At 53.0% G+C, this 47,428-nt stretch carries 44 protein-coding genes; 6 read left to right on the top strand and 38 right to left on the bottom strand.

The annotated features are described in order from the left end of the window. Positions 1–345: 345 nt before the first annotated feature. The 11 genes from K5753_04000 to K5753_04050 all read right to left on the bottom strand — a co-directional run bounded on the left by K5753_04000 (position 346) and on the right by K5753_04050 (position 10,211). Positions 346–1,101, bottom strand: a complete 756-nt coding sequence (locus K5753_04000) for a histidinol-phosphatase (GenBank protein MCR4726363.1) — start codon at positions 1,099–1,101, stop codon at positions 346–348. Then, positions 1,094–1,747: a bifunctional phosphoribosyl-AMP cyclohydrolase/phosphoribosyl-ATP diphosphatase HisIE gene (locus K5753_04005; protein ID MCR4726364.1), complete on the bottom strand. Its 654-nt coding sequence runs from the start codon at positions 1,745–1,747 to the stop codon at positions 1,094–1,096. Before K5753_04005 ends, K5753_04000 begins: the two co-directional genes overlap by 8 nt. Before the next feature lie 11 nt (positions 1,748–1,758). Continuing rightward, complete coding sequence (hisF, locus tag K5753_04010; protein ID MCR4726365.1) at positions 1,759–2,517, bottom strand: imidazole glycerol phosphate synthase subunit HisF; 759 nt, start codon at positions 2,515–2,517, stop codon at positions 1,759–1,761. Then, positions 2,507–3,223: a 1-(5-phosphoribosyl)-5-[(5-phosphoribosylamino)methylideneamino]imidazole-4-carboxamide isomerase gene (hisA, locus tag K5753_04015; protein MCR4726366.1), complete on the bottom strand. Its 717-nt coding sequence runs from the start codon at positions 3,221–3,223 to the stop codon at positions 2,507–2,509. The genes hisF and hisA overlap by 11 nt, the downstream gene beginning before the upstream one ends. Beyond that, entirely contained in the window at positions 3,220–3,843 is a 624-nt protein-coding gene (gene hisH / locus K5753_04020) for an imidazole glycerol phosphate synthase subunit HisH (protein MCR4726367.1), read from the bottom strand. Before hisH ends, hisA begins: the two co-directional genes overlap by 4 nt. After that, positions 3,840–4,427 carry an imidazoleglycerol-phosphate dehydratase HisB gene (gene hisB / locus K5753_04025; GenBank protein MCR4726368.1) on the bottom strand — a complete coding sequence of 196 codons (588 nt, stop codon included), beginning with the start codon at positions 4,425–4,427 and terminating at the stop codon, positions 3,840–3,842. Before hisB ends, hisH begins: the two co-directional genes overlap by 4 nt. Then, on the bottom strand, positions 4,424–5,485 hold the full coding sequence (hisC, locus tag K5753_04030) for a histidinol-phosphate transaminase (GenBank protein MCR4726369.1): 1,062 nt from the start codon (positions 5,483–5,485) through the stop codon (positions 4,424–4,426). The genes hisB and hisC overlap by 4 nt, the downstream gene beginning before the upstream one ends. After that, positions 5,482–6,750 (bottom strand): histidinol dehydrogenase, encoded by a 1,269-nt coding sequence (gene hisD / locus K5753_04035; GenBank protein ID MCR4726370.1) that lies wholly within the window; start codon positions 6,748–6,750, stop codon positions 5,482–5,484. Before hisD ends, hisC begins: the two co-directional genes overlap by 4 nt. A 12-nt stretch (positions 6,751–6,762) precedes the next feature. Beyond that, positions 6,763–7,380 carry an ATP phosphoribosyltransferase gene (gene hisG, locus K5753_04040; GenBank protein MCR4726371.1) on the bottom strand — a complete coding sequence of 206 codons (618 nt, stop codon included), beginning with the start codon at positions 7,378–7,380 and terminating at the stop codon, positions 6,763–6,765. Between the two features lie 10 nt (positions 7,381–7,390). After that, on the bottom strand, positions 7,391–8,440 hold the full coding sequence (locus tag K5753_04045; protein ID MCR4726372.1) for an ATP phosphoribosyltransferase regulatory subunit: 1,050 nt from the start codon (positions 8,438–8,440) through the stop codon (positions 7,391–7,393). Positions 8,441–8,612: 172 nt separating this feature from the next. Beyond that, positions 8,613–10,211: a DUF1508 domain-containing protein gene (locus K5753_04050; GenBank protein MCR4726373.1), complete on the bottom strand. Its 1,599-nt coding sequence runs from the start codon at positions 10,209–10,211 to the stop codon at positions 8,613–8,615. 183 nt (positions 10,212–10,394) lie between these two features. Between K5753_04050 and K5753_04055 the strand changes: the two genes are divergently transcribed. Both K5753_04055 and K5753_04060 read left to right on the top strand, forming a co-directional pair. Then, positions 10,395–11,372: a threonylcarbamoyl-AMP synthase gene (locus K5753_04055; GenBank protein MCR4726374.1), complete on the top strand. Its 978-nt coding sequence runs from the start codon at positions 10,395–10,397 to the stop codon at positions 11,370–11,372. Continuing rightward, positions 11,369–11,812 carry a low molecular weight protein arginine phosphatase gene (locus K5753_04060; GenBank protein MCR4726375.1) on the top strand — a complete coding sequence of 148 codons (444 nt, stop codon included), beginning with the start codon at positions 11,369–11,371 and terminating at the stop codon, positions 11,810–11,812. Before K5753_04055 ends, K5753_04060 begins: the two co-directional genes overlap by 4 nt. A 190-nt stretch (positions 11,813–12,002) precedes the next feature. On the opposite strand, the gene cadA is transcribed toward K5753_04060, so the two are convergent. The 12 genes from cadA to K5753_04120 form a co-directional block, all read right to left on the bottom strand. Further along, complete coding sequence (gene cadA, locus K5753_04065) at positions 12,003–14,504, bottom strand: cadmium-translocating P-type ATPase (protein MCR4726376.1); 2,502 nt, start codon at positions 14,502–14,504, stop codon at positions 12,003–12,005. 38 nt (positions 14,505–14,542) lie between these two features. Next, complete coding sequence (locus K5753_04070; protein ID MCR4726377.1) at positions 14,543–16,828, bottom strand: ABC transporter permease; 2,286 nt, start codon at positions 16,826–16,828, stop codon at positions 14,543–14,545. Between the two features lies 1 nt (position 16,829). After that, positions 16,830–17,528: an ABC transporter ATP-binding protein gene (locus K5753_04075; protein MCR4726378.1), complete on the bottom strand. Its 699-nt coding sequence runs from the start codon at positions 17,526–17,528 to the stop codon at positions 16,830–16,832. Positions 17,529–17,589: 61 nt separating this feature from the next. Beyond that, positions 17,590–17,760, bottom strand: a complete 171-nt coding sequence (locus tag K5753_04080; protein ID MCR4726379.1) for a FeoB-associated Cys-rich membrane protein — start codon at positions 17,758–17,760, stop codon at positions 17,590–17,592. Position 17,761: 1 nt separating this feature from the next. Beyond that, entirely contained in the window at positions 17,762–20,074 is a 2,313-nt protein-coding gene (locus tag K5753_04085; protein ID MCR4726380.1) for a ferrous iron transporter B, read from the bottom strand. Continuing rightward, positions 20,071–20,304 (bottom strand): ferrous iron transport protein A, encoded by a 234-nt coding sequence (locus K5753_04090; GenBank protein MCR4726381.1) that lies wholly within the window; start codon positions 20,302–20,304, stop codon positions 20,071–20,073. Before K5753_04090 ends, K5753_04085 begins: the two co-directional genes overlap by 4 nt. Positions 20,305–20,316: 12 nt before the next feature. Continuing rightward, a complete protein-coding gene (locus K5753_04095; GenBank protein ID MCR4726382.1) occupies positions 20,317–20,529 on the bottom strand; it encodes a ferrous iron transport protein A in 213 nt (70 codons plus the stop codon). A 306-nt stretch (positions 20,530–20,835) separates the two neighbouring features. Beyond that, positions 20,836–22,272 carry a hypothetical protein gene (locus K5753_04100; GenBank protein ID MCR4726383.1) on the bottom strand — a complete coding sequence of 479 codons (1,437 nt, stop codon included), beginning with the start codon at positions 22,270–22,272 and terminating at the stop codon, positions 20,836–20,838. Further along, positions 22,269–23,900 (bottom strand): alpha-galactosidase, encoded by a 1,632-nt coding sequence (locus tag K5753_04105; protein ID MCR4726384.1) that lies wholly within the window; start codon positions 23,898–23,900, stop codon positions 22,269–22,271. The genes K5753_04100 and K5753_04105 overlap by 4 nt, the downstream gene beginning before the upstream one ends. Position 23,901: 1 nt before the next feature. After that, on the bottom strand, positions 23,902–25,416 hold the full coding sequence (locus K5753_04110; protein MCR4726385.1) for an MFS transporter: 1,515 nt from the start codon (positions 25,414–25,416) through the stop codon (positions 23,902–23,904). 73 nt (positions 25,417–25,489) lie between these two features. Beyond that, positions 25,490–26,098, bottom strand: coding sequence for a TetR/AcrR family transcriptional regulator (locus K5753_04115; protein MCR4726386.1), 609 nt, complete (start codon positions 26,096–26,098; stop codon positions 25,490–25,492). Between the two features lie 190 nt (positions 26,099–26,288). Then, the gene (locus K5753_04120; protein MCR4726387.1) at positions 26,289–27,698 is read right to left on the bottom strand and encodes an alpha-glucosidase/alpha-galactosidase; all 1,410 of its coding nucleotides are present in this window, start codon (positions 27,696–27,698) and stop codon (positions 26,289–26,291) included. Between the two features lie 157 nt (positions 27,699–27,855). On the opposite strand from K5753_04120, the gene K5753_04125 reads away from it, so the two are divergent. Further along, the gene (locus tag K5753_04125; protein MCR4726388.1) at positions 27,856–28,656 is read left to right on the top strand and encodes an AraC family transcriptional regulator; all 801 of its coding nucleotides are present in this window, start codon (positions 27,856–27,858) and stop codon (positions 28,654–28,656) included. 4 nt (positions 28,657–28,660) lie between these two features. Here K5753_04125 and K5753_04130 read toward each other — a convergent pair whose 3' ends face one another. Beyond that, positions 28,661–28,993 (bottom strand): zinc ribbon domain-containing protein, encoded by a 333-nt coding sequence (locus K5753_04130; protein ID MCR4726389.1) that lies wholly within the window; start codon positions 28,991–28,993, stop codon positions 28,661–28,663. Between the two features lie 91 nt (positions 28,994–29,084). Here K5753_04130 and K5753_04135 point away from each other — a divergent pair, with 91 nt between their 5' ends. Beyond that, positions 29,085–29,285: a helix-turn-helix domain-containing protein gene (locus tag K5753_04135; protein ID MCR4726390.1), complete on the top strand. Its 201-nt coding sequence runs from the start codon at positions 29,085–29,087 to the stop codon at positions 29,283–29,285. On the opposite strand, the gene K5753_04140 is transcribed toward K5753_04135, so the two are convergent. Genes K5753_04140 through dapA form a run of 11 tightly spaced genes read right to left on the bottom strand, consistent with a single transcriptional unit; the run spans position 29,286 to position 43,018 of the window. Further along, positions 29,286–31,763, bottom strand: coding sequence for a hypothetical protein (locus tag K5753_04140; GenBank protein MCR4726391.1), 2,478 nt, complete (start codon positions 31,761–31,763; stop codon positions 29,286–29,288). Next, the gene (gene rhaD / locus K5753_04145; protein MCR4726392.1) at positions 31,763–32,581 is read right to left on the bottom strand and encodes a rhamnulose-1-phosphate aldolase; all 819 of its coding nucleotides are present in this window, start codon (positions 32,579–32,581) and stop codon (positions 31,763–31,765) included. The genes K5753_04140 and rhaD overlap by 1 nt, the downstream gene beginning before the upstream one ends. Further along, the gene (locus K5753_04150) at positions 32,581–33,825 is read right to left on the bottom strand and encodes an L-rhamnose isomerase (GenBank protein ID MCR4726393.1); all 1,245 of its coding nucleotides are present in this window, start codon (positions 33,823–33,825) and stop codon (positions 32,581–32,583) included. The genes rhaD and K5753_04150 overlap by 1 nt, the downstream gene beginning before the upstream one ends. Beyond that, positions 33,812–35,200 carry a rhamnulokinase gene (locus tag K5753_04155; GenBank protein ID MCR4726394.1) on the bottom strand — a complete coding sequence of 463 codons (1,389 nt, stop codon included), beginning with the start codon at positions 35,198–35,200 and terminating at the stop codon, positions 33,812–33,814. Before K5753_04155 ends, K5753_04150 begins: the two co-directional genes overlap by 14 nt. After that, on the bottom strand, positions 35,197–36,516 hold the full coding sequence (locus K5753_04160; protein ID MCR4726395.1) for a glycoside hydrolase family 125 protein: 1,320 nt from the start codon (positions 36,514–36,516) through the stop codon (positions 35,197–35,199). Before K5753_04160 ends, K5753_04155 begins: the two co-directional genes overlap by 4 nt. Before the next feature lie 9 nt (positions 36,517–36,525). After that, positions 36,526–38,022 (bottom strand): 4-alpha-glucanotransferase, encoded by a 1,497-nt coding sequence (gene malQ, locus K5753_04165; GenBank protein MCR4726396.1) that lies wholly within the window; start codon positions 38,020–38,022, stop codon positions 36,526–36,528. 4 nt (positions 38,023–38,026) lie between these two features. Beyond that, complete coding sequence (gene lysA / locus K5753_04170) at positions 38,027–39,322, bottom strand: diaminopimelate decarboxylase (GenBank protein MCR4726397.1); 1,296 nt, start codon at positions 39,320–39,322, stop codon at positions 38,027–38,029. A 43-nt stretch (positions 39,323–39,365) separates the two neighbouring features. Then, a complete protein-coding gene (locus K5753_04175) occupies positions 39,366–40,550 on the bottom strand; it encodes an LL-diaminopimelate aminotransferase (protein MCR4726398.1) in 1,185 nt (394 codons plus the stop codon). Next, entirely contained in the window at positions 40,550–41,386 is an 837-nt protein-coding gene (gene dapF, locus K5753_04180) for a diaminopimelate epimerase (GenBank protein ID MCR4726399.1), read from the bottom strand. The genes K5753_04175 and dapF overlap by 1 nt, the downstream gene beginning before the upstream one ends. A 5-nt stretch (positions 41,387–41,391) precedes the next feature. Then, on the bottom strand, positions 41,392–42,132 hold the full coding sequence (dapB, locus tag K5753_04185; protein MCR4726400.1) for a 4-hydroxy-tetrahydrodipicolinate reductase: 741 nt from the start codon (positions 42,130–42,132) through the stop codon (positions 41,392–41,394). 1 nt (position 42,133) lies between these two features. After that, complete coding sequence (gene dapA, locus K5753_04190) at positions 42,134–43,018, bottom strand: 4-hydroxy-tetrahydrodipicolinate synthase (GenBank protein MCR4726401.1); 885 nt, start codon at positions 43,016–43,018, stop codon at positions 42,134–42,136. A gap of 195 nt (positions 43,019–43,213) precedes the next feature. Here dapA and K5753_04195 point away from each other — a divergent pair, with 195 nt between their 5' ends. Continuing rightward, a complete protein-coding gene (locus tag K5753_04195; GenBank protein ID MCR4726402.1) occupies positions 43,214–44,044 on the top strand; it encodes a polysaccharide deacetylase family protein in 831 nt (276 codons plus the stop codon). Between the two features lie 150 nt (positions 44,045–44,194). Next, on the top strand, positions 44,195–44,650 hold the full coding sequence (locus K5753_04200) for a hypothetical protein (protein ID MCR4726403.1): 456 nt from the start codon (positions 44,195–44,197) through the stop codon (positions 44,648–44,650). Between the two features lie 61 nt (positions 44,651–44,711). Here the strand turns inward: K5753_04200 and K5753_04205 are convergent, their stop codons facing one another. The 3 genes from K5753_04205 to K5753_04215 all read right to left on the bottom strand — a co-directional run. Beyond that, a complete protein-coding gene (locus tag K5753_04205; protein ID MCR4726404.1) occupies positions 44,712–45,029 on the bottom strand; it encodes a YolD-like family protein in 318 nt (105 codons plus the stop codon). 70 nt (positions 45,030–45,099) lie between these two features. Further along, positions 45,100–46,359, bottom strand: a complete 1,260-nt coding sequence (locus K5753_04210; protein MCR4726405.1) for a DNA repair protein — start codon at positions 46,357–46,359, stop codon at positions 45,100–45,102. 210 nt (positions 46,360–46,569) lie between these two features. Beyond that, a partial coding sequence (locus tag K5753_04215; protein MCR4726406.1) for a hypothetical protein occupies positions 46,570–47,428 on the bottom strand: 859 nt, incomplete at its 5' end.

A 47,428-nucleotide genomic window follows, 5' to 3' on the forward strand; every position in this document is an offset into this window, starting at 1 on the left:
TCTTCCCGAAAGGTCTTCTCTATAAATATGAATAATACGTTTCGCATTGTATCGGGTAATATCATACTCCTCTTTATCGCCGTTCTCTTTATTCGGATGATTGCATGACGCAAAAATCGTAAAACATAGGATCAAAAGTAATAAAATACAAATAATCTTTTTTCCCATACGCACTCCTTTCCATCCGACGCCATACGCGCGCTTTGCGGTTTTCATTATATTATCAAATCTTTACAGTTCCGTCAATATCGGTTTTACGAAGAAGGTCTCGACTTCAAACAAAAAAACGGCGAATGATTTCGCCGTTTTTTATGTCCTTCGCCGTTTTCGCGAGAACAAACGCTTTTATTCTTTTATGTTTTTTTCGACCTCTTCGAACGCGAAACCGAGCGTCTTTGAAGAGTGGCTGTCGCTTCCGAAGACGAACCGCGCGCCCGCATTTTTCAAATAGGTCAGGATCGGGCGGGAAGGATACGGAAACGTGCGATAGCCCCGATGCATCGCGCCCGTGTTGATCTCGAAGGTATTTCCCGCGAGGAGCAGTCGATCCGCCGCCCTTTTCCACGCTTTTTCATAGCGAGGATCGCTCTCGGAAAACAGATTCCCTTTTTCATTGAATTTCGAGATCAAATCGAAGTGCCCGACGATCGCCGCGCCTTTTTTATCCGCGAGCGCGCCGACTTCCTCGAAATAGAGTTCGGCAAGTTTCAAAAAATCGCCCCCGAAGTTCTCTTTCGCCGCGGTGAGAAGGATCTCGGCGGATTCGTCCGCAGGGAGATATTTTTCTCCGATTTTCAGATAGTGGACGGAGCCGATCGCATAGTCGAAACGCGTAAGATCGGTTTCGGAAAAAAGATCCTCTTCGATCCCCGCAAGGACTCGGATTTTCCCTTCGTACTTACGTTTCAAAGCGGCGATCTCATCGAGATAGCGATCGAGCGCATCCTTTTTCATGCAGTAGCTTTCGTCGAACGCCGTGTAGCTGTGATCGCTGATGCCGACGGTTTTGAGCCCTCTTTCGATTGCCGCGAGGACGATCTCTTCGGCTCCGCATCTCCCGTCGCTGTACGCCGTGTGGGTGTGCAGGTCGGAATCAACCATTGGTCATTTTCTCCTGCTTGACCTTCTTATCGATGACGTGGCGAGACGCAAGCTCCTTATGGACGTCTTCGAGAGAGATCCCCATCTGGACCATCAAGACCATGACGTGATAGGCGAGGTCGGCGATCTCGTAGATCGTCTCCTTTTTATCTTCCGCTTTTCCCGCGATGATGACTTCGGTGCTTTCCTCTCCGACTTTCTTTAAGATCTTATCCAACCCTTTCTCGAAAAGGTAGGTCGTGTAGGAGCCTTCCTTTTTCTCGATCTTTCTGCCGACGAGAAGGTCGTACAAGCCCTCGTAGGAGAATTCTTTTCTCTCCTCGCTTTCGAAGACGGGATTCGAGAAGCAGCTCTCGTTTCCGAGGTGGCAAGCGGGTCCGTCCTTCTCCACGAGGACGAGAAGCGCGTCCTTATCGCAATCGGCGGTTATGGAAACGATGTGCTGATAGTTCCCGCTCGTCTCCCCTTTGAGCCAAAGCTCTTGCCTCGAACGGCTGTAAAAACAGGTCAGCTCTTTCTCCATCGAGATCTTCAAGCTCTCCTTATTCATATAGGCGAGCGTCAGGACTTTTTTGCTGACGGCGTCCGCCACGATGGCGGGGATCAAACCTTTTTCGTCAAATTTCAGTTCGTTGATATCGATCATTTTCTTCTCCTTTACAGCCTTGCGGGGATTCCCGCCGCAAGCATTTCCTTTTTCAAATCTTTGATCTCGACCTCGCCGAAGTGGAAGATCGAAGCCGCGAGCCCCGCGTCCACCCTCGGAAGCGTCTTAAACAGCGTTATAAAATCGCGGACGTTTCCCGCGCCGCCCGATGCGATGACGGGGACGTTCACGCTTTCGCAAACGAAAGAAAGCATTTCGAGATCGAATCCCATCTTTACGCCGTCCGTGTCGATCGAGTTCAGGACGACTTCGCCCGCGCCCATATTCACGCAACGCTTGATCCAAGAGATCGCTTCGAGCCCGGTATCTTCCCTGCCGCCTTTCGCGAAGACGCGGAATTCGCCGCCCACGCGCTTTACGTCCGCGCTGATGACGACGCATTGACTGCCGTACTTTCTCGCGGCGGCGGAAACGAGCGAAGGATCTTTGATCGCGCCTGAATTGACGCTGACCTTATCCGCGCCGCATTTCAACACGCGATCGAAATCTTCGATCGAGCGAATGCCCCCGCCGACGGTCAGCGGAATAAAGACTTTCTCCGCCGTCCGAACGAGAATATCGGTAAAAAGTTTTCTGCCCTCGCTCGAAGCGGTGATATCGTAAAAGACGAGTTCGTCCGCGCCGTTCTTCGAATAATACTCCGCGCGCTCGACGGGAGAAGAAACGTCCTGAATGCCGGTAAAATTGACGCCTTTGACGACTCTGCCGTCCTTAACGTCCAAACACGGAATGATCCTCTTAGTTATCATGCGCCACCTCTATCGCTTCTTTTAAGTCGATCGCGCCGGTATAGTACGCTTTGCCGACGATCGCGCCGTACAGCCCCATTTTTTCGAGAGCGCGAACGTCCTCGACGGAAGAGACGCCGCCCGAGGCGACGATCTTCATTTCAAACTCTTTCGACAGTTTTTCATACATTTCGAGATTCGCGCCGCGCATCGCGCCGTCTTTCGAAACGTCCGTGCAGACGATCGTCTTTACGCCCTCGTCCGCCATTTTCGCGAAAAAGTCCGTCAGCGTGTAGGCGGATTTTTCCATCCAGCCTTTGATCGCGATGAATCCGTCCTTCACGTCCGCGCCGACCGCGATCTTTTCTCCGAACGCGCGAACGGCGGAAGAGAGAAAAGCGGGATCGGAAACCGCCGCGGTCCCGAGGATCACGCGATCCACGCCCGCGGACAAATACTTTTCGGCGGTTTTGAGATCGCGGACGCCGCCGCCGATCTCCGCGAAAAGTCCGCTCTTCTTTTTGAGCGTTTTAACGAGTTCGAAATGCGGAGTGGAACCGTCCTTCGCGCCTTCGAGGTCTACGAGGTGAAGATTCTTCGCGCCTTTCGCGGCGAAATCTTCCGCAAAAAAGAGCGGATCTCCGTAAACCGTCATTTGCGCGTAATCGCCTTTATACAGTCGAACGGCTTTTCCGCCGAACAGATCGATCGCGGGGAAAATTTTCATTGTTTTTCTCCTTCGTACTCGACGAACGCTTTCAGCATCTTCAAGCCGACCTCCCCGCTTTTTTCGGGGTGAAACTGACAGCCGAAGATATTTCCTTTTTGCACGCAAGCCGTCAAAGGCGCGCCGTAATCCGCGACCGCCGCGACGCTCTCTTCGCAGTTCGACGCATAAAACGAATGAACGAAATAGACGAAATCGCCTTCCTTGATGTACTTAAAGAGCGGGCAATCCTTCACAAAGCGCAAAGCGTTCCAACCGATATGCGGGATCTTATAGTCCGCGGGGATCACCTCGCCGATCGAGCGAACTTCTCCCGACAAAAGGGAAAGACCTTCGTAAACGCCGTCTTCGAAACTTCTCTCGAAGAGCATCTGCATTCCGAGGCAGATCCCAAGAAAGGGTTTTCCCCTCCGCGCCTCGTCGATGACGACGGGGTACAGTCCGCTTTCTTCGAGCTTTTCGACCGCCGCGGAAAACGCGCCGACGCCGGGCAAGACGATCTTATCCGCGCCGCGGATCGCGTCCGCGCTGCTCGTTACGATCGCATCCGCGCCGATCGCCGCGAAGGATGATTTCAGCGAGAAAAGATTCCCGACTCCGTAATCCACGATCGCGATCATAACACGCCCTTCGTAGAGGGGATCGCCCCTCCGAGAGACTCGTCCACCCTGACGGCTTCTTTGAAACTTCTCGCCGCCGACTTGAACGCGCCTTCGATGATATGGTGAGAATTCTCGCCCGCGAATTGCAGGAAGTGCAAGGTGATCTTGGCGTTACGGACGAACGCGAGCCAAAACTCTTCCACGAGCTCGGTGTCGAACGAACCGACTTTCTCGGTCGGGATAAAAAGCTCGTAGCCGAGATAATCGCGACCCGAAAAATCGACCGCGGAAAGGATCAAAGCCTCGTCCATCGGGAGAATCGTGCTACCGTAACGGGTGATGCCCGCCTTATCGCCGAGCGCTTTATAAAACGCCTCGCCGAGCGCGATCCCGATATCTTCGACGGTGTGATGATCGTCCACCTCGGTGTCGCCCACGCAGGTCAAGGTCAGGTCGAAACGACCGTGCGAAGCGAAAAGGGTCAGCATATGATCCATAAAGCCGCACCCGGTCTGCACGGACGAAACGCCCGTCCCGTCAATATCGAGTTTGAGTTTGATATCCGTTTCTTTGGTTTTGCGTTCGATCTCCGCTTTTCTCATATTCCCTCCGCGACGCGCTTCATCGCGTCGATCAATGCATTCGTTTGCTCTTCGTTTCCGATCGTTATGCGGACGAACGGGCGTAATCTTTCCTTATCGAAATACCGAACGAGGATGCTCTTCTCCCGAAGCGCGCGATAGACGCTTTCGCCCGACAGTTTTTCGTGCTTTACGAACAAAAAGTTCGCCTTGGACGGAAGCGACGAGTAGCCGAACGGAAGGATCTCCTTCGCCAAGCGTTCGCGATTTCTCTCGATCTCCGCGCAATTCCTTTTCGTGTACGCCTCGTCCCGCAGCGCGCCGTAGCCCATCGCCGCCGTCACGCGATTCACGTTATATGGATTGACCGAATACTTCAAAAGATTCAGATCGCGGATCAGCGCGGGACAAGCGACGCCGAAACCGAGGCGCGCGCCCGCGAGCGAACGCGATTTGGAAAAGGTTCGCGTAACGAGAAGGTTCTCGTACTTTTTGACGAGGCTCACCGCGCTTTCCCCACCGAAATCGACGTAGGCTTCGTCCACGACGACGATCCTGCTTCGATCGCTTTCGATCAGATCGACGATCTCGGAAAGCGGCGCGAAGATCCCCGTTGGGGCATTCGGATTCGCGACGACGACCGCGCCTTTTTCTCTTTTTAAGGCGGCAAAGTCGACGGTAAAATCCGCTTTCAACGGGATCTCGCGAAACGCCGCGCCCGCGATCTTCGCATAGACGGGATAGAATCCGTAGGTAATATCCGGGAACGCGAAGCCCTTATCCTTATACGCGTTGAACGCGAGGAACAAGACTTCGTCCGACCCGTTGCCGACGAAGACCTCGTCCTTCGTGATCCCGCAGCCGAGGTTCTCCGCGATCGCTTCGCGAAGGCGAACGCACTCGGGATCGGGATAAAGCTGAGAAAGAGCGAGCTCCTTTTTCCCATCTTCCACCGCGCGCGGCGAAGGCGGGAACGGAGATTCGTTCGTGTTCAACTTGATCAAATTTTGTATTTTCGGTTGCTCCCCCGGCTCGTACGGGACGAGCGAACCGTACGTTTCACTCAGATATTTACTCATTTTCCCAGTCGGATCAGCGCGCTTTCGGCGTGCGCCGTCAGCCCCTCTTTCGCCGCGAAGTACGCGATGTCATCCGCGACCTTCGAGAAGGCGGCTTTATCGTAATAAATAAACTGCGTCTTTTTAATGAAGTCGTCCACCGAGAGCGGGCTGGAAAACCGCGCCGCGCCGGAGGTCGGAAGGGTGTGATTCGGTCCGCCGAGATAATCGCCGAGCGCTTCGGGGCAATACCTTCCGAGGAAAACCGAACCCGCGTTTTTCACGAGGTCGAGGTACTTCGTCGGCTCGTCCGAACAGATTTCGAGATGCTCGGGAGCGATCTCGTTTGCGACCGCGACGCCCTCTTCCATATCTTTAACGAGGACGATCCTGCCGTTATTCTCGACGGAAACGGAAGCGATCTCCTTTCTCTTCAAGCGGGCGAGCTGCGCTTCGACTTCCTTTTCGACGCTCTTCGCAAGATCCTCGGAGGGCGTGATCAAAATCGCGCGCGCGTTCTTATCGTGTTCCGCTTGGGAGAGAAGATCCGCCGCCACGAAAGACGGATCGGATTTTTCATCCGCAAGGACGGCGATCTCGCTCGGTCCCGCGATCATATCGATCGAGACGAGCCCGTAGACCTGCCTTTTCGCTTCCGCAACGTAGACGTTACCGGGGCCGACGATCTTATCCGCCTTTTTGACGCTCTCCGTCCCGTAAGCGAGCGCGGCGATCGCCTGCGCGCCGCCCATTTTATAGATCGTGTCCACGCCGGCGATATGCGCCGCCGCGAGGATCACGGGGTTTATCTTTCCGTTGATCAGCGGCGGGGTCGCGATGCAGACCTCGGCGCAGCCCGCGATCTTGGCGGGGATCGCGTTCATCAAGACGGTGGAAGGATACGCCGCCGTTCCGCCCGGAACGTACAGCGCGGCGCGCTCGATCGGAAGGACTTTTTGCCCGATAAGTTTGCCTTTGCCCGAAATGGAAAAGCCCTTGCGCTTCTGTTTCTCGTGGAACGCGCGGATATTCTTCGCGGCTTTCATCAAGACCTTAAAGAACTTTTTGGGGACCTTTTCGATCGCTTCTTCGATCTCTTCTTTGGTGACGACAAGGCTCGAAAGATCGGCTTTGTCGAATTTGCTTTCATACATAAGGACGGCGGAATCTCCGTTTTCGCGAACGTTTTCGATGATCTCGCGGACGGCGGCGCCGACGTCGGGTTTGGAGACGTCTTTTCCGCTTCTGAGTTCTTGCAAGTACAGGTCGGCAGGTATGATTTTCATAGTGATCCCTCTTTATATCATTTTCGCAAGGCTTGCTCTTAAAGCCTCGATACGCTCGGAGTTGAATTTATAAGCGGATTTATTCGAGATCAGGCGCGCGCTGATCGGAACGATGGTTTCCAGAACTTCGAGATCGTTCTCTTTCAAAGTCTTCCCCGTCTCGACGATATCGACGATCACGTCGCTGAGTTTTAAGATCGGCGCGATCTCGATCGAACCGTTCAAATGGATGATGTCGATCTCGCGACCGAGCTTCGAATAGTAATCCATCGCGATGTTTTTGAATTTCGTCGCGACTTTCAAAACCTTCCTCGGATCGTCGCGGAAGGTCTTCGGAGCGGCGACCGCCATGCGGCACACCCCGAGTTTCAAATCGAGAAGCTCGTACACGTCCGGCTTATATTCGAGCAGGATATCTTTCCCCGCGACGCCGATATCCGCTGCGCCACGCTCGACGTAGATCGCGACGTCGGAAGGTTTTACCCAAAAATACCGAACGCCTTTTTCCTCGTTTTCAAAGATCAACTTGCGGCTGTTTTCCAAGATTGAAGGACATTCGTATCCCGCCTTCGCAAACAGCTCGTACACCTTTTCGCCCAAACGCCCTTTCGGCAACGCTACGTTCAACATTTTCTTACCCTCACAATTCTTTGACTTCGCCGTAACGCAAGAAACTCGGGATCTTTTTCTCCGCGATGACTTTCTTGCCTTTCGCGCGCTCGGCGCGGACGGCTTCCGCGATTTTTCCGACGCTTTCTCCCTCGCGGAAGAGGATCAGGACGTCGACGTCGAGCGCGGAATCCGCTTCTTCCTCGATCTCGTCCAAATAGACGGCGAATCCGACCGCCTTCGACGACCGCTTCATCTTTTTCAGCAAAAGGTCGTACTGCCCTCCGGAAAGGACGGGGCGCGCCACGCCTTTGACGAATCCTTGGAAGACGACGCCGTTATAATAGCGCATATCGTTCATAACGGAGAAATCGACTCTGAGATTCTCATCGCCCGCGACGGAAAGGACTTCTTTCAGCTCATTCACACAGGCAAGATACTCCTTGTCGGAAGAAAGCGCGAGAAGTGCGGGGATCGCCGCTTTCGAAGTCCCGCCGATCCGCATCAAAGACAGGATCAACTTCTTTCCCTCTTCTGACGCGCCCTCTTCTTCGAGAAGGGCTTCCGCGCCGTTTACGTTCTTCCCCGAAAACAGCGCGCGCATTTTGTTCTTTCCGACCTCGGAAAGCCCCGCGATCTCCATCGCGGCGGAGACGATCCCGAGATGGGAGACGTCGAGCACGCATTCCGAGGAAAGGACGCGCAGGCTTTCGAGCGCGATCCCGATGACTTCGGAAAGCTCGTAACTTCCGACGTCGCCGACGCACTCCAAGCCCGATTGCATAATCTCCTTGAAAGCCCCGCTCCCCGAAGCCACGCGATAGACGTTCTCATTGTAATAGACCTTTTTCGCGATCCCGGGTTCGTCCTTCGAATTCTTGACGATCGAAAGCGTTACGTCCGGCTTCAAAGCCATAAGCTTGCCGTTCGTGTCCGTAAAGGTAATGACGTTATCGGACGTCAAAAAGCTTTTGTTTTCGACGTAGGTATCGTATTCCTCGAATTTATTCATTTTGAAACGCAGATAGCCGAAGCTTTCGTAAAGCTTGCCGAGCGCGTTCGAGATTTTTCCGTCTTTCAACACGTTTGTTCCCTCACTTTCCGACCGTTTCCCGATCGTATCTTTACTTTAACGCATTAAAGTGAAAAAGTCAAGCGATCGAACGACGTTTTTCTTATAATTCCTTTATTTGAAAACAAGTCTTAAAAAGACGCGCCCCGCGAAAGGCGAGGCGCGTCGAAAACGCTATCGGTTATTCGGATTTTTTGAGAACCGCTTTCGCCGCGAAACTTCTGACGGAGTTGACGCTGCTTTCCGCGCGCTGGCGGGTGCTGTAACTTTCACCGAAATAACGGATCTGCGAACGGGTGCTCGCTCTCAAAATGAACTTGAAGTTCCCGTTCTTATCCTCGTCGATCGTGTAGATACCGGTTTCAACGGCTTTCTTGAAAGTCTCGATGGCGTTCTTTGCGCCTTGCTCGGACGTGTAGCTCGGGCTTTCGAGGAGAAGCTGACCGTTGTTCGCCTTCAAAAGGAAATGGAAGTTATTGGGGTTCAGTTCGATGATCTCGTACTTACCGCCCGCCTTATAACTCTTTTCCGTGATGGGATCGGGGACGAAGACGGTTGCGGAATCGTTCGCCGCGACCGCGTCCTGATCGGTGTTCTCGACGACTTTGATAATCGCGTTCTGCGCGAAGTTCTTTACGGACTGAATGCTGCTTTCCGCGCTCTGACGGGTGCTGTAACTCTCGCCGTAGTAACGCATTTGCGAACGGGTGCTCGCTCTCATAACGAAACGGAAGCTTCCGTTCTTCTCTTCGTCGATCGTGTAGATACCGCCGTCGACGGCTTTCTTGAAGGTCTCGATGCCGTTCTTTGCGCCTTGCTCGGACGTATAGCTCGGGCTTTCGAGGAGAAGCTGACCGTTATTCGCTTTCAGGAGGAAATAGAAACTTCCGTTTCTTTCCAAGATCTCATACTTACCGACGGTCTTACCATCGGAAGGCTTTTTGGCTTTGATCGGCTTCGGCGCGGGCGCTTCCTTCGCGGCGGCTACCTCCGCTTTCGCGGATTTCTTGGCTTTGGGCGCAGCCTTTTTCTCTTCCTTTACGGGAGCCGGCGCCGCTTCTTCGGCAGGCTCTTCCGCTTTTTCTTCTTCGACGGGCTCCTCTTGGGCTTGCTCTTCGGCGACGGGCGCTTCTTCGACCGCTTCCTCCGCAGACTCTTCTTCGACCGCTACCTCCGCAGGCTCTTCTTCGACCGCTACCTCTTCTTCGGCGGGTTCTTCGGCGACCGCTTCGGGTTCTTCTTCGATCGCGGCTTCTTCCGCGGGTTCTTCTTCCGCCGCCGCGGTGATCTCTTCTTCCGCGGGAGCTTCTTCAACCGTTTCTTCGGCGGGAGCTTCTTCCTCCGCGACTTCGATCACTTCGGGCTCTTCTTCCGCGACCGCTTCTTCAACTACCGCTTCGGGCTCCTCTTCGACCGCGACTTCTTCCTCTGCGGGAGCTTCTTCGACCGCTTCCTCGGCGGGCGCTTCTTCCGCAGGCTCTTCTTCGACCGCTACCGCTTCTTCCGCGGGTTCTTCCTCAACAGCTTCTTCCGCGACGGCTTCTTCGGGCTCGGCTTCTTCTTCGGGCTCCGCGTCATCCGAAACGGGAGCGGATTCTTCGCCGCTCTTATTCTTCTTCTTGCTCGGAACGAGGACGATCACGAGGATCAAAGCGATCACGAGAATAAGGACGATCAACGCGAGAAACAGGTTGTTAAAAACAAAAGTGTTCCCCTTGAAAAAGGCAGGGAGTTTAAGCTTCGTCGCTAAATTCTTAAAAAATTCATTGATAGCAACCATAAAAAAACACCTCTTGAAAAAATTCTTATATAAATAATACAATAAACGCACGCGTTTGTAAAGATGATTTTGAAAAATGAATGCGCGGAAACAGTTAACGAAAGGAAAAAATCGTGTTATAATGACAGAAAACGAAGCAAAAGCGAGGCGAAACGCGCGATATCATTCGCGCGGCGGTAAAAAATGGAAACGAAGATCGGGAAAAACAGAGAGGATATCGCGCTCGGCGCGGAACTGATTCGAAGAGGAGAGCTCGTCGCTTTCCCGACCGAAACGGTCTACGGGCTCGGCGGCAACGCCCTCGATAAGGACGCGAGCAAAAAGATCTACGCCGTCAAAGGTCGCCCGTCCGACAATCCTTTGATCGTCCATTTGACCGAGTGGAAACAGGTAAAAAACGTCGCCTATCCGACCGCGGAAGCCAAGGCGCTGTTCGACGCGTTCTGTCCCGGTCCGCTGACGATGATCTTAAAAAAGCTTCCGATCGTCCCGGACGAGACGACCGGCGGGAGAAACACCGTCGCCCTTCGCTTCCCCTCTCACCCCGTCGCGAGGGAATTGATCGCTCTTTCGGGCGTTCCGATCGCGGCGCCGAGCGCAAACGTCAGCAAACACGTTTCTCCGACTTCCGCTTCTCACGTCTTCGACGACTTAGACGGGCGCATCCCCTTGATCCTCGACGGCGGAAACTCCGAAGTCGGGATCGAAAGCACGATCGTCGATCTGACGGCGGAGACGCCGACCGTCCTTCGCCCCGGCGCGATTACGAAAGAGATGATCGAAAGCGTCCTCGGGAAAGCGCAAAACTTTTCGGGCGAGATCAAAGAAGCGCTTGCACCCGGAATGAAATATAAGCACTATTCGCCCCGCGTCCCCTGCTATCTTTCCGCAAAAAAGAGGATCGAAGCCGCGCTCGCGCTCCTCGCGGAAAAGGGAATCGAAGCCGTCCTCATCGCGAGAGGAAAGACGATCGCGGAAACAGGAGCGAAAAATTTCATTTCCCTCGGGGATTCGCCGAAGGAAGCGCAAAACCGCGTATACGCCGCCCTGCGCGACGCGGAAAAATTCGAGGCGGCGATCATTGAAGAACTGCCCGCGGAGGAAGGCTATTTCGCCGCGATGGATCGAATCAAAAAAGCTACGGGAGGACTGTATTTATGAAACTGATTTTCGTTTGCAGCGGAAACACTTGCCGTTCGCCGATGGCGGAATGCGCCTTTGAAGATATGCTGAAAAAGGAAGGCGTGGAAGGAGTCGAAGTCGAAAGTCGCGGCGTCGTCGCGGCGGTCGGAAAGCCGATCAGCGAGAACGCGGTCAAAGCCCTCGAAAAGAAAGGGATCCCCGTAAAAAAGGATCACGTCGCGACGCAGATCACGACGGACGATATTCTCGCGGCGGATCTCGTCATCTGCATGACCGAGCGCCACAAAATGCGCCTCGGCTGCCTGCCGAAAGTCTTTACGATCGCCCAACTGACCGGTTCGATGGACGTAGCCGATCCCTTCGGCGGCGACGAAGCCACCTACGAAAAGTGCCTTGACGAAATCATTGATGACCTCAAAAAACTGATGCCGATCATCAAAAGGCAGTTGACGCTGTAAGATCGCGATTCCCGAGAAAAACACAACGAATCAAAAAAAACTCAACAACTTTTCTTGTTGAGTTTTTTTACGTCGCTTGAATGCGCCGTTTGCAATCGGAACGCAAGACTCGTCTGCCGCTTACGGATTTAATTGCGCGAAAATCCGCGCGGTTCTTTTGCTTTGCAAGCGATTCTTCGGCAGCGAGATATTATTTCACCTCATACCCCGCCTTCTCGACGGCGTCTTTCAACGCGGAGAGTTCGGCGGAACCGGTGACCGTGGCGGTTTTCGCAATAAGATTGACTCTGACGCTTTTAACGCCCGCAACCTCGGAAAGCGCTTTTGCGACGCGATCTTTGCAATGCTCGCACATCATTCCTTCGATCGTAAGGGTTACTTTGGGTTCTTTTTTGAATAACATAGTTTCTTCCTCCTCTTTTTCTACGTTTTGAATTGCGGGATCGCTTGATTCGATCAAACGCCCGTTCTCTTGCTCTTTTTCGGTTTCGGGGGTCATAAGCGCGCAAGCCCCGCCGCAATCAGCCTCTTCCGCGGGGATCGCCCTTTTATAGCCGTTCAATCGAAGCGCGTTCGTCACGACGAACAGAGAGCTCAGACTCATCGCCGCCGCCGAGATCGACGGAGTCAGCGACAAACCGAGCGAAGCGAATGCGCCCGCCGCGATCGGGATCGCGACGACGTTATAGAAAAACGCCCAAAACAAATTGCCTTTGATTACGCGGAACGTCCTTTTGGCGAGCAGGATCGCGTCCGCGAGAGAACGGATATCGCCCGACCGAAGGACGACGTCCGCCGTGTCGATTGCGACGCCCGTTCCCGAGCCCATCGCGACGCCGACGTCCGCCGACTTCAAAGCGGGCGCGTCGTTGATCCCGTCGCCCGTCATCGCGACGACGAAACCTTTCTCCCGATACTCTTTGGCGATCGCGGCTTTTTGATCGGGAAGGGTTTCCGCGCGGATCTCTTCGATCCCCAAAGATTCCCCGACGACCTTCGCCGCGCTCTCTTTATCCCCCGTGCAAAGGACGGGTCGGATCGAGTGATCGGTCAAGACATCCACCGTCTCTTTCGCGCCCGATTTGATCTTATCGCGAAGGGCGAAAACGGCGAGAAGCTCTTCTTTGCTTCCGAACCAGACGACGGTCCCGCCTTCCGCTTCCTTTCCGAGCTTGATTTCGATCGGATAGGGAAAAAGCGCGGCAGTCCCGATAAAATAGGTTTTTCCTTCAATGACCGCGACCCCGCCTTTGCCCGCGAGATACTCGAAAGAATCGACGGTCTTATCCCCTTTTCCGCAATAGGCTTTGATACACGCCGCCAAGGGGTGAGACGAACGCTCTTCGGCGGCGAACGCAAGCGCGAAGACTTCTGAGTCGGGAAGCGCGCCGAGGTTTTTAAAGAGGACGACTTCGGGTTTTCCTTCGGTCAAAGTCGCGGTCTTATCCAGCAAAACGAGATCGACTTTGCTCAGCGTCTCCACCGACGCCGCATCCTTATAGAGGACGCCGAGGCTCGCGCCTTTCCCCGCCGCCGCCATGATCGCGACGGGCGTGGCGAGTCCGAGCGCGCAGGGGCAAGAGATCACGAGGACGCTGACCCCGTACTTAAACGCGAGATCGGGATTTTTCGTAACGCCGAGCCAAATCGCGAAAGCGAGAAGCGCAAGCCCCGTAACGACGGGAACGAAGACGCCCGCAATCTTATCCGCGACGCGCTGAACGGGCGCTTTGGACGAAGCCGCCGCCCGGACCATACGGACGATGCGCGCGAAAGTCGAATCTTCCCCGACTTTCTCGGCGCGCAGGACCGCAAATCCGCTTTCGATCCGACTTCCCGAAAGGAGCTTTTCTCCGACCGATCGCTCCGCGGCGAGGTTCTCTCCCGTCACGGCGGATTCATCCGCAAAACAAGAGCCGAAGACGATTTCCCCGTCCACGGGAACGCGGTCGCCCACGCGAAGGACGATCTCGTCCCCCGCTTGCACTTCGGATAAAGAAACCGTCTTTTCCTCTTCGCCGATTCGCACGCAAACCGTTTCCGGCATCATCTTCATCAGCTTTTCGATCTCGCTCCCCGTCCGCGCTTTGCTCTTTTCTTCCAAAAATTTGCCGAGCGTGACGAGAGTCAGAACCATCGCGGAAGACTCGTAAAAGACCATATAACCGCCCTTCCCCGCAAAGGTCAAAACCGTCACGACGACGCTGTAACAAAGCGAAGCGAAAGAAGCGAGAGAAACGAGGGTGTCCATATTCGGGACGCCTTTTATAAGCGCGCGAATCCCGCCGAAATAAAACTTCCGACCGACGAAAGAAACCGCAAGCGCGAGAAGACATTGAACGGAGAACGAGACGACCGCGGGCGGCTCGGGCAGAGAAAGCATTTTCCCCATTGAGAAGTACAAAAGCGGGATCAGAAACGCGAGCGAAAAGAAGAAACGGCGTTTGAGAGCCGCCGCCTCGGACGAGCCGTTTTTCGCTTCGCCGTAAGGATAGACCGAATAGCCGAGGGCGCGAACCGCGGCGAAGATTTCCTTCTCTTTTTCATCGCCCCCCGAAAAGGTCACGGTCATGCTTTTATCGAGCAGGGACACCGCGACGCTTTCGACTCCTTCGATCTTTCCGACGCATTTTTCAATTCCGAGCGAACAGGCGGAACACGTCATACCGCCGACGCCGTAAGTCTTTTTCATATCGTTATTATACCACGTTCCTTTTCTTTTTCAAACCCTTATTCGGGAGCTTTCAAAGCCGCGACCATATCGATCTTTTTATTCTTCCGCGCGACGAGTAAGCTGACGAGCAACGAGACGCCGAGCGTCAAAAGAACGGAAACGGTATAGGTCAGAGCTCCGAGCACGAGCCTCATCTCGTACTCCGAAGCGAGCGTCACGAGAAGGATCTTCAAGACCAAGACGCCGAGCGGCAAACCGAGGATCAACCCGATCAACGTCAAAAACAGGTTTTCGCCGACGAGAAGCCCCGCGATCTTTTTATCCTTGAATCCGACGACTTTCAACGTCGCCATCTCGATATAGCGTTCGTTATATCCCATCGTTCCGAGGTTATACAAAACCACCGTTCCGAGGATCACGCCCGCTACGATCAAAAGAATGATCATCAAGTTCATGACCGACATAAAGCTATCGAACGATTTAATGATATCCGCTTTGGATTGAACGCTCTTGATGAAAGGCGACGAAGCGATGCTTTCTTTCTCCGCGGCGGTATAGATCGAATCCGCTTTGTATTCGATCCCGAGAGCGTCCGCATAGGCGTTCGACAGGACGACGCTTTCCGTCAAAGAACGGACGACGCCTTTGATGACGACCTCATATTCTTTATTCTTTCCGAAGGGCGACAGGACGATTACGTCGCCTTTTTTTACAGAGAACTCTTCCGCGAGTCGACTGCAAATATACGCGCCGTCCGCGGGAAGAGTGACGTTCCCCTTTTTCTCTCCGAGGAAACGGACGTTATCGTGCGTCACGTTATAGATTTCCATCGAAATCGCTTTTCCGTCCAGTTCCGCCGCGACCGTCGCCTCGGAATCGCCGTCGTAAGCGTCCAAAAGTGAGCGGACGGTTTCATCCGTTACGTTTGCGGTCAGATAAATGCGCGAATTGTAATTCATCGCGTCATAGTAATAGGAATTTACGAAAGAATCCATCGTGTCTTTCATTCCCATTGCGCCGACCAAAATGACGGTGCACCCGATCACGCCGATCAAACTCATCAGCATTCTCGACTTATGACGAAGAATATCGCGCGTGTTCCATTTCGCGCCGAAGGAGAGCTTGTTCCACGCGCCCGTCCGTTCGAGAAGAACGCGTTTCGCTTTACCGCCCAAGCGGGGGCGAAGGGTCTCCGCGGGACTTTCCGAGAGCGTCTTGCGAACGGAAAGATATCCGACGAGGGTCAAAAGCAGGACGATGACGACCGTCAGGACGGCGGCGAACCAAGGCATATACAAAGTCCACCGCGGCATATCGAAGTACGTCCCCATCGCGCCGTGCGGATTCATTATGATATAGCAGACGAGGTAGCCGATCCCGATCCCGAAGACCGCGCCGATCAATCCGATAAACAAACTCAACGAGGTATAATGCGCCAAGACCGTTTTATCGCGGAAACCGAGCGCTTTTAAGATCCCGATCTGCGTGCGCTCCTTCGCGGCGATACGGTGCATCGTCGTGATCATCGTCAAAACCGCGATCAACAGGAAGACGACCGGGAGGATCGCGCCCATCGATTTTCCTTCCGTCGATTCGCCCATCGCCTCGGCGTAGGAAACCGTTTCGTTTCTCGTCAGGACCAAGGTCGTCTTGGAAAAGGCTTTATTGACGGCGTGTTTCATCTGCTTTTCTCCGAGCGAAGAACGAATATAGATCGCGGGATAACGGGAAAAGCCCGTTACGGATTTATAAAACGCGGGAGAGACGTAAGCGAAGCCGTACCGCTCGTAATCGGGCATCATCTGCCCGGAATCGGGGACGCAGATCAGATACTCCGACGATTTTGCGAGCCCTTTGATCGAGAGCGAATATTTGCGCCCTTCGTAGACGAGATCGAGAGGATCTCCGATCCGAAATCCGTTTGCGGAAGCGAAAGCGTCCGAAAGCCAAACGCCGTCCGCGCTCGTCTCGTCGTAAGCTTCACCGCTCATCAGCTTAAAGAAAGAGACCTTTTCATTGGTGGACACGGTCAACGCGAGAGATTTTTTCCGATCGCCGTCGAGATTTACGTCCGCGGATAAAAACAGCGCCGCTTCGTCCACGCCCTCGATCTCCGCGACCTTTTTCAGATCGGACGCAGAAAAGCCCAAAGGGCTCTCCGTATAGACCCGATAATCGGCGAACCCGGTTTCTTCGAAGAAAGAGCCCGTGTTCTTCTCGATCGCGTACCATTCCATATTGAACCCGATGAAAATGCCGATCCCGATCGCGATCATGATGATCATCGAAAGGAATTGCGCTTTGTATTGTCCGAAGGTTCGGATGAGTTTTTTCTTCAACATATCACCACTCCACTTCGTCCGCGCTCATCGGCTCCTGCTCTTCGACCGAGCCGATCTTTCCGTTTTTAACGCGGATCACGACGTCCGCCATTTTGGCGATATTTTGGTTATGCGTGACGATGACGATGGTCTTTTCATACTCTTTCGCCATCTTTAACAAAAGTTTCAAGACCATAACGCCGGTGTCACTGTCCAAAGCGCCGGTCGGCTCGTCGCAAAGAAGGATCTCGGGATTTTTCGCAAGCGCGCGAGCGATCGAGACCCGCTGCTGTTCGCCACCCGAAAGCTCGGAAGGAAAGTTATTCAGGTGATCGAGAAGCCCCACCTCTTCGATCATCTTCTCGGGCGGAAAGGCGCGAGGCGAAATCTCTTTAACGAGAGCGACGTTCTCCTTTACGGTCAAAGTCGGGATCAAATTATAGAATTGAAAGACGAATCCGACCGTTTCCGCCCGATAGGACGCAAGCTCGTCTTTGGTCAAAGCCGAAAGCTCCTTTCCATCGATCGCGATGCTGCCCTCCGTCGGCGTGTCCAACCCGCCGAGAAGGTTCAGAAGCGTGGATTTTCCCGCGCCGCTCGGTCCCAATATGACGATAAACTTTCCCTTTTCGAGTGAAAGATCCACGCTGTCGAGCGCGCGCTGGATATGCTCGCCGGTTTGATAAATTTTACTGACTTGTTTAAGTTCGATAAGAGCCATAATTTCTCCTTTCAAGGTTATACTGAAAATCGCTCCCGAAGAGGGAGCGGTTTTCGTTTGCTTATTTCCGAATATCTTTTTTCGCTTTTTGGCAGGCAGAGCAACAAGAGCAATCCGAGCACCCGCAATCGCAGGAAGGCTTTCCCTTTTTCTTTCGGACGATCCTTGCCGCGATCACGCCGATGACGATCGCCGCGCAAAAAACGATAAGCAAGATCTCGAATACTTTCATATTACGCCTTCTTCGCTTTCAAAGCGACTTTTTTATTCCAAAGGACGATCAAAGCAACCGCTCCCGCGACCGCCGCAGCCCAAATGAAGGAAGTCCACCACCAAGAACCGATCGTGTAGACCGCCGCAGCGATAACGTAGGAAGCCGCGATCCAGAACACGAGCGTTCCTTTGAAGCGTTTGTCGTCTTGGAGTTCCGCTTTCGCCGTTCCGACCGCCGCAAAGCAGGGGATTGTCGTCATATTGAACGCGATAAACGAGATCAAAGCGGGGACGCTGATACCGGTGGCGAGGACCATCGCTTGAACCGCGTCTATGCCCTCTTCCGCGTCGATGTCCAAGCCCCCGATATTCAGGTTTGCAACGGCGACCAAGCAAGCCGCCAACGTGGCGAACGTAGCGATAACGTTCTCTTTCGCGATGAGACCCGCAACCGCCGCCACAACGAACACCCAACCGTACTCACCGAGCTGACTGCCGAATCCGAGCGGCGTAAACAAGGGTTGCACGAGTTGGCTGATTCCTGCCAAAATACTTTGATTGATCTCTTCGTCTTCGAGGAACTTCCAAGCGAAGGAGAAGTGCGTAAGGAACCAAATCACGATCGTGGAAGCGAGAATGATCGTAAACGCTTTCTTTACGAAGTGTTTGGTCTTATCCCACAAGTGCGCCATCAGGTTCTTGAATTGCGGCGCGTGATAGGCGGGAAGCTCCATAATAAAGGGAGGCGTTTCGCCTTTCAGGGTCGTGGAACGCATCAAGAGCACGGAGACGACCGCCGCCACGATGCCGAGCAGGTACATAAGGAAGGTAATGACGTCCGCGTTTCCGACGTTGAAGTAGGCGACGATCGCGCCCGCTACCGCGGTCAGGATCGGAAGTTTCGCGCCGCAGGAGAAGAACGGGATCACGCGAACGGTCGCGGTGCGTTCTTTTTCGTCCGCAAGCGTCCTCGTGTTGATCATCGCGGGGACGGAGCAACCGAAGCCCATGATCATCGGCATAAACGCGCGACCGGAAAGACCGAATCTGCGGAACATCCTGTCGAGGATAAAGGCGATACGCGCCATATAGCCGCTGTCTTCGAGGATGGAGAAGAACAGGAACAAGACGAGGATCGGGGGCAGGAAGGACAGGACTGCGGAGATACCGTCGAAGATACCGTTATTGATGAGCCCGACCGCCCAAGCGTCCATCGAAGACCCTTCGACGAGTCCGCCGAGCCAACCGAACAGCTCGCCGACGATCATATCGTTCCAAATATTATTGATGATGACGCCCGGTGAGAAGACCGCGCCGTCATATAGGCAAGCGAGCCAACGAATGCCGTAATTCAAAGGCTCTCCTTCTTCGGTCAGGAATCCGAGGTCTTCGAGCGACGGAAGCTTAAAGATCGCGCCGAGGTACAAAAAGTCCTCGCTGAACGTTAAGTGGAAGATCGCGAACAAGATCAAAAGGAAGATCGGAATACCCCAAACCTTATGGGTCATGACCTTATCCGCTTTATCCGAGCGGCTCGCTTGGAATTTTTCTTTATTCTTCTTTTTCAAAGCGGGCGCGAAGTTTTCCGAAATATACTTGTAGCGCGCGTCAGCGACCAGCGCTTCGAAATCGTTTCCGAAGATCTCGTCTTCGAAGGTCTGTTTGAATTCTTCGATCATCGGAAGCGTCTCTTTATGCATTTCCGTTTCGATCGAATCGTTTTCCACGAGCTTGATCGCATGGAACAAAGGATCTTTGACGTTTTGCCCTTTCAACGCAATCTTTACGTCGCCGATCAGGTGCGAAAGCGCGGACTTTTCGAGAACGGTCGCACCCTTTCTTTCCTTTTTGCATTCGGCGTACGCCCTTTCCATCAGCTCTTTCAAGCCGTTTTCTTTGAGCGCGGAGATCTTGACGACGGGGACGCCGAGCCTTTCTTCCAGCTGCTTGTCGTCGATCTTGTCGCCCGCTTTCTCGACCTCGTCCATCATATTGAGAGCGATGACGATCGGGACGTCGATTTCGAGAAGCTGCGTCGTCAGATAAAGGTTACGCTCCATGTTCGTCGCGTCCACGATATTGATCACGCAATCCGGTCTTTCGTCCAAGATATAATTTCTCGCGATCACCTCTTCGGGGGTGTAGGGAGAAAGCGAATAGATGCCCGGGAGGTCGACGATGCCGACGGGTTCGGGACACTTTTTATACGTTCCGGTCTTTTTATCCACCGTAACGCCCGGCCAGTTTCCGACGTGCGCCGTCGAACCGGTCAAACTGTTAAAGAGGGTCGTTTTCCCGCAGTTCGGGTTTCCCGCAAGCGCGAAATTTTTCATTTTTTCACCTCCATAACGACGCAAGCCGCTTCGGTCTTACGAAGCGTCAGCTCATAACCGCGAACGGTGACTTCGATCGGATCGCCGAGCGGCGCCCTTTTTCTCATGTAGATCTCAGCGCCCGGGGTAATCCCCATATCGAACAAACGGCGCTTGATCTTTCCCTCGCCCGCCACGCTTTTTACGGCGCCGCGGTCTCCGATCTCAAATTGCTCCAACGTTTTTTCCATATTACTCTCCTTTTACGCGACAAAGATCTTTGTCGATAAATTACTGTCCAATGCGATCCTACCGTCTTTAATCTTGACGACGACCGTTCCTCCGCTCGACGACAAAACCGTCACCGAACCGTTTACGGTGACGCCGAGGCTTTCGAGGTGCTTTTTCGTCTTTTCGTCCGTCACGATGCGAACGATCGTCAAATTCCGATTGATCGGCGCTAACACGATCGGCATAATTTTTCTCCTTTGGGCGGAAGCTCCGCCGCTTCGATCTCTTCGGATCGTTTTTTTGAAAATATGAACCGAAATTCACATTCACAGTATTATAATAAAACCGCAAAAACAAAATGTCAACGAAAAAGTGAAAAAAATTTCATATTGTTTTCTAAGCGTGCTTTTATATGCACGCACGCGCATATGATCCTATATAAAAACGAGAAGACCGCGCCATATCGAGAAGATTTTTTTCTCCGCGAAAAAAAAACGCAGCGCGCATTTTACGCAACTGCGGTAATCGGTTCTATGAAAAGGGATGCTGTCTCAATCGCGCCCGGCTGCCAGTCGGACGCAGTTATACCCCCCGTCGTAATACCCCCGATCTTTGAGTTCTTCGATCCGCGTAAGGATATGCGGCAAGATCTCTTTATCGCCGATCAGACGATCCAGCTCTTCGTTCATACTCTTTTCGGTCGAATACTCGTTTACGGAATCGCCGAATTCGCGCCCGTGAAGCGCGCCGTAGACTTCGTGACCGCCGATATGCTTCATAAAGAGTTTGGGGATCGGGTAATACGCGAGCTCGCTGGGTTTCGTGATCAAAAGATCGGAAACGGGCATCAAGAGATTCGTGGAATAAACCGCTTTGAAAATATCTTCGTTACAGATCGCGTAGATCCCATCCGTCTCTCCCTCGCGGACGGTGCGGACGAACTCGGTGAATTCGTCGTACTCATTGAAAAAGGTCTTGCAGTTCAGATCGCCGATCTCGGAAACGAGTTTATGATAAACGTCCTCGTGATCGCCGAAATTGATAAACAGCGTGACTTTTTTCTCCTTAACGTAAGGGAGAAGGTGGCGCACCATCGCGGCGAACGAATCGAAGCCCTCCCCCGCGCCGCCGACCGTCATCAAAAGGCGAAGGGGCTTTTCCTCCGCGATGCGAGCGCGGCGGAGATCGTTATCTTCCTTCAAGCGATACAAAAGTTCGTGATCGACGTAGCAACCGACCTCTTTGAGCTCGCTGTCGGGGATCCCTTTCAAGGATTTCTTGTCAAACCCTTCGAGGGTCTTATAGCCCATATAGGCGAAAGACGTCTGGACGGCGTGGATCGCGCCTTCCGAAAGGTGCAATCCCATCGGCCAATTATCGGGGATCGCGTTTACGACGCGCGTCATTCCGGCGTGGATCGCGCCCTGCGAAGGCCAAACGTGGGTCGCGATATAGGGAATATCTTTCGGGATATTCTTGAAGATCGGGACCAACAATTCACTGTTTTTCTGATCTTTCGCGTTATACGAGATTTTTTTGAATCCCTCGCTGTTCAAGGGCTCCCAAATCAATTTATTGAAGATCGGATCCTTTTGCGATAGGCGCGACGCGAAAGAATACATCGCGTTTTGCTTGCGGATCATTTTCGAGCCCGTCGCGTCGAAGGACGCGAGATCGAGCCAATACGGCTTGTAACCGAGCGCCGCCGCGCAGGAAGCCATCGCGATCGAGATGCGATAATGCCCGAAGCCCATGCGGATATTTCCGACGATCAAAGCCTTCTCGTCGAAGGTCTCGTTCTCCTCGCCGAAGACGATATTCTGCGCGCCGATAAAGGACAAAGTGTCGATCGGACGGAACGCGATCTTATAATCCGCGGAAGAATCGTCGCCGTACTTTCTCAGAAATTTCGCCTTGCTGCGCTCCGCGGCTTTGACGGTTTTTTCGCTCATCGGGTTGCCGAAAATTACTTTGGTCCTTTCTTTCATAAAAACTCTCCTTTCTCTTTGTCGTAAACAAGGGCGTGGGGGGTTCCTTCGACCTCGTACCGTACCGAAATGCGATTCCTTTTTCTCAAAAACGTTACGTTCTTCGCCTTTCGGAACAGCACGAACGCGTCGTCCAATCTTTTTTTCGCCCGATCGCCGTACGTCTTCACGTTATCCGAAGTCATAAGGACGTCGCCGAATAAAGCGTTCAAAGTCAGGATCGCGCATTTGGTCTTATCTTTGAGTTTCAGGTTTTCGTCGCGAAGGAGGAAGACGTCCGGATCGTTTCCGAAAAACCTTCCGTTCAGAAAACTCCGATAGATCGTGTTTTGCACCGTCGTCTTGGAAGACGGTCTTTCGCGGTGGAAAAACCGCATATAAAACGCGTCGTCGAAAGACAGCGACATATCCGGTCCGACGCGCATATAATCGAATTTCCCCGCGGCGTTCGTCAAGGTCGCGCCGCAGCCGAGGATCAAGCGATCCGACAGTTTCTCTCTCAGGAAGCGATACGCCTCTTCCGCCGCTCGAGCGCGCGTCTTCCCTTGATAAACGGGAAGGTTCGCCGCGTACAAAAAGTCGAGTTTGAAAAAGTCGAATCCCATATCGGAATAGTACTTCAAACACGTCTCGATATAGGCGAGGACTTCGGGATTTTCGAGATCGAGCGCGTAAAAGCCGCTCCAATTCGAACCGCATTTTACGAACGCGCCCTTTTCATCCCGCTTGAACCACGCCTTACGGTGCCGAAAGAGTTCGCTCTCCTCTTCCGCCACGAAGGGCGCGAGCCAAAGCCCCGCTTTCATTCCGCGATCGTGGATCCTTTTTACGATGGGTTTGAGCCCGTTCGGGAATTTCAAAGGATCCGCCGTGAGCCAGTCGCCGACTTTGGTCTCGAAGCCGTCGTCGATCTGAAAGAGATTGAACCGTTCGTCGAGAGCGTCGAGATCTCTTAAAAGGATCTCTTCCGTGACGTCTTGATAATAGTTATACCAAGAGGTGTACCCGAAGATCTTTTCACGCTCTTTCAAAGGATAGATCTTTTCAAAAGTCGCGAGCCCTTCTTCATAGGAATCGAAGAGATAATAATCCGCGATCGCATAGTTTTCTCCTGCTTTAACCGCCGCGCCTCTTACGTCCGAGAGAAGTTTGATCTTTCCGCTTTTTCTCTCGACTTCGATAATCAGGTAGGCGTTCTCCGCATTTACGCCGAATAGGAAGCGCGAGCGTTTTCCCTTTTCGTAAAAGAGATCGAAACCGTGAAGTTTGCTTTTATCGTAATCGTAGAAGGTATAATCCCCGTAGCGGTCGAACGAGAAGGTATCGACGACGATCCGCGGAACGCGCTTCAAGCTCTTTTCTTTTTCCGAGAGATACCGCTCGAAACTATCCGTCCAAGACTGGTACCCGTTCAAGAAGAAAAGGTCGTCCTTCCCGGGTTCGATTTCCAAAGACGGGATTCGCTCTTCGAAGGAAAGAAGCGTCAGATCCTCTTTCGCGGTCAGAAGAATCGTCCTTCGCGCGCCGCTCGTTCGGAAGGCGAGAGACAGGCATTCGTCCTCGATGAGATTTTCGAGCGAGTGTTCGCCCGCCGCCGTCCGATAGGTCAAAACGAAGCGGTTTTCCATTTTACTCTTCGGGGGTATCCGCTTCCGCGTTCTCTTCGATGGTTTCTTCCGTCTCCTCTTCGATCGCGTCGAGACGAAGCGCGACGCTCTCCTCTTCCGCGGGCGTTTCCGCGGCGGGAACGGGCTCTTTTTTATCGATGATCGACATCACTTTCTTTTCATTATACAGCATCAGGATCAGCGCGCCGATCACGCAGAACGCGACCGCCACGAACGCGACGATCATAAGCCCCAAAGAAGAAGCCGTGATCTCGTTCGCATTTTTGTTTTGCGTCGTTCCGAGGATCGCAAGAGAGGTAAAGACGAGCATCGCGATGGATTGCCCCCACTTCATGGCGAAGGTTCTCGCCGCGAAGAACATTCCCTCGCGGTTCTCTCCGGTGACGACGCCTTCCGCTTCCGCCACGTCCGCGACGATGGACTGCGGAATGATTCCGAGAAGCGCCATCGGGAACGCCGCGATCACGCAGATCAAGATGCCGAAGACCAATCCGGGGACGGCGGGAATCACGCGGATCAACGCGGTAACGACATAAGCGAGCGCAAGCCCGAGGAAGCCCGCGATCGTCAATTTCTTCTTTCCGAATTTCTTGACCATTCCGGACACGAAGGGATAGAAGACGGCGGACAGGACGGTCATACCGCCCATAAAGTACATCGTGTAGCTTTCGTCGATCTTCATCGAGACCTTAACGAAGAACGGAAGACCGGTTTGGAACAAAGTCAATCCGACCCAGTACATAATATCCGAACCGACGAAAACGCGGAAATCGCGGTTTTTGAAGGTGGACGCGAGCGACTTGAACATATTCGCGTTCGAAGGGACGGTATCCACGAATTCCTTTTCTTTCAAAAGGAACGTCGGGAGCAACATCGCCGCGCAGGCAATGACCGCGAGGACGATAAAGCAGACGCGATAGCTCCACGAGAAATCGAGTCCCGCGTCGCGCAGAACGCCCGCAAAGACGAAAGGCGTGTAGGCGAGCAAGGTTCCCGCGAAGAAGGTCAAAGAGATCGCCGTCGAGATAAACATCCTGTCTTCCTGCGTCTTGCCGAATTCCGAGATCAAAGCGTTATACGGCGTGCAGTACATCGTCATAAACAGATAGAACAGGACGATAAAGATCGAGATCCAAGCCACGTTTACGCCGCTGATCGCCTTGACGGGAGCGCAGAACAAAAGCACGGTAACGATCGAAAGCGGGATCGCCGCATATTGCATAAACGGGATGCGCCTTCCTCTCTTATTCTTGCTTCGATCCGACAAACTCGCGATCAGAGGATCGGTGACGGCGTCGAACACGCGGCTGAGCGCGGTGATAAGCCCGAGGATGGTCAAAAATCCCGCGATCACGAGACCGGGCTTGATGAATTGCGTTGCGTTCAATTTGGTGATATCGTCTTGCGTCGGAAGATAAAAAGTCACGAGCCAAGCGTTGATGATGCCGCTGAGCATCGACCAACCGAGTTGTCCGATCGAAAAGATGATCATTTGCTTTTTGCTTAATCTTTTCATAGCTTTTTCAAAAGCCCCCGAAAGGGCTCCTCCTCCTTTTATATTCTCCGTTCGAAGTGAGATCGACCGTTCGTTAATTGTGTTTCAAGGCGGAAAGGATCAAATCCCTCAAAAGCGTTACTTCCGCTTTTTTGTTTACGAGCTCGTCCTGACGGACGATATTGCCTTGCGACGCGAGTTTCTTGCAAAGGGAAAGAAGCGAGTGCGTCGTGGAATAATAGAAAAGGTCGACGTCTTTGACCTCTTTTACGGTCAGATCTCTTCTGCCCTGCTCGTACGCCGCGATGAAATAACTTTTGAAAACGTCCAAATTCTCCGAATATTGATCGAGCCCTTTGACCTCTTCCGAGATGCAGTAGGCGTCGAACTCGCTGAGAAAACGGTAATATTCGACGTGCTCGGTAAAGGCTTTCAAAAACGCGGAATAAAATTCCGAGAGTTTTTCGAAGCCCGTGCCTTCCTGCGAAAGCTTAAAGTATTCGTTTCCGACCGTTTCTTGAAGAAGCGTCGCGCAAGCGACGATCAAGGACGCGCGATTGGTAAAATACCGATAAAAGGTCGCCTCGCCCACGTTCGCCTTCAAAGCCACGTCGCGAATTTTAACGTCATAAATCGACCGCTCGAAAAAAAGGCGAGTCGCTTCCGTCACAATATGCTTTCTTCTGATATCTTTAAACGCCATAATTTCCTCCTTTTCACGTTCGCGTCTCGGCGAACAAACGATAGACTGACTGCCATTTTGATAGACCGCCTATCAATACTGTACCGCATTTTGAGAGTTTTGTCAATATCCGTTTTGAAAATAATAAAAAACGCGCCGCATCTTCGGTTCAAGACACGGCGCGAGGTTAGCGATCAAAAAAGATCTGCGCTTACGCTTTCTTTACGTATTTATCGTAAAACGGAAGGTATTTCGAAGTGTTTTTGAGCATTTGGTTGAAAAGCTCGCGAGCGTCGGCGAGGGGGATCGCCATATTGCCCGAATTGACGAACGCTTCGAAAGCGAGTTCGTAGTTGCCGGTGATCGCGGCTTCAAGGGTAAGCTGCTGCTCGTAGACGACGCGGCGGACGAGCGCGTCCACACCCTTCGGAAGTTTGCCTGCGCAAACGGGTTGGACGCCGCGCGGCGAGAAGGAGGCGTTGGTTTCGACGACGACGCCTTCGGGGAGATCGGGGATCTGACCGCGGTTCGGCATATTGACGTTCGTCACGATCGGACGGATACCGAGGATCGCGAGCATTTGATGCACGCCCTCTTCGCCCGTCACTTTAAGCTCGAATTTCTCTTCGCCCGAAAGGAGTTTCTTGGTCTTGTCGATCTTCTTCGCGAGATCTTCTCTTCTCCAATCGACGGTCGTCAAACCGAATTTCCAAGACTTGACGGTCTCGGGATCCTTCAAGTACCAGTAACCCGGGCAGAACTCGGCGAGATGTCTGTCGCCCGCGGCGGCGATCACGCCGTATCTCTTGAAAAGATCGAACTTGACTTTTTCCGCGCTGACGAACGTATTGTTCATCCAGTGCGTCGAGCTGTCCACGATATAGCCGTCCTCGTAGTGCTTATCGACGAACTCTTTATAGACGGGCATCAAGTCTTCGTTATGATAATGCGCCTCGGTGATCCAAGTAAAGTGGTTTACGCCGACGACGTTGATATTGACGTCTTCCCTTTCGAGGAACTTGCCGTACTTCTCTTGATAGGCAAGACCGAGAATCTTTTGCGTCCCGAAGACTTCGTGGCAGCAGCCGAACGCTTTGATCTCGGGATAATAGGCGTACAACGCGGCGGTGCAAAGCGTCATCGGGTTCGTGTAGTTGATGACCCATGCGTTCGGGCAGTAATCGCGAATGCCTTCCGCGAATTCCTTATACATCGGAAGGGTGCGGAGCGCGCGAACGATACCGCCGGGGCCTACGCTGTCGCCGACCGATTGATAGATCCCGTACTTTTCGGGAAGGTGGACGTCGCTCGCCATCTCGTCGAAGGTTCCCGGGAGAATGGAGATCACGACGAAGTCCGCGCCGACGAGCGCTTCTTTCAAGGTCTTGACTGCTTTATAATGCCATTTTCCGAGGACGTCCTCTCTGTCGTAAATGCCGTTTCCGATCGTCTCGTTCGCTTTCGCCGCTTCGAAATCGATATCATACAGATAGACGCTTCCGCTCATTTCATCCGTTTGCGCAAGGTCGCTCATCAAGCCGCGCGCCCAGCCTCTCGAACCGCCGCCGATATAGGCGATCTTTACGTCTTCCGCTTTTTTACCGTTATCAACGTATTTCATAACAAACTCCTTTTTTGTTTTGTACTCTCATTATACACCCGCTTTTGCCGCTTATATATATAAAAAATACCAATAACCCGCCGAAATTACATATTTATTATAAATTCTTTGCGCGTCCGCTCTTGACAAAAGCGCGCGGCAAGGGTAGGATAAAGATATGGATAAGCTGTTGAAGATCGAAGAACTGTCCAATCCGAACAATATGGCGATGCCGAAGCTGCACGCGCACCCCTATTTCGAGATCTATTTTCTTTTCGAGGGGAAGCGCAGTTTCTTTTTCGACAATTCTCTGCGCGCCATCGAAGCGCCCGTCCTTTTGGTCGTCCCGCCCTACACCATGCATAAGACCGAAGGCAGTGCCTTTCGCCGCGTCAATATTTACGTTACGCCGAGCCGCTTGGACGAATTCCAGCGCGACCTTCTCTCCGCCGTCTCCCTTTCGGTCATCAAACTGACCGAGACGCAAAGAGACGAGCTTCTGTCCGTCCTTCGAAAGGAAGCGGACGTTCCCCCTTCCGACCCGCACTACGCCGAGATCCAAAACGCGAAGTTTTCCTATTTTATGCTTCTTCTTTCCGAGATCGAAAAAGGGATCGCACCGCATAACGCGAAAGGGGAAGAACTCGCGCCCCTCGTCACCGCCGCGGTCAATTACCTGAACCAAAACTACGGCGACGAAGTGACCTTGGACGAGCTTTGCCGCGCCCTCTTCACCTCGAAACAGACCTTGATCTATAATTTCAAAAAGCATCTCGACGTCTCGCCGATGAAATACCTTTTGAAACTGCGCCTGACCAAAGTCAAAGAGCTCCTCGTTACGACAGACGAAACGATCGAATCCATCGCCGAACAGACGGGCTTTTCCTCCGGGAACTACCTGACTTTGATCTTCAAACAAAAAGAGGGGCTTTCCCCCTCTCAGTACCGCAAAGAAAACAAGGATTTCTTTTTGCGGTAACATTTTAAGCCATAGCAGCGTTATAATCATTCACACTTGCCGCAACGACAATAACCATCATTATAATAAAGCAAATGATCGAGAACGCCGAAATACAGATCGCAGCGATCGAAAATCCTTTCCCGTCTTTCAGTTTTTTCGATTGAACCAACCCGATTATCCCCAAAATCAGCCCGGGGATCGAAAAGAAAAACGATAGTATAAAACCAAGGAGCGCAACAGCGTTCTTTTTCTTAACTTCGGGTTCATTGCCCAAACTTCCAACCGCGCATCCGCATTTTACGCAAACGACTGCTTCATCAACAAGTTCCGTTCCGCATTTCGAACAGTATTTCATAAACGCTCCTTTGAATTGTACAGATTTTGTACATTTTTCTTTATTGTAGTACAGATTTTGTACAATGTCAATAAATCAAAGGAGAGGTTCTATGGAGATCGGAAAAAAACTCAAAGAGTTGCGTTTACAAAACGATCTGACGCAGGAAAAACTTGCCGCTCTTCTTTGTATATCCCGCGTAAATTACACGCGCTATGAAACGGGGAAAGTCCGCCCCGATTATGAAACGCTCTTGAAGATCGCAGATTTTTACGATATCAGTTTAGACGATTTTTTCGACAGAAACCGATAATTATTTCAGCAACCGAACCGGTCCGAAAAGTCCGCCCGACAAGGACGATTTATGGAATTTGCGCTCGACGGGGAGATAGCGGGTCAATTGGTTTTTCTTATATTTCTTAAACGATCTCGTATGCTCGAATTCGTTCGCCGCGCTGTTCGTCACGCGGACGACGATCTCGTTCTCTTCTTTCAAAAGCTCTTTCGGAAGTTCGATTTTATAGGGCGGCGCGATCAACGTTCCGACCGAAACCCCGTTCAAAAAGACTCCGCAGGAATAATCCACCCTGCCGAGATCGAGGAAAAGCCGCTCGGGGATCTCGGGCAATGAGAACGTCGCGCGGTATTCTCCGCTCCCCGAATACCCCTTGCCGACGATCTTTCGCCAATCTCCGAGTTCGACGGGGCGAAAAGATTCCGAGAAAGTCTCTTTTCCGAAGTCGTCTTTCCCGATCACGAAGCGTTCCGTTTTGCGGAAGGAAAAATCCGATATGGGGACGGACTCATCCCCTCTGAAAGGCTCTTCGCAAGGAAGTTTCTCTTCGGTAATAAGCAGCGCCGCGATCTCGCCCGAGCAGAGCGTCAGCGAAAGTTCACCGCCCGTTTTCGGCGCAAAAATTTTCCCGACGAAGGGATCGATCCGATAGCATTTCTTTTCGGGCAAACGCACGCGGCAGGTTTTCGCCTCCGCGCTTTCGTTCATTAGGAAAAAGAATTCGCCGTTCCGCGTCTTGCTTTCCGCGAGAGAAACGCCCTCGCCTTCGATTTCAAGCGACGGAGAAAGCGCGTTCAGGGCGAGATCGAACGCCGCGCCTTTGATCTCCCGCGCGTTCTCTTCTTTCAAGCAAAGGACTTTCCCGCCCTTTTCCGCAAACGCTTCGAGCGCGGAAACCGCCTCGGGAGAAAGGAATTCGCATGGCGGGAGAACGACCGCTTCGTAACGCGCGCGCCCGATAAAAAGCGCGCCTCTTTCGGCGAAAGCGGACGCCAAGCCGTCGTCCGAGAGAATGTCGAAGGAAATTCTTTTTTCTTCGAGGAGTTTTCCCGCGGCGAGATAGGCTTCGCCCTTTTCCGCGAAGTCGCCCGCATAGGCGTCGCGCAAAGGATAATACAGGGCGACGGGCGCGACCCGTTCTCCGACGGAGAAAAGATAGGAAAGCCTTTCGGCGAACGCGTTGAACGCCGCGAGATCGCGATAGCAGCCGTGCGTCTCGGAAAAATGCGGGAGTTCGCCCGTCCTCAAAAAGCCCGTCCTCCCGTAAGAGAACATCATCAAATTATAGAGATTGATCCCGCGCATCGCCTGAAAGGAAAGGACGTAGCGCATTTCCTCGAAAGTCAGCCCGTTCCCGTAAACGGCGAAAGATTCGGTCAGCGCGCGGCGATTCCCCTTTTGCGCCGCCGCGGAAGACGCGAGACGCGGGAAAAAGCCGTTCGCACCCTTGGAGATCTCTCCCTTTCTCGGCGGAAAGATCTGCCGCCAAATCGCGTCCACGCCGGGGACGTCGAGTTTCCCGAGCGCGCGAAGGAGATCGAACGAACCGCCGGACAAAGCGCCGTTCGCCTCGTCGTCCTTATCGAAATGCCCGAGGAACAAAAGCCCGCGCTTTTCGCACCAATCCTTTTCCGTTTGCAAATAATTCTCCGCAAAAAGTTCAGCGCAAAGCGTCAGATACTTGATGCGGATCTCTTTTTCTTCGCGGGTCTTCGGCTCGAACAGCGCGGGAAGATAATCCCGAATATCGAATCCGAAACGGGCGAGGAACCGTTCCGCGATCTCTTCGCGATACGGGAAGGGGCGCGGCGCGGTGGGTTCGTCCGTAAAGACGGCGGTGATCGTCTCTCCGAAGAAATCGCCGACGGCTTTTTCATAAGCGTCGTGCGTCAAAGAGAGAAAGGTTTCCGCGCTTTGTTTTTTGGTCAGGTCGGGGATATTCGCGCTGTCTCCCCCGCTTTCGATCCGTTCTTTATAATACTCCGTGATCTCGGTTTTTCGATCGAAGCGATCGCCCTTTCGAATTCCGGCTCGATCCTTAAACGCCGCGACCGCATCCGCGGACGGCAGATAAGGTTTTCCCTTTCGAAGAGCGCGGGAACGAGCGCGCAAAACTTCGCGCGCAAGGGTCGGATCCTTTTTTACGACCGCGCCGCAAGCCCCGCCGGACGGCCATCCGCCTTCGTCATACAGCCAAACGTCCATTCCCGCTTCTTTCGCTTTTTCGAGCGCGAAACGGTACTCGGCGAAAAATCCGTCCGACAGATAATCGGGCGAAAGCAGAGTCGGATGCGCTTTCGGGCGAAAGGAAGAAGGAAGCGGCAAGACGTAAAACCGCTTGATCCCGAGGCGGCGCATTTCTTCGATCTGCCGCGCGGTCTCCTCTTTCGAAAGAGGCGCGTCCCAAGTCCAAGTGTAGACGGGTGAAAAAGAAAGAGAGGGAGAAAAGAATTCTTCCGCGGAAAACGTTCGAATTGCGCCCTCTCTTTTCTGCATTATTTCAAATTCAAAAAGTCTTTGCGATAGTCGACCTTGAAAAGTTCGGCAAGCTTGACCATATCTTCGTCCTTGATCGTGTTCAAGCGGGGAAGATGCGCGGTCAGCATATAGATCTGCGCCGCTTTTTCCACCGTCTCGATCAATCCGAAGGTCTCGTCCATCGTCTTGCCCGCGCCGTAGACGCCGTGAAGCGCCCAAACGACGACGCGGAATTCTTTCATTTTATTCGCGGTCGCGACGCCGATGTCGTTCGTCCCGCAAAGCATCCAAGGCAGGACGCCGACGCCGTCCGGGAAGACGACGATGCACTCGGTACACATTTCCCAAAGGGTGTGGGTAAATTTCTTTTCGTCGAGCTCGTGGACGTAATTCATCGCGAGAAGGTTGGTCGGATGGCAATGCATAACGACGCGGTTCGCGGGGTCTTTTTCGAGCCTCGCGATATGGCTCATCATATGCGCGGGGAACTCGGACGTAAAGCGTCCGCCGTCCTTATAGCCCCAAAGAAGCTCTGCGGTCGTTCCGTCTTCCGCGATGCGAAGGACGCCGAGATTGGTCTCGGGATCGTCGTCCACGTTCTTGAAATACTTGCCCGTTCCCGTGACGATAAAGTACTTTCCGGCAAGGGCCGCGGCGTCGAATCCGGTCGGGATGCGGCGCAGGACCTTTTTCGGATCGAGGTACTTTTTGACTTCGCTTTCATCCAAAAGATAGCTGATGTTGCCCCCGTTTCTCTCGTCCCAACCGAGGCGGTACATATTGGCGGTGGTTTTGCGCATCTCCGTTACGAACGGCGCGGTCATGATGTCTTTCATTATTTTCTCCCCCTTAACGCGGTTTCTTCATAGTTTTTGACTTCGGAATAGTAATCGTCCGAAAGGTTTTGCCTGTCAAGGTATTCTTCCCAAACGTCTCCGAACGGCAAGGTCTTTACCCTCTCCTGCAAGAACATAAGTTCGGTAAATTTTCCTTCGTCCTGCAACGTTTTGAGTTTTTGATTCGGCAAAAGCAGGGCGTACAGGAGCGCCTTTTGCATCGCGCGCTGACCGGTCACCCAAGCGGAAATGCGGTTGATCGACGCGTCGAAATAATCAAGCCCGATCAAGACTTTTTCGGTCGCGCCGTTGCGAACGATCTCTTTCGCGATCTCTTTGAGTTCGTCTTCGAACAGGACGACGTGATCGCTGTCCCAGCGAACGGGGCGCGTCACGTGCAAGGCGACTTTATCGTAAAACGCGAGCAGAGACGGGATCTTATCCGAGACGACTTCGGTCGGATGATAATGCCCGTTATCGAGCAGGCAGCAAATGCCCGCCTTGGCGGCGTAGTTTTGATAGAATTCGTTATTTCCGACGGTGTAACTTTCCACGCCGATGCCGAAAACTTTGCTTTCGACGGCGGGGATCACCCATTTTTTATCGTAATTCGCGAGCATCTCGTCGAGGGACTTTTTGAGGCGAAGGCGAGGTCCGAGGCGATCGGACGGAACGTCCTTAAAGCCGTCCGGAATCCAAATATTGACCAAAGCGGGCTTACCGAACGCCTTCCCCATTTCGGCGGCGATCTCCAAGCTTCTCTTGCCGTGCTCCACCCAGAATTTTCTCGTTTCCTCGTCGGGCGAGGACAAAGAAAGCCCGTCTTTCATCTTCGGATGCGCGAAGAACGTCGGGTTGAAATCGACGCCGTCCAAGCCGAGTTTCTTCGCGAACTCGACCCATTTCTCGAAATGCTTATAGGTATAGCCGTCGCGATCGACTTTGCCCTTATCCTCTCCGAGGAAGGCGTAGCAAGCGTGGACGTTCAGGCGTTTTTTACCCGGCATCAAAGACACCGCTTTTTCGATATCGGCGAAGAGTTCTTCGGGCGTGCGGGCGCGATAAGGATAATTTCCCGTCGTCTGGATCCCGCCGGACAAAGAATCCGCGCCGTCGAATCCGATCACGTCGTCCCCTTGCCAGCAATGGACGGAAACGGGGATCTCTTTCAGAGCGGCGAGCGCGGCTTCCGCATCTACGCCGAAAGACTTGTAAATCTCTTTTGCGCTTTCAAATCTCGTCATAGTGAATCTCCTTAATCTCAAATGAATTGTTTATGATTTCGCGCGCGGACGCGAGATCTTCGATCTCCCCCGTCGCGATCCTTTGCATGATTGCGTTTCCGATCGCGGTGGCTTCCACCGGACCCGAAACGACCTTTTTCCCCGTCTCTTTCGCCGTCAGGCGGGACAAGAGTTCGTTTTGACAGCCGCCGCCGATGATATGAAGACAATCGAATCTTTTCCCCGAGATCGCTTCGAGTTCGTTAAGCGCGGCGGCATAGCCTTTCGCGAGGGAGCGGAAGACCGAATAGCAGGTCTCGCCGACGCTTCTCTCTCCGATTCGGCTTCGGACGGCTTCGAGCATACTTTCGGGCGCGAGAAAGATCTCGTCCGAAACGTCGAAAACAGCGTCCGTCGGTTCCTCGGCGGCAAGACGCGCGAGTTCGGAGAAAGAATAGGCGTCGCCGAGTTCCTTTCGGATCTGCTGGACGATCCAAAGCCCGATGATGTTCTTTTGCAGGCGGAAGGTAAAATTCAAACCGCCTTCGTTCGAATAATTGCGGCGCATCGCGTCTTCCGAGACGGTCGCGAAGGGCATCTCCGCGCCGAGAAGCGACCAAGTCCCCGAAGAAAGATAGGGAGACCCGTCCTGAACGGGAGCGGCGAGGACCGCGCTCGCGGTGTCGTGCGTGGCGGGCAAAAGGACGGTCGGCTTATAGCCGATCTCTCGCGCGATCTCTTCTTTGACTTCGCCGACGACGCTCCCGGGCTGCGAAAGCGAGCCGAAGAGCTTTTTCGGGAAACCGAAAGAAGACAGGATGGTTTCATCCCATTCGTGCGACGCGGCGTTCACCATTCCGGTCGAAGTCGCGTTCGTGTATTCTTGTTTTTTGACGCCGGTCAGAAGGAAATTAAAGTAATCGGGAAGCATCAAAAAAGTTTCGGTTTCCGAAAGGCGACCCGTCTTTTTATCGTCCGCGAGTTGATACAGCGTGTTGAACGGAGCGTACTGAATGCCCGTCCTCCGATACAGCTCGGAGAACGGAAGAACGGCGTGCGCTTCCTCTTTGATCGCCGCGCCGCGCCCGTCTCGATAGGAATAGACGCCGCCGATCGGCTTATCCTCTTTATCCAAAAGCGCGTAGTCAACCGCCCAAGTGTCGATCCCGACGTAGGACGGCGTAAAACCCTTTTCTTTTGCGGCTTTGAGCCCGTTTACGATCTCGGAAAAAAGAGCGTCCGCGTTCCAAAAAAGCCGCCCGTCTTTCTTCTCCGCGCCGTTCGGGAAGCGATAGACTTCACTCAGACGGAGTTTGCCGCCTTCCAAACGCGAAACGATATGCCGCCCGGAAGACGCCCCGATATCGATGGATAAATAAATCTTGCTTTCGCTCATTTTCGAACAAAACAATTCTTTTTCGCGAGGATCAAATACGCAAACAGCGAATTTGCCCAAGCGAACCAAGGACGGGTGTAGACGGAAGCGTCGTCCTTATGCACGCCTTCGTGAATATAACCCGTTCCGTCCGTCGAGTTTACGATCATTTCGACGAGCGAGCGGACTTCGCCCTCGTCGTCCGTCGTCAATGCCTGAATGATCAAAGAAAGCGGCCAGACGTAATCCTTCGGCGTATGCGGACTTCCGACGCCCGTCAGGCATTTCCCTTTATAATAGAAAGGATTTTTCTCGCTCAAAATAAAGTCGCGCGTGTTTTGATAGATCTCGTTATTCGTAAACGGATAGCGATAGTACGGGATCGCGAGAAGGTTCGGGATATTCGCGTCGTCCATCACGTTAAACGAGCCGAGCCCGTCCGTTTCGAGAGCGTAGATCTTTTTGCCGTCTTTTTCGGTCACGCCTTTTTCTTCGATCTCCGTTTTCAGTTTTTCCGTCCATTCGCGACACATCGCGGCGCGGGGCGCGTCGCCCTTTTTCTCGAAGATCGGCGCGAGAGAATGCAAAACGGAGCAAATAAACATATTTCCGGGGATATAATAGCCGTAAGTGCATTTATCGTCGCTCGGGCGATAGCCGGACCAGACGAGCCCGCCGCCCGAAACTGGCGTCCCTTTCCCGCACCAACGCGATTCGTCGCGGTTTGGGATCTCGTGATAATATTCGGACTTTGCTGCGTGATCCCTCTCGATGGAAAAGACGATCATCATTTCGTCGAACGCTTTGAAGAAAAGCTCGTCGAAGATCGAGTCGTCTTCCGTCTCTTCATAGTAGCGGATCGCGAGGAAAAACGGATAGCACAGAGAGTCCAATTCGAATTTTCTTTCCCAAACCCACAAAGAAGGCTTCGGAAGATCCCGCGTGTGTCCGTTTCCGTTCGCGGAACGGTTGAACGCGTTTGCGTAAGGATCGATCAAGATATAACCGAATTGCTTTTTCAGGACGCCTTTGATCAGCGCGCGGACCTCTTCGCATTTCTTCGCGAAAAAGAGATACTGCATGACCTGTGCCGCCGAATCGCGAAGCCACATCGCGGGGATATCCCCCGTCAGGACGAAAACCGATTCGTCCTTCTCGAAGAAGGTCGTCGTGTGGATCGTGTTGAAGAAACATTTCTCGAAGGTTTGCTTCAAGCGGTCGTCCGAAAGGTCTTTTTCGAATTCGCGAACGAGTCTCAAAAGAGGCTCGAAGCGCTCCGCATTCATTTTACTGTCGATCGAACTGATCCTCTCTCGGACCGTTTTGCTTTTGCACATATTTTTCCCCTATGCGTTCGTCTTATCCGCGCGGCAGGTCTCGATCAAGATCCTCTTGATCCAATTCTTTAAGCCGCTCGTCAATAATTTCTTATCGAGTCTCCAAGCCCAGTTGTCGTCGCTGACGAGAGCGGGCGTGTTCATTCTGCTTTCTTTCCCGAGCGCGAGGAGATCCTGCATCGGGCAAACTGCGAGGCGCGCTCTCGAAGCGAAAAGCGTCTCGATCGCGGTCTTAGTCAAAGAAACGTTATTATTCAGGCGCGGGCGAACGGAGAAGATCCTCGCTTGCGTCTCGATATCCGAAACGGCGGTCTTTCTTTGCGAACCTTTGAGCTCGTCCAAATGCCCTTTGAACGGCATATTGTCGTGCGTTCCCGTGTAAGCGACGGCGTTCTCGACGTAATTCGAGGGCTTATGCTCATTCCACGGGTCGCCGTCCAAGCCGAACTCGAAGACTTTCATTCCGGGATATCCGGTCTTGCGCATCATTTCGCGCAAACTGTCATCCACGAAGCCGAGGTCTTCCGCCACGATCGGCGCATGCTCGAATCCCTCGAAAAGAGCCGCTCCGGGGCCTTGCATCCATTTGCCGTTTCTCGCGTTCGGCGCGCCGCTTTCGATCGTAAAGAAGCGATCCAAGCCGCGGAAATGGTCGATACGCAGGATATCGAAGATCTCGAAAGAGCGATGCAGGCGCTCGTGCCACCACGCGTAACCGTTGCTCTTCATCTGCTCCCAATCGTAAAGCGGGTTGCCCCAAAGCTGTCCGTCCTCGTTGAAATAATCGGGCGGGCATCCCGCGACGAGGGTCGGTTTGCGATCTTCGCCGAGCATAAACATTTCGGGATGCGTGTACACTTCGACGCTGTTCAGCGCGAGATAGATCGGCGCGTCGCCGAGGATCTCCACGCCCTTTTCGTTCGCGTACTCTTTGAGGCGCATCCACTCGGTGTGGGCGAAATACTGCGTAAAGACGTAATAGAGATAATCGTCTTTATGCGTGGCGACGAATTCTTCCGTCCGCTTTTCGTCATAGACGTCGTAGCCGTCCGGCCATTCGTAAAAAAGTTTCCCGTCGAACGCCGAAAGCAAAGCGCAGAACGTCGCGTAAGCGCGATACTCTCCTTTTTCTTCGAACGCGACGAACGCGGGATCGTTTTTATCAAAGCGGGAAAACGCGAGGCGAAGCAAGCGCGCCTTCTCTTTCTTCATAAAATCGTAATGAACTTTGTCGGTCGAATACGGGGGAAGCTCTTCCTTTTGCAAAAGTCCCTTTTCGATGAGTTCATACAAATCGATATACAGCGGATCGAACGCCAACGCCGCGACGGATTGATAGGGAGAATTCCCATCGAGCGTCGGAGTCAAAGGAAGGACCTGCCAAACCGCGACGCCGCAAGACGCCAAAAAATCGACGAACGCATACGCGCCCGGACCGAACGTTCCGACGCCTTCTTCGGAAGGGAGCGCGGAAACAGGCAACAAAACACCGGCTTTTCTATCCATATAATTATACCTCCAAACGGATCATATCTTCGTTCGTTTCGCGACGAACCGCAATTCTGTCTTTTCCTTTTTCGACCCAAACGATCGCAGGACGGGGGATCCTGTTATAATTCGAAGCCATCGAGTAATTGTACGCTCCCGTGCAAAGCACCGCGAGGAAATCGCCGCGCTTCGGCGTGGGGAGAGCCACGTTCTCCTGCAAAATATCGCCGCTTTCGCAGCAACGCCCGACGACCGAGCAAATAAAGTCCGCTTTTTCGCCCGCCTTATTCGCGAGGACGACGGTGTACGGCGCTTCGTAAAGCGCGTAGCGGGGGTTGTCCGGCATACCGCCGTCCACCGAAACGTAACTCTTATAGCCTTTGATCGTCTTTACGCTGCCTACGGTATAGACCGTCAATCCCGCGTCCGCCACGAGAGAACGACCGGGCTCCAAAAGGATTAAAGGAAGCGACGTCGAAGCCGCCGCCGCGCGAAGTTTGATCGCTTCCGCCATCTCCTTGATGACCGCCGCGTAATCGAGCTCGACTTGCCCTTCGACATATTTTACGCCGAGACCGCCGCCGAGATTCAGGATTTTCGCCTCGAATCCGGTTTGCGCCTTAATATACGCGATATAGCGAAGCATAACGTCCGCCGCCTCGGTGAAAGGCTCGGTATCGAAGATCTGCGATCCGATATGGCAATGGAACCCCATCAAATCGATATTCTTCATCGAAAGCGCGAGGCGGGTGATCTCTTCGGCTTGTCCGGTCTCGATCGCGGAACCGAACTTGCTGTCCACGCTGCCCGTGACGATCGCTTTATGCGTGTGCGGATCGATCCCCGGCGTGATCCTAAGAAGGATCTTCTGGCGCTTCCCAACTTTTTCGAGATAGGATTGAAGCGCGCGGAGCTCGTCCTCGTTATCCACGACGAACGTTCCGACGCCGTGATCCACCGCGAACGCGATATCCGCGTCCGTCTTGTTGTTTCCGTGGAAATAAGCGAGCGAAAGATCGAATCCCGCCTGCTCCGCCGTGTAAAGTTCGCCGACGGAAACCGCGTCCATTCCGATCCCTTCCTCTTTCGCAAGGCGATAAATATCCTTAAAGCAAAGGGCTTTGGACGCGAAAAGAGGTAAGCTCCCCTTTCCGAAGTTCTCTTCCACCGCCTTTTTATAGACGCGGATATTGCGGCGAACGCGCTCCTCGTCCAAAAGCATCAAAGGCGTTCCGTACTTTTCGGCAAGCGAGACGACGTCCGCGCCGCCGAACGTAAGATGCCCTTTTTCATTGATCCCGAGATTGGTGTGTAACATTTTTTCTCCTTTCTTTCGTTTATCGTAACGCGATCGGACGAACTCAAAGGATCGTCTTCAAACGCGCGACAGCCTCTTCCGTGTCCTCTCTGCTTCCGAAGGCGGTCAAGCGGAAATAGCCCGCGCCCGCGTCGCCGAAACCTTCGCCCGGCGTTCCGACGACCTGCACCTTTTCGAGCAGGAGATCGAAGAATTCCCAGCCCGAAAGTCCGTTCGGGCATTTGAGCCAAATATACGGGGAGCAGACGCCGCCCGTGTGCCAAACGCCTTTTCCCTTCAAGCAGGAAGAGATCAGGCGAGCGTTCTCCATATAGTACTCGACGAGCGCGGAGCATTCTTTGACGCCCTCTTCGGAGAGAGCGGCTTCCGCGCCGCGTTGCACGGGATAGGAAACGCCGTTAAACTTCGTAGCCTGACGGCGCGCCCAAAGTTTCTTCAAGGAAAAGCCGCTTTCGGTTTCGAGCGCGGCGGGGACGACCGTCCAAGCGCAACGCGTCCCGGTAAAGCCCGCGGTCTTGGAGAAGCTGCAAATCTCGATCGCGCATTTTTCCGCGCCCTCGATCTCGTAGATCGAATGGGGATAATCGCCGTGGATAAAGGCTTCGTAAGCGCTGTCGAAGATGATCAAAGAACCGCTCGCGAGCGCGTAATCCACCCACGCTTTGAGCCCCGCTCTGTCGTAGGTCGCGCCGGTCGGGTTATTCGGCGAGCAGATATAAATGACGTAGGTTTCGCCGTCGAGGACGTCGGGCGCGCCGAGGAATCCGTCCGCTTCGCCCGCTTCCAAAAGCTCGATCTTGTTTCCGCTCATAACGTTGCTGTCCATATAGACGGGATAGACGGGCGACGGGATCAGAATCGTGTTTTTGCCGAGGATGTCGACGATATTGCCGACGTCGCTCTTCGCGCCGTCCGACACGAAGACGTCCCCCGCTTGGACGCTTACGCCTTTACGCTTATAATACGCGGCGATCGCTTCGCGCAGAAAATCGTGACCGTACTCCGGCGGATAACCGCGGAAAGTCTCTTTGACGCCCATTTCCGCGACCGCTTTTTCCATCGCGCGAATCACGACGGGCGCGAGCGGAAGCGTTACGTCGCCGATGCCGAGGCGAATGACTTTTTTATCGGGATTCGCTTCTTTATACGCTTTGACTTTCTTTCCGATCTCGGAAAAAAGGTAGCTCTCTTTGAGCGCGGCAAAATTTTCGTTTACTTTAATTTTCATCATAATTCATACACTCCTTCGTACACTTTCGTCGCGCCGCCTTCCATCGTCACGCGATAATCTTCGGAAACGGTGATAAAAAGATCTCCCCCGAGAAGACGAACGCGAACCTTTTCGCCCGCCTTGCAAACGCCGGTCTTGACCGCCGCCGCGACCGTCGCGGAAGCGCCCGTCCCGCAAGCGAACGTTTCGCCGCTGCCTCTTTCCCAGACGCGCATCAAAAGTTCTTTGTCCGAGATCACTTCGACGAACTCGGTATTGACGCGCTCGGGGAAGATCGGGAGAGTTTCAAAAGAGGGACCGATCTTTTCGAGAGGAAGATCGGAAACGCCCTTCGTAAAAATAACGGCGTGAGGATTGCCCATCGAAACCGCCGTCATACGCCAAGTTTTATCAAAAAGAGAGACGGGCGCCTCGATCATTTCCGCGCCGTCACACAAAACGGGGATCGACCCCTTTTCAAAAGAAGCGAATCCCATATCGACCGACACCGAAGAGACCTTGCCGCCTTCTTTTTTCAAAGAAAGGGTCTTGATCCCCGATAAGGTCTCGATCGTTATAACGTCCTTATCGACGAAACCGCCGTCCGAAAGATACTTTCCGACGCAACGGATCGCGTTCCCGCACATTTTACCTTCGCTTCCGTCCGCGTTGAACATCCGCATTTTTGCGTCCGCCACGTCGCTCTTCATAATGAGGACGACGCCGTCCGCGCCGACCGCGAAATGACGGGGCGACGCTTTTAACGCGAATTCGGACGGATCGAAAAACAAGCCGTCCAAACAATTGACGTAAATATAATCGTTACCCGCGCCGTGCATTTTGGTAAAGGGGATCTTCATCAAACGTCTTCCTCCACCAGATCTTGCATCGTGTAAAGCCCGGGGGCCTTTTCGACGAGGAACGCCGCCGCTTTCACCGCGCCGCGCGCGAAGAGGGCTTTATCGTGCGCCTCGTGCGTGATGGTCAGAGTCTCCACTCCGTCGCTCATCATGATCTCGTGCTTCCCGACGACGTTTCCGATGCGGATCGCGCTGATGCCGAGATCGCCTTTTTCTCTTTTACGAACGCCGTTTCTTCCGATCACGCGATTCATTTCGCCGCGCGCGCTTTCGATCGCGCTTGCGATCATAAGAGCGGTGCCGGAAGGCGCGTCCGCTTTTCTGTTGTGATGATATTCGACGATTTCCACGTCGTCCTCACGGAGAAACGCCGCCGCTTTCTTGACCAAAGAGACCAAAAGCGCGACGCCGACGCTCATATTCGCGCTGAAAAAGACGGGGATCTTTTTCGCCGCGTCGTAGATCATCTGCTTTTCTTCGTCCGTCTGACCCGTCGTCGCGACGACGGTCGGGAGCTTCTTTTCGACCGCGTACTCCGTCAGCTCTTTCGTCGCGAGGTGGAAAGAGAAATCGACGATCGCATCCGCGGTCCCTTGATAATCGGACAAACGCGCATAGGTCTTTTCTTCCGCGCTCTGCCCTCTTTGATCGACGGCGACGACTTCGTAGCCCGCCGCCTTCGCTTCTTTGATAACTTCTTCGCCGAGCCTGCCGCCCGCGCCGTTTACGATGATCTTCATATTAAACTTTCAACCCCACGGCTCTCATCTTCGAGAGAAGTATTTCCTCGTGCGCTTTTTCCATCTTCGTCAAGGGCAGGCGGATCGAACCGTCGCCGAAACCGAGGCGGGTCATCGCCGCTTTGACGGGGATCGGATTGACTTCGCAGAACAAAGACTGAATCAGGGGAATGTACTTAAACTGCATCGCCGCGGCGGTCTTTACGTCTCCGCGCAAAAACGCGTGACACATTTCGCTCGTCTCTTTCGGAAGCAAGTTGGAAAGCACGCTGATGACGCCGAGCCCGCCGATGCTCATCAGGGGAACGATCTGATCGTCGTTTCCGCTGTACAGATCGAGCTTATCGCCGACGAGCGCCATCGTCTCCACCGCTTTGCTGAGGTTACCGGAGGCTTCTTTGATCGCCTTGATGTTTTTGACGCCCGCGAGCGCCGCATAGGTCTGCGGCTCGATATTGACGCCCGTCCTCGACGGGACGTTATAGAGGATGATGGGTTTGTCGACGCTCTCCGCGACGGCTTTATACATTTCGATCAAGCCGCCCTGCGTGGCTTTATTGTAATAAGGGGTCACCAAAAGAAGGGCGTCCGCGCCCGCCTTGCAAGCGTCCGCGGAAAGTTTAATCGCATAGGCGCAGTCGTTGCTGCCCGTTCCCGCGACGACGGGGACTCTTCCCGCCGTTTTCTTGACGACGCGCGCAATGACTTCGACGTGTTCTTCATCCGTCAGCGTGCTGCTTTCGCCGGTCGTTCCCGCCGCGACGAGCGCGTCGATCCCCGCGTCGATCTGGAAGTCGACGAGCCTGTCAAGCGCGTCGAAATCAACTTCGCCGTTTTTCATCGGGGTGATAAGCGCGGTTGCCGCTCCCTTAAAAATGCTGTCCATAATAGCCTCCTTTCTGCTTTTCCGAACTATATGAAAAATCCTTCTTCGCGGTGACGAATCCCGTATTTTTCGCTACGTTTGCAATTATATCACGGCGCGCGCACGCAAGGCAAACGATAATTTACCCTGTCCGATTTTTTTGTAAATCGAAAGGCGCCTCCGCATAGCGGATAAACTTCCGCACACAATAAAACCATGAAAAAATTCGTCGCATTTACGCTGATTCTTCTATCGCTTTATTCGCTTTCCGCGATCAAAGCGCGCGCGGATACCCCGCCAGAAGAAAGAAAACTCCCGATCTTGATGTATCACTCCGTCCTTCGCTCTCGGGTCGGCGCCTACGTCCTTTCGCCCGAGCGGCTCGAAGAAGATCTCGTCGAACTCAAACGCCGCGGCTACGAAAGCGTCACCGTAGATAAAGTCAAACGCTTTTTGAAAGGTAAAGGTTCCCTGCCCGAAAAGCCCGTCCTGCTGACCTTCGACGACGGGCATTACAACAACCTGTTTTACGCTCGCGATCTCTTGAAAAAACACGGATTTACCGCGGTCCTGCACGTCATCGGGTGCTTTACCGAATATTCCTCGACGCACGAGAAAGACCACCCGGAGTACTCCCACCTGACGTGGGAAGAGATCGGAGAACTTTCGAAAAGCGGCGTTTTCGAGATCGGCAGTCACAGCTACGCGATGCACGCTTACAAGCCCCGCTTCGGGATCAAACGGAAAACGGGCGAAAGCGAGGAAGACTACGCGCGCGCTCTCCAAGCGGACACGACGCGCCTCGAACGCTGTCTTCTCGAAAAAAGCGGCGTGATCCCCGTTTCTTACGCCTATCCGTTCGGCGCCTACGACGAGACGAGCGAACGCATCCTGCGCTCGCTCGGTTACGAAGTTCTGTTTACCTGTTACGAGACGATCAACGTTCTCCGTTTCGGCGACGAAGCGAAACTCGCTCGCCTGAATCGAATCAACCGCGACGGAACGATGGGAACGGAGCGTTTTTTGGACGCGCGCGGAATTCTGTAAAAACAGGCGAAAGTGCCGAAAAAATCCGACGATTCGGCTCTAATTTTCGCGTAAAATTAAATTTTTTTAATGATTTTTCGGAAAAGTATTGAAATTTCCGCAAAATTTGATACAATATAAGTACAATTCTTTTTACTTTGGGAGGAGAATATGGCTAAGAAAAAAAGTAATTCGGATTTGATTTCTTGGGCAGTCACGATTTTTGCCGCCGTCTGCGGCGTCACTGCTTTTTGTATGATCTTCGCGGAATCGATCTTCTTTGATATGTCGATTTTAGGGAAAGCGACCTATACCGGGCTTCAAACCGCTTTCGGCTACACCGCGAACGGGATCGAGATCTTCGAAGGATCCGCGGGCGTTTCTCTCGCTTTCCTCTTCCCCCTTATCGCGGCGGCGGTAGCCGTCATCGGAAAAGGCAATAAGATCGTCGCGATCCTTGCGGCGGCGATGTTCATCACGGGCGGAGTCCTCGCCTTCTGCATCCCGAGTTTGCTCGTCGGAAATTACGTCGGAACGCCGAACCTCGGAAGCGGCGCGACGGCTTGCGGCATTCTCGCGATCGTCGGCGGCGTCACGGAATGCGCTTCCGTTTTGCTGAAAAAATAATTCTTACCTCCTATTTTTCGAATTCATAAAAAGAGTCGCAATTCGCGTTGCGACTCTCTTTTTACTCGACGGAATCCAAACGATAAATATCGTCGAAAAAGATCTTCTCCCCGCCGATCTTCATATACTTGTAAATCACGTTGAATTCTTCGATTTTTCCGCGCTTTTCAAGGTAATATCCGTTTTTGTGACAAAGGACGGAAACTTCGCTTCCCCTTTCGAGTTTCGAAAGGCGGCGCGAAAGTTCTTCCGCATCCTCTTCCGAAAGTTCCCGCTTTTCCGTCCGCATCTTTTCTTTCTCTTTTCGTTCCAGCGCCTCTTTCAGTCCCTTCATCGCGTCAAAGGGAAGAAACTGTTTCGCGCGATCGATCCGATCCATAATCCCTCCTTCAAGCACGCCGAAAAGCGACAAGCGCGTCTCCCGCCAATCGCGCGAGACGAACCGAGCGCTACGCGTTGTGCCCGCCGATCATTCCGTTCCGCTCCCTCGTCGTCGCTCCGTCTTCCAGATCCATTGCGCGAAGGATCGCGTTCTTTCCCATCTTTTCCTTGATCTCGACGACGGTTTTTTCGAGCCGCTTCTCCTTTTCCACCCTTTCCCGATCCGTAAAAAGGTCGTAGCCCTCGCCACCCTCGTCCGCCACGCCGCCGAGCGAGATCCCGAGCCTGCGGATCGGCACGCCGCGAACCGTCGTCTCCTCGAAGATCCGCTCGGCGTATCTCCAAAGGATCGAGAAGACCGCCGTCGCTTCTTTCATCGAAAGCGCGCCGCCCGTCGCGGGGATCGTTCCGAAAGAATAGCCGACGAAGATCGAAACGCTTTTCGCGATCGCCTTTTCCCGAACGAGGCGTTCGGAGATCGCGACGGTCATCTCGGATAAGACGAGCTTCGCGGCGGCGAAATCATAGTTTTTCGGAAGGATCTGCGAAGAAGAAAGCGAGCGAGACTTTCCCTTGTAGGCTTTGATATCCGCGATCGTGCAGCTTTCCCTGCCCCAGGCGTGATCGATCAAAAGTTCCGCATTCACTCCGAAGACCTTATATAAAAGCTCCTGCGGCGCGTTCGCGACCGAGCGCATATCGTACAGCCCGTAATGCGAAAGCCGCCGCGCCGTTCCCTCGGCGATCCCCCAAAAATCCGTGATCGGACGATGCTCCCAAAGCGTCCTGCGATAGCTCTCCTCGTCCAAGATCCCGATATGGTCGCGGCTGTGCTTCGCGGTGATATCGAGCGCGATCTTCGCGAGATACAGGTTCGTCCCGACGCCCGCCGTCGCGGGGACGCCGATCTTCCGCGCGATCTCCCCGATCAGAAAAAGCGCGAATTCTTTCGGCGTCTGTCGATAGATCTTCAAATAATCGGTCGCGTCGATAAAGCTCTCGTCGATCGAATAGACGTGGATGTCCGATGCATCCATATAGTCCAAATACAGCCCGTAGATCCGCGCCGCGTAATCGACGTAATTCCTCATATGCGGTTTCGCGATCAAATAGTCGACGTGCTTCGGGATCTCGCTGAGACGGCAACGGTTTTTCACGCCGAGCGCTTTCATTTTCGGCGATACCGCAAGACAAAGCGCGTTCTTGCCCCGCTCTTCGTCCGCCACGACGAGGGGCGTCTCGAAAGGATCGAGCCCGCGCTCCGCGCACTCGACGGACGCGTAAAAGCATTTCATATCGATGCAAAGATACGTCCTTTGCTTTTGCATTTTCCGCTCCCCCTCTTTCCGAATTCGCCCACCGATCGCAAAATGCGAACATTTGTTCGTATTGCCATTATACACGGTTTTCCCCTCGCCGTCAATCCCACCCACATAAAAAAAGTATTGGAAGATTCTTCCAATACCAAACGTCGCGAATTTTAATTATATTCACTAAATGCAATAAACTAATCTATGTTCTTGCTTTTAATTCTATCACTAATTTACATACTTCAATATTTGATCTTTTTTCATCTCCGATTCACACATATTGATACTCGCATAATTATTTATAAAATACGGTTTAGTCATTTTAAAGGATTTCATTAATACTGGACAAAACGGGAACTCCTTTGAGTATTCGTCGCCGCTTACAGGAAAGACATAATTAAAGCCCAAATCCGAAGCCCTTTCCGATACGCAAGAAAAATACCTCACGCCGACTAGTTCTTTATGGCATTCTCTACCTTCATAGGTTCTATCGTCTTCATAACATCTATCTTGGTCTTCATCGCGTCTATCTCTTTTTTCTTTTTTCTTTGAGCTATCCATTTCCAAACGAACCCATTGCATTAACAACTGCGGAACAATGTACTCAGCAGCGAAGGGATCATTTTTATTTGCGCGGATAAATGAACAGGCAGCAATAAGGGGATACCATAAACAATATGCTTCCTTAATTTTAGCATCATACAAGTCTATCTCATCAAAGTTTCTTTCACTACTGCTATCGCTTTCTCTGTTTTTGAAAAAGTCCTGCGGTTTAATCGCCAATTCAATAACTCTTATCTCGGTATCATTAACGTCAAAATCCCTTTCGATTCGAAATCTCGAAGCAATACCAAAAGCAGAATGCGGATCATATTGAACTTCTTCACAACACAATTCCAAATCCGTGCCTAAATACAAACTCGGATAACCTGCGATACTATATCTACAAGTTGCGACTTTCGATCTTAAATTATACGGCGTATGAAACAATCTTTTCCTTTCATATCTAATATTCTCTTTAACGAGTGCAACTCTAAACAAATCGAGCCTATCGCTATATCCTTGAATTGGACCATACATCGTTTTA

This window comes from Clostridia bacterium (assembly GCA_024685775.1).
In the GTDB taxonomy this organism is placed as follows: domain Bacteria; phylum Bacillota; class Clostridia; order Christensenellales; family CAG-1252; genus CAG-1252.

Coding starts and splice junctions, on each gene's coding strand:
- dapB (MCR4726400.1), bottom strand. CDS start 42,132: ATGAAGATCATCGTAAACGGCGCGGGCGGCAGGCTCGGCGAAGAAGTT.
- K5753_04085 (MCR4726380.1), bottom strand. CDS start 20,074: ATGAAAAATTTCGCGCTTGCGGGAAACCCGAACTGCGGGAAAACGACC.
- K5753_04000 (MCR4726363.1), bottom strand. CDS start 1,101: ATGGTTGATTCCGACCTGCACACCCACACGGCGTACAGCGACGGGAGA.
- K5753_04125 (MCR4726388.1), top strand. CDS start 27,856: ATGGATAAGCTGTTGAAGATCGAAGAACTGTCCAATCCGAACAATATG.
- rhaD (MCR4726392.1), bottom strand. CDS start 32,581: ATGAAAGACATCATGACCGCGCCGTTCGTAACGGAGATGCGCAAAACC.
- K5753_04150 (MCR4726393.1), bottom strand. CDS start 33,825: ATGACGAGATTTGAAAGCGCAAAAGAGATTTACAAGTCTTTCGGCGTA.
- hisB (MCR4726368.1), bottom strand. CDS start 4,427: ATGAGAAAAGCGGAGATCGAACGCAAAACCAAAGAAACGGATATCAAA.
- K5753_04115 (MCR4726386.1), bottom strand. CDS start 26,098: ATGGCGTTTAAAGATATCAGAAGAAAGCATATTGTGACGGAAGCGACT.
- hisF (MCR4726365.1), bottom strand. CDS start 2,517: ATGATAACTAAGAGGATCATTCCGTGTTTGGACGTTAAGGACGGCAGA.
- K5753_04205 (MCR4726404.1), bottom strand. CDS start 45,029: ATGGATCGGATCGATCGCGCGAAACAGTTTCTTCCCTTTGACGCGATG.
- K5753_04110 (MCR4726385.1), bottom strand. CDS start 25,416: ATGAAAAGATTAAGCAAAAAGCAAATGATCATCTTTTCGATCGGACAA.
- K5753_04070 (MCR4726377.1), bottom strand. CDS start 16,828: ATGTTGAAGAAAAAACTCATCCGAACCTTCGGACAATACAAAGCGCAA.
- K5753_04080 (MCR4726379.1), bottom strand. CDS start 17,760: ATGAAAGTATTCGAGATCTTGCTTATCGTTTTTTGCGCGGCGATCGTC.
- K5753_04160 (MCR4726395.1), bottom strand. CDS start 36,516: ATGTGCAAAAGCAAAACGGTCCGAGAGAGGATCAGTTCGATCGACAGT.
- K5753_04060 (MCR4726375.1), top strand. CDS start 11,369: ATGAAACTGATTTTCGTTTGCAGCGGAAACACTTGCCGTTCGCCGATG.
- K5753_04175 (MCR4726398.1), bottom strand. CDS start 40,550: ATGAAAATTAAAGTAAACGAAAATTTTGCCGCGCTCAAAGAGAGCTAC.
- K5753_04130 (MCR4726389.1), bottom strand. CDS start 28,993: ATGAAATACTGTTCGAAATGCGGAACGGAACTTGTTGATGAAGCAGTC.
- K5753_04135 (MCR4726390.1), top strand. CDS start 29,085: ATGGAGATCGGAAAAAAACTCAAAGAGTTGCGTTTACAAAACGATCTG.
- dapA (MCR4726401.1), bottom strand. CDS start 43,018: ATGGACAGCATTTTTAAGGGAGCGGCAACCGCGCTTATCACCCCGATG.
- K5753_04050 (MCR4726373.1), bottom strand. CDS start 10,211: ATGGTTGCTATCAATGAATTTTTTAAGAATTTAGCGACGAAGCTTAAA.
- hisA (MCR4726366.1), bottom strand. CDS start 3,223: ATGAAAATTTTCCCCGCGATCGATCTGTTCGGCGGAAAAGCCGTTCGA.
- K5753_04100 (MCR4726383.1), bottom strand. CDS start 22,272: ATGAAAGAAAGGACCAAAGTAATTTTCGGCAACCCGATGAGCGAAAAA.
- K5753_04140 (MCR4726391.1), bottom strand. CDS start 31,763: ATGCAGAAAAGAGAGGGCGCAATTCGAACGTTTTCCGCGGAAGAATTC.
- K5753_04120 (MCR4726387.1), bottom strand. CDS start 27,698: ATGAAATACGTTGATAACGGTAAAAAAGCGGAAGACGTAAAGATCGCC.
- hisH (MCR4726367.1), bottom strand. CDS start 3,843: ATGATCGCGATCGTGGATTACGGAGTCGGGAATCTTTTCTCGCTGAAA.
- K5753_04005 (MCR4726364.1), bottom strand. CDS start 1,747: ATGATCGATATCAACGAACTGAAATTTGACGAAAAAGGTTTGATCCCC.
- malQ (MCR4726396.1), bottom strand. CDS start 38,022: ATGGATAGAAAAGCCGGTGTTTTGTTGCCTGTTTCCGCGCTCCCTTCC.
- K5753_04055 (MCR4726374.1), top strand. CDS start 10,395: ATGGAAACGAAGATCGGGAAAAACAGAGAGGATATCGCGCTCGGCGCG.
- lysA (MCR4726397.1), bottom strand. CDS start 39,322: ATGTTACACACCAATCTCGGGATCAATGAAAAAGGGCATCTTACGTTC.
- K5753_04200 (MCR4726403.1), top strand. CDS start 44,195: ATGGCTAAGAAAAAAAGTAATTCGGATTTGATTTCTTGGGCAGTCACG.
- cadA (MCR4726376.1), bottom strand. CDS start 14,504: ATGAAAAAGACTTACGGCGTCGGCGGTATGACGTGTTCCGCCTGTTCG.
- hisD (MCR4726370.1), bottom strand. CDS start 6,750: ATGAAAATCATACCTGCCGACCTGTACTTGCAAGAACTCAGAAGCGGA.
- K5753_04195 (MCR4726402.1), top strand. CDS start 43,214: ATGAAAAAATTCGTCGCATTTACGCTGATTCTTCTATCGCTTTATTCG.
- hisG (MCR4726371.1), bottom strand. CDS start 7,380: ATGTTGAACGTAGCGTTGCCGAAAGGGCGTTTGGGCGAAAAGGTGTAC.
- K5753_04210 (MCR4726405.1), bottom strand. CDS start 46,359: ATGCAAAAGCAAAGGACGTATCTTTGCATCGATATGAAATGCTTTTAC.
- K5753_04105 (MCR4726384.1), bottom strand. CDS start 23,900: ATGGAAAACCGCTTCGTTTTGACCTATCGGACGGCGGCGGGCGAACAC.
- K5753_04155 (MCR4726394.1), bottom strand. CDS start 35,200: ATGAGCGAAAGCAAGATTTATTTATCCATCGATATCGGGGCGTCTTCC.
- K5753_04075 (MCR4726378.1), bottom strand. CDS start 17,528: ATGGCTCTTATCGAACTTAAACAAGTCAGTAAAATTTATCAAACCGGC.
- hisC (MCR4726369.1), bottom strand. CDS start 5,485: ATGAGTAAATATCTGAGTGAAACGTACGGTTCGCTCGTCCCGTACGAG.
- K5753_04095 (MCR4726382.1), bottom strand. CDS start 20,529: ATGCCGATCGTGTTAGCGCCGATCAATCGGAATTTGACGATCGTTCGC.
- K5753_04090 (MCR4726381.1), bottom strand. CDS start 20,304: ATGGAAAAAACGTTGGAGCAATTTGAGATCGGAGACCGCGGCGCCGTA.